Genomic DNA, 57,671 nt, shown 5'->3' on the forward strand with positions numbered 1-57,671 from the left:
CCGGTGAGGGTGAAGTTGTTGGAGGCGAAGCTGGCGGTGGTGTTGCCGTTGTAGGTCTTGGTCACCGTGCCGGCGAGAACGGCGGAGAGCGACGCCTGGGTGATGGTGCCGACGTTTTCAGAGAGCGAGGTGGTGGTGAGCACGTAGTTGCTGGCGGCCGTCCCCGTCAGGGTAAGGCCGGAGACGGAGACGTTAATGCCGGAGCCGGCATTGGCGGTGGCATAGGTGCCTGTCGCAGGCGAGATCAGCACATCGTCCGATCCCACCACACCCGTAAGGGTGAAGTTGTTGGAGGCGAGGCTGGCGGTGGTGTTGCCGTTATACGTCTTGGTCACGCCGGTGAGGACCGCCGAGAGCGAGGCCTTGGCAACAGTGGCGATGTTGTCTCCGTAGTAGAAGACACGGTAGCTCTGGCCCGACGCACTGCTCGCGTTAACATTTTGCGCAACCATGCTGACGGTGCTTGTACCCGCCGGTGTGGTTGCATTGACAGCGATCGTGCCGCCAGCCAGGGCAATGGTGTCGCCGGCCGGTCCAAAGACATATCGGGCGGGCCCTCCGACCGAGATGACGGACGTCGTGGCCGCGGTGGTGTCGCCGTAGGTCGAATTGGTGGTGACCGTCTGTGCCCAGACAACGGGCGTCAGCGCGTAAAGCGCGGCGTAGTAACCGCTGCTCGGGGGCGCCCAGGTCGTTTCGAAATCCCAACCCGCGCTCGAAGCGGTGGCGACGAAAGAGGCGGTGTCCTGGAATTCGGCAGGCGTGAGGTCGCTGGAGTCTGTGACGGTGCCCGTGCCGTTGAAGACGCCCGGGGTGAGGCTCATGGTCCAGTAGGACGCCGTTATCGTACCGTCGTTCGATCCAACGAGTGCTCCAATGACCGTCTCTGTTCCCGATACGCTACCGATGGCATAGGTCTTGTCAATGCTTCCAGTACTGTAACCTACGAGACCCCCGACCACATCGCCGGCCGCGACATCCCCGGTGGCGTAAGCATTCTCGATCGTGCCGCTATTGTTCCCGACGAGGCCGCCTGCGAACAACGGGTCGCTACCGGACGAGGTCACTGTTCCTGTCGCATAGGCCGTCGATATCGAACCCGCGTTAAATCCAACGAGTCCGCCGATCGAGTTGTTGCCCGTCACCGCCGTGGTCGAGAAGACGTTCTCCAACAGGCCGTCATTGTTTCCCACGAGGCTGCCGGCGGCCCAGTTCGAGCCGGTCACGGACCCGCCGACGAGGCCGACATTCCGGATAACGGAGCTACCCGCGGCGTTTCCGAACAAGCCCGCATATGCATCCGCAAAGGAGGAGCGGTCTATGAACAGGTTTGAAACGGTGTGACCGGTTCCGTCGAGAGAGCCGGTGAACGCGTTCGAAGCATCACCGATCGGAGAGAATCCGGTCGCGGTGTTCCACATCTGGGACGCCTGCTGCGTCGCGGACAGGTCGATGTTTGCTCCGAGCGTGTAGGCTGCGTCGAGATTCAACGTCATCAACTGAAGCTGGTGCGCGTTGACGACGGTCGTGGACCACTCTGATCTCAGGAACGGACGGGTTTCGCCGGAAATAAGATACCAGGTGTTGTTGAAATCGAAGCCCGTATATGTGCTTTCGGCGAAAGCATTCGCCGTGGCGAATGGGGTGGCCGCCGTTGATTGAGGATCGCTGCCGATGCCGGTGGTCATGCCCGACGTGCCGACGTCCCAATAGCCGGAGGAGATGGAGCCGGTGTCGCTGCGACCGGCAAATCCGCCTGCGAAGCAGGCTGCGGGTGCGCAAGCCGCGGCATCGACAGCGCCGGTCGAATAAGCCCTCGTGATGGAGCCATAGAAATTGTCGCCGACGAAGCCACCGACGAGGCTGTCGTTCCCATCAGGCGAGATGGCCGTCAGGGTTACGGCACCCGTGGAATAGGAGTCGGTGATGGAGGCATCTTGCAGGCTGCCGACAAAACCGCCGACGGTATCTCCGGATTGCATATCGTCGCTGCTCGAGACCGCGCCCGTTGCATAGGACTGTATCACCGAGCCGGCATGGCTGCCGTCGTCGCTGTTTTTCAGCGTTCCCGCGAACCCGCCGACCGCCTTGCTGCCGGAAACGGCACCACTGGCGTAAGAATTGACGATGGTCGTGCCGCCAGCATAGCCGATAAGACCGCCGGCAGAATGCAGCGAGGTGACAGTGCCGGTTGCGTAAAGGCTTCCGTAGGTCGCGCTGGACGTATAACCCACGAGTCCGCCGACGGAGTCAGCGCCGGACACGTTCGCCGTGCTGTACGAAGCGGAGACGGCGCTGCCTTCGTCGTGCCCGATCAGACTGCCGACTTCGCTTGCACCCGTGATAGTGCCACCGACGAGGCCGACGCGAGTGATGCCGGCGGAATTCGTAACCCCGAACAACCCGACCTGGTCGGTCTGGGGCCTGTCGATCGTGAGGTTCGAGATGGTGTAGCCGTGTCCGTCGAACCTCCCGCTGAACGTCACGATGGCGTTGCCGATCGGCACGAAGCCGGCGGCACTCCAGATGCCCGCGGCATCGGTACCGGCGGTGGCGCTGGCGTCGATATCAGTGGAGAGCGAATAGACGCTCGATGGGTCAGCGCCCGCCAGCTGCAACTGATGCGCATTGGAGATCGATATCTCGCCGTTGACGCTCGGGGCGGCCTCCCATCGGCCGATCGGTCGGATCTCGCCCGTCTGGAACCAATTGGAATTGAAATCCCAGCCGGAATAGGAACTCGAGTCCCGCGCCTGGGCCGTCGTCAGGCCGAAGCTGTCGGCAGAGCCGGCTGAATGGACCTGACCTGTCGTGTCCACGTCCCAATAGGAGCTGTCGACCGTTCCCCAGGTGGTGTTGCTGCCGACAAGACCACCGACATTGTTCGAACCGGTGACGGCGCTGCTCGCGTAGGTGCCGGTGATCGTGCCGTCCTGGTTAGTTCCGGCGAGACCGCCGACGCTGTCGGTTCCCGTGACGCTGCCAAGAGCATAGGAATCGGTGATGGCGCCAAAATTCCAGCCGGCGAGGCCTCCCGTTTTCGTTGTGCCCGTTACGGAGCCACTGGCATAGGAGTCTTCGATCAGCGCGCCGGCCAGGCCAACAAGCCCTCCAACGCTATCGCCGGACCCCACCACCGAGCCGGTGGCATAGGACTTCGAGACAGTGTCTCCGGTTGTTCCTGCGAGGCCGCCAACATAATTCCGGCCGTTGACCGCACCGGTTGCATGGGACCCGGTGATCGTGGCCTGAGAGTTGCCGGCAACCCCGCCAACATAGTCAACGCCGCTGACGGGTCCCGTGGCGTATGAGTCCGTGATGCCGCGACCGCCGCCGGAATTGAGGCCGACGAGGCCTCCGACAAAAGAGCTGCTACCGACGACAGACAGGTTGGTCGAGGCATTGGAGACGAGGCCGGCTGATGAGCCCACGAGCGAGCCGACACTGCCTCGACCGACTACGCTGCCGTTCCGGAGATTGATGTCGCGAACAGTGGCGCTGTAGGTTGTTTCGGCGAACAGGCCGACATTGTCGACGCTGGGGGCGTCGATCTCCAGGTTTGAGATGGTGTTGCCGAGACCGGCGAAAACCCCCGTGAACGAACCCGAGACCAAGGCATTCGAATAGACCGTCCCCGATGCGTCGAGACTCTGGGCCAAAGCATAGGCGCCCGAGAGACCGCTGCTGTCGATCCCGTCGAGATCGGCCATCGAATGGATCAGCGTGTAGTTCTGAAGTGAGCCGGCAGTACCGATCTGCAGGGTGGCGTTGGCCCCCGAGAGGGTGATCGGCGCATTGACGATGTAGTCGTAGCTGGAGCCATACTGGATCACGAGCCCGGCACTCTGGCCGGTCGCTGTGACGGAGGCATTGAAGATGACGTTGGCGGCAGCGGCGAGCGTCAACGTCGTATCTGCCGACCAGGAAATCGGGGCCGCGACGACGATGTTGCCTTCCTCGCTTCCAGTGCCGGCCGAAGACGCCGTCGTGACCGTCACGTTGGCACTGGCGAGGGCGCTCTCCAGCTCAGAGACGCTCAGATAAGCATCTTCGCCCATGGCCGCGATCGTCGGAGGGACGGTAACGCCGCCGGTCGATCCGTCATATATGGTGAGATTGTAGGGGTCGAGAAGGAGGGTTCCGATGGCGCCACGCTCGGCAGTCAGGTCGACCTTGCCGCGGAAATCGAGCACGGCCTTTCCGGAAATCTCGGCATTGCCGCCGTCACCGTTGCCCGAGCCGCGGGCAGTGAGGTTGCCTTCGAATGTGGTGAGGTCGTCCGACCAAACGACGATCTGACCTCCGTCACCTGCCGTTCCATCGGCGACGAGACTGGCACCTGCCGCGACCGTCGTGGTCGAAGCCGTGGCGACTGCCTCCGGAAGCAGCTTCTTCGCGGCGTCCTTGCCGCCCTGGAAGTCGCCGCCGATCAGAATGACGCCGCCTGCGGTGCCGCTGACATCCACGACCGCCGTGTCGGTGAGGGTGACGGCCTTGCCCGCGACGACCACAGTGCCACCAGCGGCGTTCGCACCGGAGCCCTCGGCCGAAAGCGTTCCGGAGATCTTGGCAGAGCCGCCGGACACGCGAATGTCGCCGCCCTTCCTGGCGCTATTCTGCGCCGTGAGCTTTCCGTTCCGGGCCTTGCCGCCGGTCTGGCTGGCAACCGGCTTCGATGCGGTGATGGTGCCGCCCGCCTCGACGGAGCCATCATCGCCAGCCGTCAGGAAGATGCGGCCGCCCTTCGTGGCAGTGCCCGTCGCGGCGACGATCCCGCCGGTGTTGCCGGCGAGTGCGTAGACGTTGCCGCCGTTGGCGCGCAGCTCCGCCGCAGCCGCCTGAATCTTGCCGCGGGTCTTCACCTCTGTGTCGGCGCCGCCGACCTTGACCTGGAACTTGCCGCCATCGAGATCGCTGTCGCTGACGAGGACCTCGTAACCGGCGGCGAGGGCAGCCGTGCCCTTCGGCGCAGTGATCGTGCCGGTGTTGTCGACGGCGCGGGCGATGAGGGCCACGTCCCCGCCGAGGGAGCCGATGGTGCCGGCGTTGACAACGGTCGCCTTCGACGAACCGGAGAACGTCATGCTGCCGCCGTTGAGGAAGTCGGCGTCGGCTATATCGAGAGTGGAGGCGACGAAGGACCCGCCGGTTGCAACCTTGCCGGTGGAGCTGACGGTGACGCCGGCCGGATTGACCAGGTAGACGGAACCCGAGGCCGAGAGCGAGCCGTCGATGCGGGAGGGGACGTTGCCGGTCACGCGGTTGAGGGTCGAGCCCGAGCCGTTATTGAAAGTAACGGCGTTGCGCTGGCCGATCGAGAAAGAGCCCCAGTTGATGATGGCGCTGCGGCTCGATTGATTGACGACGAGGCTTGTGCCAGAGCGGGTGAGGATCGAGGCGGCGCCGAAGGCAACCGAGCCACCAGTCGGCAGCGCCGCAATTATCGGCGAAGAGACCGGCAACGATTGTGCGGCCACAGGCGTCACGCCCGCGACCACAAGAGCGACGCTCGTCATCAGGCTCATCGAGCCGTGGCTTCGCTTCGCGCGCATTTGCTTCCCCCGCAATTCGCCCTGCTCAACTCTCCTGCCGGCAGCAAACCGCCGCCGTCGCACGGCACCCGCCACCTTCGGCGCCGGTCAGCACGCAGAGTCGTCTAAGGTAACCATAAGTTAGGGTTGCATTGCGCTGTCAACGCCTAGCTCAGAATGCGGGCCGCCTATTTTTGACTTCACTTTTGAGGTGCGCTTCGCTGTGGACAGGCCGCAGGCGGCAATTCCAGATTGTCAGCCGGCGGACCCGGGTTGCTGCCACGGCTTACCGCTCGCTGTCCGCTGTTTGGAACGCGGGAATGCCGTTGAAGACGTTCCGTGTGGGCGCGCTTCGATCCTGGTTCATCCATCGGCGACACCCGCCCGGTCGCATCCGGTGGCGCCATCGGTGCCGTTGCTATTCCCTGAGGCGGCTTTATGAGTCTTCCTAGTGGCTGCGAAGCTCCGGCATTTGCCGGGTGGCGGATGTCGCCGACAGGGACGCGCATGATTCGGTTGCCCGGGCCGTGCGGTCAGGGGGACGCATGGCACGGGACCTGCATGCGATCGGCCCCGTCGTTCGGCCGGTCCGGATGCGACGACAGCTGATGCGTATGCGATGCAATCGGGGGGAACATGACGGTCGCCGGTTCGGATAACGAAGAAATATCGCCTGCAGACGTCGACATCACCGCCTTCGATAAGAAGGCGTGGCTGGCGTCTCACGACCATGGCCTTCATCAGGGCCTGGGCAGACGTCAGGTGCAGATGATCGCCATCGGCGGCGCCATCGGCACCGGCCTGTTTCTCGGCGCTGGCGCCCGCCTCGAGCAGGCCGGGCCGTCGCTGGCCCTCGTCTACCTCGTTTGCGGCGTGTTCGCGTTCCTCATCCTGCGGGCGCTCGGCGAACTGGTGATGCACCGCCCGAGCAGCGGCAGTTTCGTCTCCTATGCCCGCGAGTTCCTGGGAGAACGTGCCTCCTATGTGGCCGGCTGGCTCTACTTTCTGAACTGGGCGATGACGGGTATCGTCGATATCACCGCCGTCGCGCTCTACATGCAGTACTGGGACGCTTTCACAAGCGTGCCGCAATGGGTGTTCGCGCTCGTCGCGCTGTGCATCGTGACCGCGCTCAATGTCGTCAACGTCAAGTATTTCGGCGAGATGGAGTTCTGGTTCGCCGTCATCAAGGTCGGCGCGCTGAGCCTGTTCCTGATCGTCGGCGTGACGGTACTCGGCGTCGGCTCCGGCGTCGCCGGGCATCCGACCGGCATTCACCTCATCACCGATAACGGCGGCTTCTTCCCCCACGGCATTCTGCCGGCTCTGGTGCTGATCCAGGGCGTGGTGTTCGCCTATGCCGGCATCGAGCTCATCGGCATCGCCTCCGGCGAGTGCAAGGACGCGCGCACGGTGCTGCCGCGGGCCATCAACGGCGTGATCTGGCGCATCGCGCTGTTCTATGTCGGATCGGTGGTGCTGCTGGTGTGCCTGCTGCCCTGGAACCAGTACCACGCCTCCGAAAGCCCGTTCGTCACCTTCTTTGCTGCCCTCGGCATCCCGGGCATCGGAACGGCGATGAACATCGTGGTGCTGACGGCGGCCATGTCCAGCCTGAACTCGGGTCTCTATTCGACAGGTCGCGTGCTGAGGTCGCTGGCGATGGGCGGGTCCGCGCCGCCGCTGCTTGCGAAGCTGAACGCCCATTCCGTCCCCTTCGTCGGCATCATGGTCACCGTGGCGATCTATGCCGTCGGCGTGGTCCTGAACTATCTGGTGCCGTCGCGTGTGTTCGAGATCGTGCTCAACATCGCCTCGCTCGGCATCATCTCGACGTGGGGCTTCATCCTCGTCTGCCAGCTTCGCCTGCGTCAGGCGATCGCCAAAGGCGAGGCGGAGCCGGTGAGCTTCCGGATGCCGGGCGCGCCCTTCACGACGTGGCTGACACTCGGCTTCCTTCTCTGCGTGCTCGTGCTGATGGCGTTCGACTATCCGAACGGCACCTTCACCGTTGCCGCGATCCCGTTCCTCGCCGTGCTGCTTTGGCTCGGGTGGTTTTTCCTGCGCCGGCTCCAGCCCATGAAGCCGGTGATTCCCTCGGCGATTCTCACCGACCGGGTGCTGGGTGAAGGACGGCCGAAGTCCTGAACGGCTTGCGGGTCGGCCCTACAACGGCCGGCCCGCCAAGACCAAGATGGACTGAAGCCAAATCGACAGGCTCCGTCGCGGTCGCAACAGGGCCTTTCTTATGTCAGCGATGACGGACCCACTTGTCAGCTGTAACGGACCCATTGAGCAATGCCGGGGTCTGCAGCTCAACATTGCCGGCCAATGGGCGGGCGCGACGGTGGAAAACGATCTCGTCGGAGACGATTGACTGGCAGGCGAACTTGGACAGGTGCGCAAGGTAAGAAAGGCACCGATCCGCTGCGAGGAAGAGACCAACCTTGTCGCTTTGCACCCGTCGCCGCGGCGTGACAAACGACGGATTCGGCGAGGGGGAGGGACGGGCGTAACGCCGACGCGGACAAGCGTCTGATGTCCCTCGGAAGGGGCGCCGTCGACGCGCTCACTCGGCTATAGAGCATAACCCTTTCAGATCGAACCGATCTGAACGGCAATAATATGCCCAAGCCTTTGAATCTGGAGCGATTTCTGGTCGATCTGATGAGTCCATCAGATCGGAAAGCGCTCTAAGCTCGCGCGACATCCTCGTCAGAACGAGACGACGAGCCTTGCCTGAACCGTGACGGTGCCACGATTGGTGCTTGGCCCGTTCGTGAGGGCAACACCGGCCACCGCGCCCGCCTGGACGTTGTTGGCGAGGGTGTAGTCGAGCCCGGCGCCGACGCCGACGAGGGTGGTGTCGGCGTTCTGCTCCAGCGTCGAGAGCGCGTCGAGATTGTAGTTGTGCCCGTAGCCGACATCGACGAAAGCATAGGGAGAGACGGCGTCCTGCAGGGCGCCGATAACCGGTGCGTTGAGGCCGAGGCGCCCAAGGGCGGTAAACACCGGCAGGCGGAGCTCGTTGCGCAGCACGAAGCCGCTGTCGACACTGCCGTCGTCAAGGGTGTAGCCGCGCGTGCCGTAATAGCCACCGATGGCGAGCTGCTCGGTGTCCGGCAGCGCCTGGCCTGCGATCTGGCCGGTGAGGGAGACGTTCCAGAAGAAGCCGGAGAGCCACGGAATGGCCGCGAGCGGCGTGACCTGGGTAATGTTGCCGAAGATATAGGCGTAGTTGATGTCGGTGACGCGCCCGTTCGAGTAGGTATTCCACGTTCCGCTGGTATTGCCGCCGACCACGCCGCCGGGATTGACCACGAGGCGCAGGTCGATGGCTGTGGAGCCGTTGTCCGCATGCTGCCAGGAACCGCTCCAGCCGGCGATGAGATCGAAGACGCCGGCGCTGCCTTTCGCCACTTCGATGCCCTGGTACCGGGTCTTGCGGGCGGCCCATTTCGGCGCCACGCCGAAATAGAGGTCGCCCCATCCGGCGAGACCAGCGGCGAGATTCGACACGGCGGAGCGATAGAGGATCGGCAGCTCGAACGTGGTGTTCTGGAAGGTCAGGATGTCGCCGAGGCTCTCCTGGCTGGTCGCCACGAAGCTTGGGGTGATCTCCAGGGCCTGGCGCGCGAAGGTCGGAATGGCGATGCGGCCGGCGTGGCTGACATAGTCCGGCCAGTGGGTGCCGGACAGGTTGATGGATGCCGGATCGGAAAAGAGGTTGCCGCTTCCAGTGAGCTGATAGGACAGCGTCAGATCGTGCAGCGCCTCGATTCCGGCACCGAAGCCGACGAAGTAGCGGTTGAGATCGGTCTCCTTGGTGCCGGTGTTCGACCAGCCGGCAAAGACCTGCCACGGCTTCTTCCGGGTGACCTCAAGGGTGAGGTCGCTGGCGCCGAGATTGGAGCCCGGCTCGAAGACGCCGTTCAACTGGCGGTATGGGAACCGGTTCAGCCAGTCCAGATCCTCGGAGATCTGAGCCGCCTCGATGATCTGGCCTTGCGGCGCTCGCACCGCGTTCACCAGTCCTGCGTCCGCCGTGCCGATCGCAGCCGATCCGCCCTTGGCTTCAAGGGCCGAAATCTGGTCCTTGACCTGAACCTTGCCGGCGCGGAACGGGACGACGCGCAGCTGCAGCACGCCCGACGTGACTTCCTGCGGGGGGGCGGTGACGGAGACGAACGGCCGCCCGGCCTGTCGATAGGCCGTCGCGATCGCGGCCTGGGCGTCGGCGACGAGCTTGCGCGACAGCGGCTTGCCGACGAACGGGGCGAGAACGGTCTTGAGCCGGTCGGTCGACAGCCCTTCGACGCCCTCGAACGAGAGGCCGGCGGGCGGCCTGGACAGCACGGCATCGTTGAGCCCGATGACGCGGATACCGGCTACATCGACACCGAGCGGGGAAGCATCTTCGGTCACCGTCGGACCGGTGGAACTGCGCAGTCCGCCGCCGCCGCTCGATACGATCGGCGGCAGGTTGCGCTCCACCACGCCGCGCGCCTGCGCCAGCACCGCTTCGGGCATCAGAGTTGCCGCGACGATGGCGGCCGAGCCGAGCAATCCCGCAACCCGGCTGTGCTGTCCGATCGTTCTGCCTTCGGCCTTCTGCCGGCGCGATCCGTTGCCGGCGCGGCTTGCCAGAGAGCAGCCGGCTAAAGGCTTTCGGGTTTTGCGAGAGCGATCGTCGGACTTCATCACGGCGGGCTTTCAAGAGGTCGGCATCACAACCGGCGTGAGGCTTGACGAGGGAAGATGGCCCGATTCAGAGCGGGAAGAAAGTGCAATGAGGCAACATGTTGTGAAGTCATGTCGCAATTTCGCCGGCACCTCGCCGCAAGCGTGGCGCGGCCGAATGGAGGTGACGCTCTCAACTCCCGAGTGTGACGGCGACGTTGACCGCGGCCGCGACGAGAACGGTGTTGAAGAAGAACGACACGATCGAATGCACGAGATTGACGCGACGCATCGCCGAACTGGTGACATTCGTGTCGGATGTCTGAGCTGTCATGCCGATGACGTAGGCGAAATAGAGGAAGTCGGTGCCGCAGGGCTCGTCTGTGCCCGGAAAGGCGAGCCCGCCCCGTGGCTTGCGCGGCTTGTCGGGCACTCCGGCGGCATTCAGGCTCGGCTGCCAGTACAGATGCGCGTAGTGGGTCGCCGCCATCATGTGGATGGTGAACCAGCCGAGCGGAACCGCCGCGAGCGTCAGCGCCAGCGCGACGCCGCCCGGTTCGGACTTGTTGTTGATGAGCAGAAATAGCGACGCCACGGCGACCACGATGGCAGCGAACGTGACGAGGAAGATGATCCACACCGGCTCGTCGGATGCCGCGGCATGCCGCTTGAGATAAGACGGCGTCATGCGCGGCACGCCGATGCCGGTGAGCACCAGATAGACGACGAAGAAGGCGTTGGCGGACACCGGCACAGCCAGTTCTCGCCGCATCAGCCATGCGGCGAAGAAGCCGGCCGCCGCGCAGAGCGCGGCGATATAGAACGGCACATGGCGCCTGAACGGAAGACTGAATCCGCCGCTTCCGCTTGCCAACGCCGTTGCCTCAGTAGACCACGACGGAGCGGATCGACTTGCCTTCGTGCATGAGATCGAACGCGGTGTTGATCTCCTCGAGCGGCATGGTGTGCGTGATCAGGTCATCGATGTTGATCTTGCCGTCCATGTACCAGTCGACGATCTTCGGCACGTCGGTGCGGCCGCGGGCGCCGCCGAACGCGGTTCCCTTCCACACACGGCCGGTCACGAGCTGGAACGGACGGGTCGCGATCTCACGGCCCGCTTCGGCGACGCCGATGATGATCGACTCGCCCCAGCCACGGTGACAGCACTCGAGCGCCTGGCGCATGACGTTGACGTTGCCCGTGGCGTCGAACGAGAAGTCCGCCCCGCCGTCCGTCAGATCCTGAATGGCCTGCACGACCTTGTCGTTGCCGACCTCCTTCGGGTTGACGAAATGCGTCATGCCGAACTTGCGCGCCATCGCCTCCTTGCCGGGATTGATGTCGACGCCGATGATCCGGTCGGCGCCGACCATCCGCGCGCCCTGGATGACGTTGAGGCCGATGCCGCCGAGACCGAACACCACGACATTGGCTCCCGGCCACACCTTCGCGGTGTAGATCACGGCGCCGATGCCGGTCGTCACGCCGCAGCCGATGTAGCAGATCTTGTCGAACGGGGCGTCCTCGCGAACCTTGGCCACCGCGATCTCCGGCAGCACGGTGAAGTTCGAGAACGTCGAGCAGCCCATATAGTGGAACACTTCGCCGCCGTCGCACGAGAAGCGGGAGGTCTTGTCCGGCATCAGGCCCTGACCCTGGGTCGAGCGGATCGCGGTGCAGAGATTCGAACGCTGCGAAAGGCAGGTCTTACACTGGCGGCATTCGGGTGTGTAAAGCGGGATGACGTGATCGCCCGGCTTCACGCTGGTGACGCCCGCGCCGACTTCGCGAACGATGCCCGCGCCCTCATGGCCGAGGATCGCGGGGAACTTGCCTTCCGAATCGAGACCGGAGAGCGTGTAGGCGTCGGTATGGCACACACCGGTCGCCATGACCTCGATGAGGACCTCGCCAGCCTTGGGCCCGCCGATCTCGACGGTTTCGATCGTCAGGGGCTTGTTCGCCTCCCAGGCAACGGCGGCTCTGCTCTTCATGTCGATCTCCTTGTCGGTGGTCCGCGGCGGCCGTTGTTCGCGTCCGCGCCGGCTCGGCCGCCGGTGGCGCGGATCCCTGTTCCCTCAGCGTGTTTAGAGCATCCCGGGTCGAAGTGCGAAGCGGTTTTGGAAGCATCCGAATGTGGGCGTCGCGCTTTCTGCGGGGGCCCGGATGCCCTTATGTAGACCTCCGAGGAAGCCGTCGATTCGAGCGGCAAGCCGTCCGCCGGCGGCGGACAGAGGGAGAAACGCATGCCGATCTACGCCCTTGACGAGGTGGTCCCCGATATCGCCGCAGATGTCGCCTGGATCGCGCCGGATGCTGTGGTGGCGGGCAATGTCCGGATTGCGACCGATGCGAGCATCTGGTTTGGGGCCGTGCTGCGCGGCGACAACGAGCGCATCGACATCGGCCGCGGCGCGAACATCCAGGACGGGTGCGTGCTTCACACCGATCCCGGCAAGCCGCTGACGGTCGGCGAGCATTGCACCATCGGCCACCGCGCCATCCTGCACGGCTGCACGATCGGCCCGCAGTCGCTCGTCGGCATGGGCGCGACGATCCTGAATGGCGCCGTCATCGGTCGCAATTGCATCATCGGTGCCAATGCGCTGGTGACGGAGGGAAAGGTCATTCCGGACAACAGCCTGGTCGTCGGCGCTCCCGGCCGCGTGGTGCGGGAACTCGATGCCAAAGCCGCCGCGGAACTTCTCGCCTCGGCCGAGCACTATGTCCGCAACGGACGCCGGTTCTCGGCCGGGCTTCGGTCCGTCTGAGGACATGAGGGCCGGGAAGTCGCCGTTTCCCACCGCCCGCCCGGTGCGGTGACGGGTAAGGAGAAGCCAGATGCAGCGCGTGACGATCACCCTCGACGACGATCTGATGGCGGAGATCGACGCCTTCATGTCAGCGCGCGGATACGGCAACCGGTCGGAAGCGATCCGCGATCTGGTCCGGGCCGGTTTCGGTGAACTCGGAACGGGTGGTGACGACGACCGGCCCTGCGTCGCGGCGCTGGTCTATGTGTTCGATCACGAACGGCGTGATCTGGCCCGGCGACTGACCAATGCCCACCACGACCATCACGATCTCTCGCTCGCCACCACGCACGTTCATCTCGATGCGGAAACCTGCATGGAGGTGGCGTTGTTGCGAGGGGCGGTGGGCGAGGTCAGGCATTTCGCCGATCACGTGATGGCCGAACGCGGCGTGCGCCACGGCCGGCTGGTGACGGTGCCGGCGGATGACGCGGGCGGCACCGAAACCGGACAGCCGCGTCACGACCATTCCCACAGCGATTGACGAGCCGGCGGGCTCCGTCATCCGCCGGTCTGTCGCCCGTTTCGGCCGGGCTCAGCCAGCCTTGAGCGCACTCCATGCGGAGACGAAAGCCGCCGCCGCCGTGCCGACGTCTGCGGCCGACATTCCGGGCTTGTAGACGGCCGAGCCGAGGCCGAAACCCGCGGCTCCGGCATCCAGATAAGGCTTCATGTTCGAAGGCGTGATGCCGCCCACCGGCAGCATCCGCGTTCCTTTCGGCAGCACGGCCTTGATGGCCTTGACCACCGGCGGACTGATCATCTCGGCCGGAAACAGCTTCAACGCCGAGGCACCGGCCGCGAGCGCGGCGAAGGCCTCGGTCGGTGTCGCCACGCCCGGCGTGCAGATCAGGCCGGCGGCCGCCGCGGCGGCGATCACGGCGGTGTCGGCGTGGGGCATCACGACGAGATCCGCGCCGATGTCGGCGAGCTTGCCGACCTGCGCGACCTCGAGCACCGTGCCGGCGCCGACGATGGCATCGGCCGGCAGCAGCCTGCGCACCTTCTCGATGCTGACGAAAGGCTCCGGTGAATTGAGCGGAACCTCGATCAGCCGGAAACCGGCCTCGTAGAGAGCGGACGTGATCCCCTCGGCTTCATCCGGCCGCAGGCCGCGCAGGATGGCGACGAGAGGCAGGCGGGAGAACGCGCCGTCGAAGCGGTCGGAAATCGCTGTCATGGAAGCACCTGTCATGGAAGCACCTGTCAGAAATGCGCCGGCTGGCCGGCGACGAGGCCCGCGGCGACGGCAAACTGGAACAGCCCGGTGGGCGCGGTGTTTTCGAGCACGGCGGCAGGGCTGACCTCGAACGCGGCGAGGGCATTCTGATAGCGGCGGCAGAGTGCGCCATCGCCGATGAGCACCAGCGGTGCGCCCGGCGTGTGTGCGAGATGCGCGAGGCCGGACACCAGTTCCTGCCCGATCAGAAGGCCGGAGAGATAATCCGGCAGCGCTGCGTGAGGAAGACGGCCGGTGAGGCCGAGCGTGCGGGTCGCGAACAGCTGGTGCGGCAGGTCGCCGGGACCGCCCTTGCGCGCATCGGCGAGGCCGCGGGAGAAGCCGGAGCCGTCCGTCTCGCGAATACCGTCCGTCGGCATCAGGCGGCCGAGGATGGAATGGCGGGATAGAACGGCGAACAACTCGCCGGTCATGTAGCTGACGAAGGACACGATGCGCCCGTCTTCGATGAACGCCCACTTCGAATGGGTGCCCGGCAACACGACGCAGGCGCGTGCCGAAAGCTCGGGATGAAGCGCGAGCGCGCCCGCGATCTGGATTTCCTCGCCCCGCATCACGTCCGGCGTTCCGTCGGCCGGATCGTAGAGCACGCCGGGCGCGATACGGATATCGGGGCCAAGACCGCTCTTCACGACTGCCGCCTGGCGGGCGAGCGCGGAGATGTCGGCCGGACAGGTGATATAGGGCGCTTCCGTCCAACCCTGGGCGCTGCCGACCATACCGCCGGCGACCACGGGCAGGTGTGGCCAGCGCGCGATGTCATCCCCGCACAGCGCCCGGAAGGCCGCCTCGAAGCCGCGGACGCCCGGCTCCGGCAGGTTCTGGATGCCGTGAGCACTGCTCCGTTCGCGCAGCACGACGCCGTGCGCATCCATCAGGAACGCGCGCAGGCTGGATGTGCCCCAGTCGAGCGCCAGCAGCACGGGCTGCACCTCGTCGTCAGTCGTCATCGACGCCTCCATCCCAATTCCCCGGATATCGCCTCGGCGACGGCGCGAACGGCCGGCGCGACCTCGTCCATGCGCTGCTCGCTCATGAATGGGGCTGCGCTGGCGACGCTCAGCGCCGCCACCACGCGTCCCGAGGCATCGCGCAGCGGCGCGGCGACGCAGCGGATGCCGATCTCGTTTTCCTCCCGGTCGAACACGATGTCGCGCTCGCGCGCGGTCAGCATGTCGCGACTGTAGTCTTCCCACGCCGGCAGGCGCGGCCCGGTGTCGTCAACGCCGGCTCGGGCCAGCGCCGCATCATAAAGAGCCTGCCAGCGATCCGGATCCATGCCGAGCATCAGTGCCCGGCCGACACCGGTGCTCGCAAGCGGCATGCGGGAGCCGACCCGCGAGCGCATTTCGAGCCCTCGCCGACCCGGGACCTTGGCGAGATAGACGACATCCGGCCCTTCGATGGTGCCGACGTGGACCGTGTCGCCGACCTCGTGAGCGAGCCGCTCGCAATGAGGCAGGACGAGCGCCACGAGCGGGCGCTGCTCCAGCGCCTTGTCGCCGAGCCCGATCAGTTTCGATCCGAGGAAATAGCCGTGATGGGGAATTTGATGCAGGTAGCCGGCGGCCACGAGGGCGCCGAGCATCCTGTGGGTCGTGCTTCGGGGCGTACCGAGCCGAGCCGAAAGGCCCTGAACGTCGCGGACGCCATCTGCTACGCATTCGAGCAGGGTCAGGCCGCGAAGCAGCGTCTGCGCGCCGGCAGGTTGCGAGCCGTCGCCTTCCGACGGCCCGTTTCGCGAGGCCAGCGTCGCCTGCGATGAACGCGGGTGCGGGTTGCGCGTTCGCGCAGGCGTCCCTTGCCCTTCATCGTTCATGACAGACCGCCCCGCTCAGCGCCGTGTTGTCGGCTTGCTTAAGGGCAGGGGAGGTGTGTGTCAAATAGCGAACGCAGTGTCCAAATAGTGAGACCGCATCGCCTTTTCCGCCGCGTTGCAGCAGCGTGCTGCCGCCGAGCATTCACGCCCGCGCGTACCTAAGCCGGCGAACCGGCGAGGAAATAACGCGCAGTGGGCGTATCAGAACCGGTCCGGGAAGCGCTCCGGCATGATGCCGAGCACGCGCAGCGTCCGGGCATCGGGCTTGGTGTGAACGCGCACTGCCTGCGCGGACGCGACTGCGGCGTCGAACACGCCGATCGCCTCCTGCACCACATCGACGGCCCGGCGGAACGAAGAGCCAAGGCGGGACATAACAATCTCCTCTCGTTTGCTGCGTTGCAATATGGCCAGCCTGTCGCCTGTCACAAGCGCGGCCATGGCAATGCTGTTCTCCGCATTTTGCAGGGCAGTCGTCTGCGGTGCCGGTGGCGCGTCGTCATTCCGGAGTGGTGAGAACAGACATTCCGATAATTCGATCGCACGGAGAATGGGTCGGTCAGAACCGCGGTGTTTTGGAATTATATTTTCTCGATAGATTTAGTATAATTTTCTAGCCTGACCGCAGCATTGAAGGGCGCATCGCCGCCCGGCCGGATCGAGGGTTGGACATGAGACTGAAGCATGGATTGATGGGCGCGCTCCTGGTGGCGGTGGCGGCGATGAGTTCGGTGGCTGCCACGGCCGCGGAGCCGCTGAAGGAGATTCGTCTCGGCTTTCAGAAGACCAGCCTGCCGGTGATCGCCCAGCAGCAGAAGCTCGTCGAGAAGAGCTTCGAGAAGGACGGCGTTGCGGTGAGATGGGTCGAGTTTGCCGCCGGACCGCCGCTGGTGGAGGCGCTGAACGTCGGCTCTATCGATCTCGGCTGGACGGGCGACGCCCCTCCGATCTTCGGGCAGGCGGCCGGTGCGAACTTTGTCTATGTCGCCGCGCTGCCGTCGAACGGGGCGGGTGAGGCGATCTTCGTCAAGCCGGACTCGCCGATCAAGACGCTCGCCGACCTCAAGGGCAAGAAGGTGGGCGTCACCAAGGGCTCCAGCGCGCAGAACCTGCTCGCAGCGGCGCTTGAAAAGGCCGGTGTTCCCTATGCGGAGATCACGCCGGTCTATCTCAGCCCGGCCGATGCCGGCGCCGCCTTCGCCAGCGACAAGATCGATGCATGGGCGGTGTGGGATCCGTTCTTCGCCATCGCCGAGACGCGCTTCCATCCCCGCGTGCTGACGACGACCAAGGCCGAGCTCAACGTCAACACCTATTTCCTCGCCAACAAGACGTTCGCCGCCGAGCATCCGGCCGCCGTCACCACGGTCATCGACGACCTGAAGGCAGCCGCCGCATGGGCCGACGCCAATCGCGACAAGGTGGCCGAGGCGCTGCACGAGGTGACGGGCGTGCCGCTCGAGGCGCAGACCATCGCTGCCAACCGGCAGGTGTTCGGCATCTATCCGCTGACGCCCGAGATCATCGCGGAGCAGCAGAAGACGGCCGATCGGTTCGCCTCCCTCGGTCTCATCCCGAAAAAGATCGTCGTCACCGAAGCGGTTTGGACCCCGCCGTCGGGCAACTGACGCTCGGTCCCTGCGACAGCAGCCGGCGCCGCCCAGCGGCGGGGCCGGCCATCACGAAGACCATGCCGGTTCGCGGCAGTTTCCCCATGGCAGCAGACGGTCCCGAGGACGCGAGCGCTGCCGTCACGATTCAAACGAGGTGTTCGCCATGACCGGGCTTCGGGCGCACAACGATCAGCCGCTCAATTTCTTCTGGTTCATCCCCACCCATGGGGATGGCCGCTATCTCGGCTCGGGCGAGCAGCAGCGCCCGCCCGAGTTCGACTACTTCAAGCAGGTGGCCCAGGCGGTCGACCGGCTCGGCTATGGCGGCGTGCTTCTGCCGACGGGGCAGAACTGCGAGGATTCCTGGATCACCGCCGCCGGCCTCGCGACCGCGACGGAACGGCTGAAATTCCTCGTCGCCCTGCGACCCGGCGTGACCACGCCCGCCTTCGCGGCGCGGCAGACGGCAGGGCTGGACCGGCTTTCCAACGGCCGACTGCTTCTCAACGTGGTGGTCGGCGGCAATCCGGTCGAACTCGCCGGTGATGGCGTGTTCCTGCCCCACGACGAGCGCTATGCCCAGGCGCGCGAGTTCCTCGACATCTGGAGCGCGCTCGTGGAAGGCAAATCCGTCGATTATGACGGCCGCTACTATCAGGTGAAGGGTGGGCGGCTCGACTTCCTTCCCGTCCAGCGCCCACGCCCGCCGCTCTATTTCGGCGGGTCGTCGGAGGCCGGTCATGAACTCGCGGCCGAGCAGGTCGAGCTTTATCTCACCTGGGGCGAGCCGCTCGCGCAGGTGAAGGAGAAGATCGACGCCGTGCGGGCCCGTGCCGCGGCGAAAGGGCGCCGGATGCGGTTCGGCATCCGCCTGCATTTCATCGTGCGCGAGACCGAGGACGAAGCCTGGGCGGCGGCGGACAAGCTGATCAGCCGCATCTCCGACGACCAGATCGCTTCCGCCCAGGAGCGCTTCCTCAAGGAAATGGATTCCGTCGGCCAGCGACGCATGTCCGCGCTTCACGGCGGGCGCCGCGACAAGCTGGTGGTCGCGCCGAACCTGTGGGCGGGCGTCGGTCTCGTCCGTGGTGGTGCCGGCACGGCGCTCGTCGGCGACCCGAAGGCGGTGGCGGCGCGGCTGAGCGAGTATCAGGCGCTCGGCATCGATACGGTGATCGGCTCCGGCTATCCGCATCTCGAGGAATCCTACCGGGTCGCGGAACTGCTGTTCCCCGAACTTGGCCTTGGTGCCGCCCGGCGCGCGCCGCGTGACGAGATCGCGAACGAGTTCGCCGTCGGCCACCACGGCGCTGCGCGGCTGCAGGCGTCGTCATGAGCAAGGCGATGTCGTTCCTGAGGCGCATCGGCGTCGGCTGGCTGCTGCCGGTCGCGATCCTGCTCTTCTGGGAGGCGTCGTCACGGTTCGGCACCATCCCCTCGAGCGTTCTGCCGGCGCCGAGCGACGTCGCGGCGGCGTTCTGGCGGCTCCTGGAATCGGGCGAGTTGCTCCGGAACATCTGGGTCAGCACCGGCCGGGCATTCGCGGGCTTCGTCGTGGGCGGGCTGATCGGGCTCGGCTTCGGGCTGGCCAACGGGCTCTCGTTCCTGAGCCGCGAGATCACCGACACCACGCTGCAAATGGTGCGCAACATCCCGCACCTGGCGCTGATACCGCTGGTGATCCTCTGGTTTGGCATCGACGAGGAAGCGAAGCTGTTCCTCGTCGCTCTCGGTGTGTTCTTCCCGATCTACGTGAACACGCTGCTCGGTATCCAGACCGTCGATCCCCAACTCGTGGAAATGGGCCGCATCTACGGCATGTCGCCGTCGACGCTGTTCTTCCGGGTGATCCTGCCCGGCGCTCTGCCCTCGATGTTCGTCGGCCTGCGCTATGCCCTCGGCATCATGTGGCTGACCCTGATCGTCGCGGAGACGATCTCCGCTTCGTCCGGCCTCGGCTACATGGCGATGCAGGCCCGCGAGTTCCTGATGCTCGACGTCGTCGTGCTTTCGATCCTGATCTACGCCCTGCTCGGCAAGCTTGCCGACAGCGTCGCCCGCGCGCTGGAGAGTGCCTGCCTCAAGTGGCATCCCGCTTTCCAGGCCGCGTAAGGAGACCCGCCATGACCGCCTTCGCTCAGCAGCGTCCCGTGCCGGCCTTTCGCGACGAGATACCCGGCGTGACGTCAGCGCCGGCCCGCGAACCTGCGTTCCGCTTCGAGGGCGTGAGCAAACGCTTCGGCGACAAGACGGTGCTGCACGGCATCGACCTGTCGGTTGCGGCGGGCGAGTTCGTCGCCATCGTCGGCAAGAGCGGTTGCGGCAAGAGCACCCTGTTACGGCTGCTCGCGGGGCTGGAAAAGCCGAGCGGCGGCAGGCTCCATCACGCCGGTGATGCCGATGCGCGCGGTGACACGCGCATCATGTTCCAGGAGCCGCGGTTGCTGCCCTGGGCCCGGGTGCTCGCGAACGTCGAGGTTGGTCTGACGGGCGCCAGACTCGGCAGCGAGGGCCGGGACCGCGCGCAGGGTCTTCTTGCCGAGGTTGGGCTCGCGGACCGGGCGAAGGAGTGGCCTTCCGTGCTGTCGGGTGGTCAGCGCCAGCGTGTCGCGCTCGCCCGAGCACTGGTCGGACGGCCGAAGATCCTCGCGCTCGATGAACCGCTCGGCGCACTCGACGCTTTGACGCGCATCGAGATGCAGCAGCTTCTGGAGCGCATCTGGCGCCAGCAGGGCTTCACCGCCGTGCTGGTGACGCACGATGTGTCCGAGGCCGTCGCACTGGCCGACCGCGTGATCGTGATCGATTCCGGCCGTGTCGCGCTCGACCTTCCGATCCCGGTGCCTCGCCCGCGCCGGCGCGGCTCACCGGAACTCGCCCGGCTCGAAGGCCGTCTGCTAGACCTGCTGCTCGGCAGTACGAACGGTCAGGAAAGCTGATCCAGATCCTGCAATATCTTTGTCAGCATCAAGCGACCATAAGCCGAGTTCGCGTGATAATCTCCGGGAGACTTGGCGAACAAGTCCCACATGGCACCGTTCTTGTCGTAAATTTCCGCGGGAGGAAGGTGGTAGGGTATTTCAAGGCGGTCGAATTTATCGGCGGCATATCTTAGAAAGCGACTATAAATAAGCGCCAGTTCATTGTCGACGAGGTTCATTTTGCGAGCGATTCTGTGATAGCTCGCCGGAACCGGACAACACGAGGCGACCGAAAAGCGGACATTCATGTCCAGAAGATGTTCAAAGAACATCATGGGTTGCTTCAGCGCTTCGTCAATAATGGCTGTGAACGCCGCTTGCGTCACGAATTGGCGTTGGCTGTCCCAAATGGCGGTTGTGTGAGCTAGCCAATGTTCCGCGTTGATGCAGAAACTCGGATAAAATCCAAATACGAAGACGAACCGTCTTGCGTCATTTTTCTCAATATATGGCAATCCATCCGCATTCAATTTCTGAAAAATATTCTTGGCCACATCCTGCGTGAACTCGATATTCCCGTCTATGGATGCAAAAAAGGGTTGCAGGAAATGATAGCCGTGACCGAGCTGGGCCATGCGGATTTCTCCGTGCCGGCTTTGAAACTGAGACTTCTTGCGGAGATGAGGAACGGCATCGATCAGAGCGATGATGTGGGAGTCGCCGACGATCTCAAGCATAGCCGATCTCTTGGGCCTGCATCATCTCCTCACACACAACTTCGAGATCGCCGATAGACGGCAGAGCATCCGGATTGTCTTCGTCGCAATCGCTCTGCAAGGGGGCAGCGTGTTCCTTGAAAAAATGGGACATTACGTAATCAACGCCCGAAGAATTGATCGTTCTAAGATTTGAATCATAAAATATACCGCGCATGGGAGGGGCTGTTATAATTTCAAAAGATGGAAAATAATCGACAAAATCAAGCTCGCTCGCCAGATGACCCGCGACCGCCCGCAAAACGGACTTTGAGTACGTCGTGGCTGACAGAACGTGGGCCTCGGTCTTCGTCGCGGTGAGCGGAACCGGAGAGACGGTCAGAATGAATTTCATGTCTGGATTCAGAGTGCGAACCTTCCCCATGAACGCAACGAGATCCTCAAATATTTCGAAGTAATTGAAATTCTTGAACTCGTATTTTTCTTGGTCGAAGGTGCCTGCGACCGTACCAGGGCAGAGAGGAAAGACGGCGCCATCCCGTTTGGATATCCAAGCTTCCGTTAGTCCGAGCGTGAATATAAAGAGATCAGTCTGTTGAAACATGTCCTTCACGGCGGCAAGATGCGATTGGCGAGACCGCTCAAGTTCCGCTATGCTGCAGAAAGGCACCGGCTCCAATACAGGACGGAAGGGATCTGCGAATCCCCCCTCTTTTATCCACGGTTCTTCTTCCGGCCTGAAATTCTCAAATGCCCTATCGAATGTCTGCAAAAGTTGCCGGGCGGTGTATATGTTGCAAAATCGCGCCGAATAGACACCGTAATTGTAGCTCCTGGAGAGCTTAGAAGGGAGAAGAGGCGGTGCCGGCTCGAAATCCCTGAAATTAAAGCCATTACGCTTCAAAGCGTTCGAGATGTGTTGGGCAAAGCAGCTGCCTGCCGTCGCAATGCGAGTGCCGAGATCGATCGAGAATTTTTTTCGATAGAGATCGCTGAGCTGTAAGGGATGCGTGTCGGCGACGGCCTTACGCCATATTGCACGTTCTTCCAGATCGTCATAAGGGGACTTTTTATTTCCCGGTTGCTGGATCATATGTCAGCATCCTTGTGACAGTCATTGAACACACATCCCGGGCGAACGTCCCTCGATCTCCATCGCCAGCATGCCTTCAGACCGTGCATTTGGGCACGTCGGGAAGGGGCACATGCCAGCCTGATAAAGGCGTCCAATGCTTGTGCGGGGCTTGTCGCAATTTCTGTTCTTGTTGGGCGTCCTTTCGACCGTTGTCCGGCTTATGACCCGTCATCGATAGCTTGCGGGAGCCTCCAGGGCCTGGATCCAGCGGTGTGGGGACCGACCGCGAGCGGTAGCCGCGTCGTGACGTTGGATGTCGGTGTCCTCGGCACGACAAGCCTCATCCACTTTATTCCGAGAGGATCTTCAGCCGCCGAAGAACGAGCTTCTCGATCTCCAGGATCGCCATCAGCGCAACGCCGGCGAGGACCACCAGAACGCCGTCTCCGAGCGACAGACTGCGCGTGTCGAACAGAGCCTGCATGAACGGCGCATAGGTGAAGGCGAACTGGGCAATGACGAGCGTGCCCAGCGCATAAAGCACCGGCGGTGTTCCGAGCGCGCCTTTCAATGTGACGGACGAAACGTTCAGGTACCGGACGTTGAAGAGATAGAAGATCTCGAACACCACGATCAGATTCACGACGAGGGTACGCGCCGTCTCGATGTCGTCACCCCGATGTAGCGCGAGGAAGAACATCCCGAGCGCGCCGAGCGTGAACAGCCCCGACACGAACACGATCCGCCAGACGAGGAACGGCGACAACAACCCCGCGCGCGGCGGGCGCGGCGGCCGCTCCATCACGCCGGGCTCGGTCGGCTCGAAGGCGAGCACCAGGCCAAGGGTGACCGTGAGGATCAGGTTGATCCAGAGAATCTGCGCCGGTGACATCGGCATCGCGAAGCCGAACAGGATCGCCGCGATGACCGTGGCCACCTCGCCGCCGTTGGTGGGAATGGTCCAGGCGATGACCTTGCGGATGTTGTCGTAGACGGTCCGTCCTTCTCTCACGGCGGCGACGATGGACGCGAAGTTGTCGTCCGTCAGCACCATCTCCGCCGCTTCCTTGGCGGCCTCCGTGCCCTTGTGACCCATCGCGATGCCCACATCGGCCTGCTTCAGGGCCGGTGCATCGTTGACCCCGTCGCCGGTCATCGCCACGACGGCGCCGCTCGATTGCAGGGCGCGCACGATCCGCAGCTTGTGTTCCGGGCTGGTGCGGGCGAACACCGCGGCACGGGCTGCCAGCGCGGGCAGGGCAGCATCGTCCGTTCCGTCGAGATCGCCCCCGGTCACGACCTCGACGCTGTCGCTCAGCTTCAATTCCCGCGCAATGGCTGCGGCGGTCACGGCGTGATCACCGGTGATCATCTTGACCGCGATGCCCGCCGACCGGCATTCGGCCACGGCATGCACGGCCTCTTCCCGCGGCGGGTCGATGAAGCCGGTCAGACCGAGGAAGACGAGCCCATGTTCGAGGTCATCCGCCGACAGCGGCCGCTTCATCGCCGTCCTGTCCAGGGTCTTCATCGCGAAGCCGAGCACGCGCTCGCCCTCGCCGGCCGCCGTTGCAATGCGCCGTTCCCAGGCGTTCACGTCGATGTCGGCTCCCTCTCCACCGGCTTCGCGTTCACAGGTCCTGAGCAGCCGCTCGGGGGCGCCTTTGACGAAGATGACTGTGTCGCCAGACGGCGAGGTATGGCGCGTGGCCATGAAGCGATAGCGTGCGTCGAAGGGTATTTCGTCCTCCCTCGGCCACTCCCGCCGAACATGGTCGGGGTCGAGACCGACCTTCGTGGCCAGGGTGACGAGGGCGCCTTCCATCGGGTCTCCGGCGACGGTCCAGCGGTCGCCGGTGCGTGTCAGGCTCGCGTCGTTGCAAAGCAGGCCGCAGCGGATGAGTTCCGCCGCCGCTTCGAGCGCGGCGACGTCATCGTCCCCCTCGTTGCTGGCGAGCGTGCCGCCGGGGGTGTAACCGGCGCCGCTGGCGAACAGGGTATGGCGGCCGGCCATGATGCGGCGGGCCGTCATCTCGTTTCGCGTCAGTGTGCCGGTCTTGTCGGAGCAAATGACGGACGTGGCGCCGAGCGTCTCGACGGCGGGGAGACGCCGGGTAATGGCGTGGCGCGCCGCCATGCGCCTTACGCCGATGGCAAGCGTGATGGTGATGACGGCCGGCAGCCCTTCGGGAACCACGCCGACCGCGAGCGCGACCACGGCGATCAACGCCTCGGTCCAGTCGTAATGCCGGACCAGCGTGGCGAAGGCATAAAGGGCAATGGCCGCGGCGATGGCCGTCCAGGTGAAGCGACGGCCGAACTCATCGATCTGCCGCAGCAGCGGTGTCGTCAGCGGTTCGACGCCGGCGATAAGGTCGCTGATGCGTCCGATCTCGGTCCGCGTTCCGGTGGCGACCACGATGCCGGTACCCAGGCCGGCGGCGACCAGCGTGCCCGAAAATGCCATCGAAGTGCGGTCGCCGAGCGACGCGTGCTCCGCTACGGGCAACGCCTGCTTCTCGGCGGCGAGGGATTCGCCCGTGAGCATCGCCTCGTCGACCTTCAGCCCGTGAGCCTTGAGAAGGCGGATGTCCGCCGGGACCCGGTCTCCAGCCTCGACGAGGACGAGGTCGCCCGGCACGAGGTCTGCGACCGCGACGGCAACCTGGTGGCCGTCGCGCCAGACCCGGGCATGAGGCGCGATCATGTCGCGGATCGCGCTCAGCGCCTTCTCCGCCTTTCCCTCCTGAACGAAGCCGACGATGGCGTTGACGGTCACCACCGCGATGATGACGAAGGCATCGATGAGGTGGCCGAGATACCACGCCGCGATAGCCGCACTGAGCAGGAAGTAGATCAGCGTGCTGTTGAACTGCGCGAGGAAGCGCAGCAGCGGAGGGCGTGCCCTGGCCTGCGGCAGCGCGTTCGGTCCGTGAATTGAAAGCCGCCGCGCCGCCTCGGTCGAACGGAGACCCGTTTCGCTGCCGTCGAGGATTCGAATGGCTTCGATGGTCGGAAGGGCGTGCCAGCGCAGGTCTTCCAGATCGTCCGACCGTTGATCGGTCGCCTTGCTCTGGGTGTAGGACATCCTTGCGGCTCGCTTTGCTATCCGGAGCGGAAGAGATCTTCATCCCGCAGCCCCGCTATGCCGCGACCGTGATGAGATCGCCTTGCCAGTCTGTCACGCCGAAAAACGCCTCCCAACTCCGTAGAATCCCTGACCCGGCGCAACAAATCGTGATGGTTCCGGTCTTTATGGTCCCGATTCTTGGGGGGGAGCCGCGGATCGTCTGAAGCGCGGTGGGTTCAGCTTGGTTCCGAAACCGGTGCCCCTGTCCGATAAGCACACTGCAATGGCGTTCAAGACCAGGTGCGTACGGCCGGCTAGCTCATCTGGAAGCGAGCCGATGCCCAGTGGGGGACGAGGTTCGCGCCCACTCGAATGCCGGAGATGACCGTGACTCAAGCAGAACAGATGGACCCGCGAGACGCCGCCGAGCCGAGCCGTTGCGTCATCGTGGTCGACGCAAGCCTGCCGGTGGGGCGCGCCGCGAATGCCGCTGCCGTCATCGCGCTCACTATGGGCCGGAAGCGGCCGGAACTTGCAGGTCCCGATCTCGTCGATGGCGCGGGCGCGGTCCATCCGGGCCTCATCTCCATCGGGATCTCCATCCTCGGCGCTGCGGGCACCGAACTCGCGGCGGTCCGCGCAAAGGCGCTCGCCAGAGGCATCGAGGTGGTGGATTTCCCTGCGCAGGGCCAGGAGACCACCGACTACACCCTGTTCTCCGCCGAAGTCTCGCGGTGCGACGCGGATGCGCTGCACTATGTCGGCGTCGGGCTCTACGGTCCGCGCAAGGCGGTGGGAAAGATCGTCGGCAAATATGCCCTGCTGGGATAACGCTCAGGCGGCGGCGAGCCGGGCCTCGCGATAGGCGCCGGGCGTGACGCCCATGCGCGCCCGAAAGCTGCGCGTGAAGTGGGCCTGATCGGCGAAGCCGGCCACGTTTGCGACCTCAGCCAGGGGAAGGCCGCGCCTTATCAGGTCCAGCGCCGCACGGATACGGGCCTGACGCTGGTAGCCGTGCGGCGTCATCCCCGTCTCGCGCTCGAACGCGCGGTAAATCCGGAAGGGCGGCAGCCCCGATGCGCTCGCGATCTCCGCGAGGCTGACACGCCGGTCCAATCGGGCGTCGAGAAAGTCGCGCGCCCGCTCCACCGCGCGGGTTTCCCGGCCAGTCTCGGATTCGACGTCCGACTGCGATATGTGTCGCTCGAACAGCCGTCGCGAGAATGCAAGATAATGTTCGTCCCGCAAAAGCTTTGATGCCGATTGCTCATAACTTGCGTGAACGGCGAGAAAAGTCTGTGCCAGTTGCGCGTCGCGGATGACCGGGCCACGCAATGCAGCGGCCGGCCGCTCTTTCTGGAAGAGCCGGCGGTGCAGGCCGTCGAGATCGACGTAGATGGTGCGCTGGCTCCAGCCGGCGTCATCCACCGGCCATCCGGCATGCGGCTCGTCGGCATCGATGGCGTAGAGGTCGCCCTCGCGGGCCACGAACTCCCCGCCCTTCATCCGGATGCGGATCGCGCCGCCGGTGATGAGGGCGAAACAGGCGGTGTCGTGAGTGTGAAGATCGTAGGCGAAGTCGCCGAAGCGCGCGCGCAGGAATTCGGCGCCGAGGTCGTCGGCGTACCAGATCGTCGCTTCCGTGGCTGGCCGCGGGGTTGGCATGGCCCAGCATATCCATCTCGCGCCGCCCACGGAAGACGCACGCGATCCCCGGCCGCTGCCATCAGTGGCCACGGCTGTGCGTCAGGCTGGGGGCGTCCGCCGGTCAGCGGCGCGCTTCAGACATAGGCCGGCGCAAGCCACCGCCCGGCCTCGTGGCTGTCGACTACGGCATCGACGAACGCCACGCCCTTGAGGCCGTCATAGGAGGTCGGGATGTCCCGGCCAGCCGGACCCGGCTCACGGCCGTCCGCGCGGGCGCGAATCGCCTCGGCGAACCCGGCATAGAGGTTGGCGAACGCCTCGATATAGCCCTCGGGGTGGCCGGGAGGCGTGCGCATCCTCACCCGTGCCGCCTCCGAAAGGTCCTCGCGCCCGCGCTTGATTACGGTCGGCTTGCCGAACAGCGGCGAGAACACCAGTTCGTTCGGCGCCTCCTGATGCCAGGCGAAGCCGCCCTTCTCACCGAACACCCGCAGCCTCAATCCGTTTGAATGGCCGATGGCCACCTGCGAAGACCACAACAGCCCGCGCGCGCCGCCTTCGTAGCGCAGCATGACATGGGCGTTATCGTCGAGTGCGCGGCCTTCGACGAAGGTCTTCAGATCGGCCGAGAGGCTTTCCACCTTCAGGCCGGTGACGAACCCGGCGAGATGATAGGCGTGCGTGCCGATGTCGCCGATGGAGCCGCCGCGGCCGCTCTTCTTCGGATCGGTGCGCCAGGCGGCCTGCTGGTTGCCCTCAAGCTCGATGCCGGTCGCCATCCATTCCAGCGGATATTCCGCCTGCACCACCCGCACCGCGCCGATCTCGCCGGCGAGAACCCGCGCGCGGGCCTCGTGGATCATCGGATAGCCGCTGTAGGTGTAGGTGACGCCGACGAAGCGGTCGTGCTCGCGCCCGAGCGCATGCAGCACTTCGGCGTCGGCGAGAGTCGTCGTCATCGGCTTCTCGCAGATGACGTCGATGCCCGCCTCGATCAGCGCCTTCGCAATGGGGAAATGGGTGTGATTGGGCGTGCAGATGGCGACGACGTCCACACGGTCCTCGCGCGCCATTTCGCTCGCGATGAGGGCACGAACGTCCGCGTAGGACCGATCGGGCGCGATGTGCGTCCGCGCGGCGAAGGCATGGCCGCGGGCCGCGTCCACGTCGAAGGCGCCGGCCACCAGCTCGAAATTGTCGTCGAGCCGGGCGGCATAGCGGTGGATGCCACCGATATAGGCGCCTTCGCCGCCGCCGATCATGCCGAGCCGCAGCCGTCGCGCGGAGAGGGAGGTCTGTGTCATGGTCAGTCTCAGGACGTCAGTAGCCGAGGATGCGGCGGTTGAGGGCGCGGTCGGCTCCCGACTTCACGAAGTCGTCGAACGCGCGTTCGGAGACGCGGATGATGTGGTCGGCGATGAACTTCGCCCCTTCCGCCGCACCGTCTTCCGGGTTCTTCAGGCAGCATTCCCATTCGAGCACCGCCCAGCCGTCGAAGTCGTAGCCGGCGAGCTTCGCAAAGATCGCACCGAAATCGACCTGGCCGTCGCCGGGCGAGCGGAACCGGCCGGCGCGCCGCAGCCACGGCTGGTAGCCGCCGTAGGCGCCCGTTTTGGCCGTCGGACGGAACTCCGCGTCCTTGACGTGGAACATGCGGATCCGCTCGTGGTAGGCGTCGATGTAGCCGAGATAATCGATCGACTGCAGCACGAGGTGGCTCGGGTCGTACATGATGTTGCAGCGCGGGTGATTGTCGACCCGTTCAAGGAACATCTCGAACGTCAGTCCGTCGTGCAGGTCCTCGGTCGGATGGATTTCGTAACAGAGGTCGACGCCCTCGGCATCGAAGGCGTCGAGCAGCGGCCGCCAGCGGCGCGCGAGCTCGTCGAAGCCGTCATCGATCAGGCCGTCCGGCCACTGCGGATAGGGATACAGATAGGGCCAGAGCAGCGTGCCGCTGAAGGTGACGTGGCGGTCGATGCCGAAGCGGCGGGAGGCGACCGCGCAGGCGCGCAATTGCTCGACGGCCCATTGCTGGCGCGCGGCCGGGTTGCCGCGCAGCTCCGGCGGCGCGAACGAATCCGCCGGCAGGTCGAACGACGGGTGCAGCGCGACGAGCTGGCCCTGGAGGTGGCTCGCAAGTTCCGTCACCACCAGCCCGTGGGCGGCGACGGTGCCGACGATCTCGTCGACATAGTCCTGGCTTGCCGCCGCGCGCTCGATGTCGATCACCCGCCTGTCCCAGGTCGGGAGCTGCACGCCTTTGAAGCCCTTTGCCGCGGCCCAGCCGGCGAGACCGTCGAGGGTGTTGAAGGGAGCCTCGTCGGCGGCGAACTGGGCCAGGAACACACCCGGCCCCTTCAGTGTACGCATGGCGGGAACTCCCGGCTGTGACGGCACTTCGGTTCGGACGCGGCGTGCGCCCGGTTCAGACGCGCTCAGAGCGGCGCTGCGGGGACGGGTGATGACTCGTATGCACCCCACACGGACTGGTCGTAGTTGATGGTGCTGCCGGTCATCAGGCCGGACTCCTCGCTCGACAGGAACGCGACGGCGCGCGCCACCTCGAACGGATCGATCAACCGGCCGAACGGCTGGCCCGCAGCGGCCTTCTCCAGCCAGTCGTCCGGAGCGCCGTGATAGGACTTCTGCGTCTGGTCCTCCCCGTCGGAGGCCATCCAGCCGATATTGAGCGCGTTGACGCGGATACGGTTCTTCAGGGTCGCGAAGGCTGTATTTTCCGTCAGCGTCACCAGCGCGCCCTTTGACGCGCAATAGGCGGCGATGAAGGGCTGGCCCGCCTTCGCCGACATCGAGGCGATGTTGACGATGGTGCCTTCGATCCCGTCGCGCTTCATCAGCTTGACGGCGTCCTGCATGAGAAAGAACGGCGCGCGCACGTTGACAGCGAACATGCGGTCGAACAGTTCGGGCGAGGTATCGAGCAGGGTGCCGCGGTCGGTGAGGCCCGCCGCGTTCACGAGCGCGTCGAGCCGACCGAATTCCCGATCTGCGGCGGCGATGACGGCGCGGCAGTCGTCGACGTTTCCGAGGTCCGCCTCGATGAACACCACCCTGACGCCGGTCGTGGCCGTGATCTCGGCGGCCCGTGCTTCGCCCTTCGCCCGCGAGCGGCCGCAGGTGACGATGCCGGCTGCACCGCGCTCGGCGAAGGTGCGCGCGATGGCGGCGCCGAGGCCCTGCGTGCCGCCGGTTACGACGGCGATCTTGCCTTCGAGACGTGCCGCCATCGTCAGGCGCCTTCGATGGTGTAGCCGGCCTTGGCGAGGGCAGCGACCAGCGCACGATGGCCGATCTTTGCATATTCGGCCGGCGGCGCCTTGACCGGGTCCTGCTCGGCCTCGACCACGAACCAGCCTTCATAGCCGTGGTCCGCCAGCCGCTTCAGGATGGCGTCGAAATCGAGAGAGCCGTCGCCGGGCACGGTGAAGGCGCCTTTCACGACAGCGTCGAGAAAACTTTCGCGGCTGCGGTCGATGCCGTCGATGACCGCCTGCCGGACGTCTTTGGTGTGGACGTGGCTGATGCGCGCGTGGTGCTTGTCGATGACCCGCAGCACGTCGCCGCCCGCGAACGCCATGTGGCCGGCATCATAGAGCAGCGGCAGTCCTTCGCCCGAGTGCTTCATCAGGAGATCTACATCCTCCTCGCTCTCGATTGGGGCCGCCATGTGGTGGTGATAGGAGATCGGCATACCCTGCTCGGCGCACCATTCGCCGAACGCGGTCATCTTGCGGCCGTAGGTCTTGATCTCGTCCTCGCTGAGTCGACGGCGGGTCGCAAGGGGGGCGCTGCGGTCGCCCTGGATGGTACCGGCGGTCTCGCCATAGACGATGCAGGGCGCACCCATCGCCTTGAACAGGGCCATCTGCGGGGCGATGCGATCCTTCTCGGCCTCGATTTCGCCGTCGAGCAGCAGGCCGGAGAACCAGCCGCCGCACACGCTGATGCCGTGCGCCTTCAGGATCGGACCGAGCACAGCCGGATCCATCGGGAAGCGCCGGCCTGTTTCCATGCCGGTGAACCCGGCGGCGCGGGCTTCCGAGAGGCACTGTTCGAGCGTGACGTCGCCGCTCAGTTCCGCCAGATCGTCATTCCACCAGGCAATGGGCGCGATCCCGAGTCTCGCTTTCACGTCGGCCTCCAGAGCATTGAACTTGTTGTTGTTCGTCTTCGCGGGATACGGGGCGGCGTGCTCGCACGGCTGCTGCCGCCGGAGACGTCGCCGTCGCCCTTCTTGCCGGAGGACCGGGATCAGACGCCGACGCGCTGGCGCCGCCGGCCTTCCTTCTGGGTCTTGAAGGCCTCGCGAACGGTTTCTCGGTCGCTGGTCTCGGGCACGCCGACATCCCACCATGCATCGCCCGGGGACCAGGTGAAGCCGTCGGAGACGATCGTGATCACCGTGGTGCGATCGGTGCCCTGCGCCCATTCCAGCGCCTGGCCGAGTTCCGCGAGGCTTTCGACATGTCGTGTGAGCGCGCCCATCGAAGCGGCATGCTTGGCGAAGTCCACCGCGAACGGCTCCTTCACCTTGCAGTCCTTGATGAGGTTGTTGAACGACGGCGTTCCCTTGGCGTTCTGCAGGCGGTTGATCACGGCATAACCGCCGTTGTCGCAGACCACGACGATCATCTTGTGACCGGAAAGCACCGTCGAATAGATGTCGGAGTTCATCATCAGGTAGGTGCCGTCGCCCACCATCACGATCGGCGTACGGGTCGGATCCGCCATCGCGGCGCCCCAGCCGGCCGCGATCTCGTAGCCCATGCACGAGAACCCGAACTCGCAGTCGAAGGTGTTCGGGGCCTTCACCCGCCAGTTCTTGACGAGCTCACCGGGCAGACCGCCGGCGGCGGTGATGATGAGGTCGCGGTCGCGAGCCTTGGAGTGGACCACGCCCACCACCTGCGCATAGGTCGGGACCGGAGCATTGGTCGGCTTCTGGAAGCCGTCGAGCGCCTGGTTCCAGCGGGCGAATTCGACGCGGCCCTTCTCGGTCCAGCCGGCATCAGCCTTCCAGTCACCGACGGCATCGTCGAGTTCCCGAACGGATTCGAGCGCGTCGCCGACGACTGCGAGGGAGCGATGCTTGGTGGCATCGAACCGCGCGGCGTTGATGGAGACGATCTGGGCGTCGTGAGCGAACACGGTCCAGGAGCCGGTTACGAAATCCATCAGCCGCGTGCCAACCGCCAGCACCACATCGGCCTCCGCCGCAAGCGCGTTGGACGAGGTCGAACCAAGGATGCCGATCGGCCCGACATGGGCGGGATGGTCGTGGGTGACGGTGCCCTTGCCCGCGATGGTCTCGGAGAGCGGGATACCGTGCTTCTCCGCGAAGTCGGCGAGCGCCTCGCCCGCGCCGGAATAGCGCACGCCGCCGCCGGAGATGATGAGCGGTCGCTTGGCGTTGCGTAGCAGTTCCGCGGCTTCGGCGAGCCGTCCACGGTCGGGACGGGGCCGGGGAATGGTGTGCACGGTCTCCGTGAAGAACGCTTCCGGATAGTCCCACGCGATTTCCTGGATGTCCTGCGGAAGAGCGATGAAGGCCGGGCCGCAATCGGCCGGGTCGAGCATGGTGGCGACGGCCTGCGGCAGCGACGAGATAATCTGCTCGGGATGGACGATGCGATCCCAATAGCGCGTCACCGCCTTGAAGGCGTCGTTGACGTTCACGGAGGGGTCGCCGTAGTGCTCGACCTGCTGCATCACCGGGTCAGGCCGCCGATTGACGAAGGTGTCGCCCGCGAGCAGCAGCACCGGCAGCCGGTTGGTGTGCGCCACGCCCGCCGCCGTCATCATGTTGAGCGCGCCGGGGCCGATGGACGTCGCTGCCACCATGATCTGCCGGCGTCGCTTGGCCTTCGCGAAGCCGATCGCCGCAAGTGCCATCGATTGTTCGTTCTGCCCACGCCACGTCGGCAGCTTGTCCTGCACCGCCTCCAGCGCTTCCGACAGGCAGGTGACGTTGCCGTGGCCGAAGATGGCGAACACGCCCGGGAACAACGGTACTCGCTGTCCGTCGTCGATGGTGAACTGCGCACACAGATAACGAACCACGGCCTGGGCCATGGTGCAGCGAACCGTCGTCATGCATTCCTCCCGAGGGACGGGCCGCGTCCGGTGGCGCGACCCTCTTTTTTGAAAACTTTATTGCATGGATTTGGCGCGCGCAAGATAAATTGCAGATGCCGCAGCGCGGCAAAAATCATTGCCTTGCGGTCTATTGCCTTGCGGTTTGCGGAGTCCGCCGCGCGGCGCGGTTGCGCAGGATTTCCGTAACGGTCGGAATACGGGGGGCTTCCTGCTTGTCGGGCTGGAGCCGCGCTGCGGTTGCCACCGCAATGCCCTGAACCAGGCAGATCGGCGCCGCAAGCGAGCGCGAGAAAGTGTACTCGTCCTCAGGTACGGTGAACAGCACCGTGGCATCCTTGGCGAGCGGCGAAAGCTGGCTGTCCGTGATCGCGATCACCGGGATCGAGCGTTCGCCGGCCGACTCGCAGATCGTGACGACCTCCTTGGCATAATGGCGGAAGGCGATGGCCACCAGCATGTCGCGATCGGTCATCGTCTCCGCCATCTCGGCCGCGAGGCCGCCCGCCGGATCGAGCAGAACCACCCGCCTGTGCAGCATGGTGAGCAGGTAGCGCAGGAGCTGTGCGATCGGCTCGGACCGCATCTGCCCCGCAATGTAGATGGTGTCCTTGGTGGCGAGCAGCTCCGCAGCGACCACGAGGTCCTCCTCGGCGACTCCTTCGAGGAGCCCTTCCAGAGCGGCCATGTCCCGAATCACCAGCTGCTTCAGATGGCCCAGCGGGCCTTCGCCGGAATAGCGCGACAACTCGCTGTCCAACGCCCGGATGCGTTCGCGAAACCCCGGAGCCGCCGTCGCAATTCGCGTCTGAAACACCGCCTGCATGTGCTTGAAGCCGGAAAAGCCGAGGTGCTGGGCGAAGCGCACCAGGCTCGACGGATGCACGCCGCATTTCTCGGCGAGCGCATTGATGGATTCGAGCGCGACGACGTTCGGGTTCTGCGTCAGGAAGCGGGCGATCTGTTGAAATCCTGCCGACAGCTGGGCGTAGTCCTGCGTGATGAGATTCACGACGCCTTCGTAGTTTTCAGGCACGCCTTGCCGGGGCTGCGATGGAGCTTTCGGCATCTTTCCCTCACTTGAGCCCGGCGCAGCGGCGCGCCGGCACGATCCTGCGCAGGCGTCTGTCGAGCCCGCACCGGCAGGCGAATGCCCGCGGCCGGCGACGTGCGAAGCGCCTTGACAAGAAATTTTTATTGCGTAAAAAACGATAAAGCAACATAAGTTGCCAATAACGAACCAGAACGACACGAAGCCCTGCGACCGGGAACGCCTGTCCCGGAAATGCCGGGCCGCTTGGGAGAAGGGCCGGTTTCGGAACGGGTTTCCGGCGCCGGTCAGAACAATCCAAATCATCCTGAACCGACAGTCCGGGCTGCGTGACGCGAGCCTCGGACCGGAGACTAGCACGCCCCCGCCGGTGCCCGCAAAGAATGTTGCAGGCACATCGTCGGCGGAAGCGTCGATCCGCGCAGGTGCCCATGTATCGGAATTTCGGTCTTTTCATCGACGGAGACTGGCAGCGCGCCGGCGGCGAAGGCTTCATCGAGGTGTGCGATCCCGCATCCGGCGAGGTCATCGGCGAGGTGCCGGCTGCAGGCGTCGCGGACGTCGAGGCGGCGATCTCTGCCGCCAATGACGGTTTGCGGACATGGCGGTCGACGGCCGCCTGGCAACGGGCGGATGTGCTGCACGCCGTCGCCGACCGTATGGCGGCACGAAGCGAGGAAGCGGCGCGCTGCATCACTCTTGAGGCCGGCAAGCCGCTCGCCCAGTCCCGTCGCGAGTGGGCGCTCTCGGTCGACCAGTTCCGCTGGTACGCGGAGGAGGCGCGGCGCATATACGGCCGTATCGTCGAGAGCCGGGCGCCGGGAGGCCGGATCGAAGTACTGCACGAACCGGTGGGAATCGTCGCGGCGTTCACGGCCTGGAATTTTCCCGCGGTCCTGATCGCCCGCAAGGTGGCGCCGGCGCTGGCGGCCGGCTGCTCCGTCGTGGTGCGGCCGTCGAGCGAGGTGCCGGGCACGGCGATGATCATCGTCGACTGCCTGCGTGAGGCTGGCGTGCCGAAGGGCGTCGTGAATCTCGTCGTGGGGCCGACCTCCACCACCTACGCCACGCTGATCGCCTCGCCGGCTGTGCGCAAGATCACGCTCACGGGCTCGACCGCTGTCGGACGGCAGATGGCGCGCGATGCCGCGGGCACGCTGAAGCGCGTCGGTATGGAACTCGGCGGCAACGCACCGATGATCGTGTTCGGCGACGCCGACCTGAAGGCGGCGCTCGATCTCGCGGTGCCGACCAAGTTCGCCAATGCCGGGCAGGTCTGCGTCACGCCGGACCGCTTTTATATCCACGAGACGTTGCACGGCGCGTTCGTCGCCGGGTTCGCGGAGCGGGCGAGAGCGCTCCGCCTCGGCCACGGCCTCGACGAAGCCACCCAAATGGGACCGCTGATCAATCGCCGCCGCCTTGAGGCGATCGAGGCGGTGGTGGCGGATGCGCGCGCCCGGGGCGGTAACGTCGTCACCGGGGGTGGGCGTCCTGCCGACCTCAACCGCGGCTGCTTCTTCGAGCCGACGGTGATCGCCGGCCTGCCGGACGACGCCGAGGCGATCGCGGCCGAGAACTTCGGCCCCATCGCCGCCATCACCCCGTTCTCGCAGGCGGATGAGGTCTACCGGCGTGTGAACCAGGGCGAATACGGGCTTTCCGCCTACGTCTTCACCCGCGATCCGTCGCGTATCCGCGAGGCGGTGTCGGCGATCGAGGCGGGCATGGTCGGTGTCAACAGCTTCGCGCTGGCGGCGGCGGAAGCTCCGTTCGGCGGCATCAAGTCGAGCGGCATGGGCCGCGAAGGCGGCGCTGAAGGCATTGTCGACTATCTCAACGTCAAGCTTGCACAAGTCACGATCTGAACGGCGCGGGGCCGGGCATCCGATCTGAGGGGAAGGGCATGATCGCGAACGAAATCCGCCGCCTCTGGGCCGCCGGCAAGCCGGTGGCGAATGGCTGGCTGTCCACATCCTCACCGTTCGTGGCCGAGATCATGGCGGCGCAGGGCTACGATGCGCTCACCGTTGATCTTCAGCACGGCTTTGTCGGCTACGAGGCCGCCACGGGAATGCTCCAGGCGATGCGGGCGAGCGGCGTCGTGCCGATGGTGCGCGTTCCGTGGCTCGATCCGGCCGCGATCATGAAGGCGCTCGATGCCGGCGCGTACGGCATCATCTGCCCGATGATCAACACCGCGGAGGAGGCGGCCCGGCTGGTCTCCTACATGCGCTATCCGCCCGAGGGGGTGCGTTCGTTCGGCCCGACCCGGGCGAACTTTTCGGCCGGTGCGGATTATGGTCTCCATGCCAACGGCGAGGTGGTTTGCTTCGCAATGGTCGAAACCGCGGAGGCGATGGCCAATCTCGAGGCCATCGTCTCAACGCCGGGTCTCGATGGTGTCTATATCGGTCCCGCGGATTTGACGCTCGGGCTCACCGGGCGCAAGTACCCGACCGGCTTCGACCGCGAAGAGCCTGAGATGGTGGAGGCGATCCGCCATATCTGCGACAGCGCCCACAAGGCCGGCATCCGCGCCGCGCTGCACTGCGGCTCGCCTGCCTACGCCGCGAAGGCGGTTGGCTGGGGATTCGATCTCGTCACGATTTCCAACGATGTCAGGCTGCTCGCGGGAGCCGCCCAGGCGAGTGTCTCCGGCTTCCGCACCGCGCTCGGCGCCGGTTCCGCGACGCCGGCCAAGGCGGCGGGAGGTTACTGAGATGCCGCATGTCCTCGTGGCCGGGAAGATCCACGAATCCGGGATCGGCCTGCTGCGCTCGGCCCCGGACGTCACGGTCGAGGTCGTGCAGGAGGTCTCCACCGAGGCCTACGCACCGCGGATCGCAGACGCGGATGCCGTGCTGATCCGCACGCAGCCGATGCCGGCATCCGTCATCGCGGCGGCAAAGCGGCTTCGCATCGTTTCACGCCATGGCGTCGGATATGACGCCGTGGATGTGGACGCGCTCAATGCCCGGCACATTCCCCTGACGGTGATCGGGGATGTGAACTCCGTGTCGGTCGCGGAGCACACGATGATGCTGATGCTGGCGGTCGCGCGCGGCACCATCGCTTACGATGCAGCGACCCGCGCGGGACGGTGGGCGTATCGCGACAGCCTCGATGCCCGGGACCTGAACGGCCGGACGGTGCTGGTGATCGGCTACGGCCGCATCGGCCGGGCGGTGTCGCGGTTGTCCGCGGCCTTCGGGATGTCGGTGATGGTCTACGATCCGTTCGTCGACGCCGCGCGCGTCGCAGCCGACGGCCATGTGGCGCTGCCGACCCTGCAGGCGGGACTGCCCGTCGCCGACGTCGTCACCGTTCATGTGCCGATGGCGAAAGACGGCGCGGTCATCGGCGCGCGGGAACTCGCCGCGCTGAAGCCGGGGGCAATCGTCGTCAACACCGCCCGCGGCGGGCTTGTCGACGAGGCGGCCCTGACCGAAGCCCTGGCCGACGGGCGCCTCCGGGGGGTCGGCCTCGACGTGCTCGCGAATGAGCCGCCCCGGGCGGACGATCCTCTGCTCGGCAGCGACAAGGTTGTGCTGAGCCCGCATTCGGCGGGGCTCACGCTCGAATGTGCCGAGCGCATGGCGGTCTCCGCCGCGCGCAACATTCTCGACTTCTTCGCCGGTCGGCTGGACCCCGCGCTCGTGGTCAACGGCCCCGCGATCTCTTCCTCGATGCGGGTGTGAACGCCGCCCGTCGGCAGGCCTCTGGCCGAACGAATACTCTTGGAGATTAAGTCCCATGTTGCGCATCGCAGTTCTCGGCGCCGGCCGTATCGGCAAGATCCACGCTGCAAACGTCGCCGCGAGCCCGGGGGCGACCCTCGTTGCGGTCGCCGATCCGTTCGGCTCGGCCGCCGAGGATCTGGCAGGGGCGCTGTCGGCGGAAGCCGCGCGCGACCCGAAGGCCACTATCGAGCGCGCCGATGTCGACGCCGTCGTGATCGGCACGCCGACCGACACCCACGTCGATCTGATCCTCCACGCCGTCCGCCATGGCAAGGCGGTGCTCTGCGAGAAGCCGATCGATCTCGACATTGCCCGTGCCGATGTCGCGCTGAAGGATATCGAGGCCGGAAACGGCCGGGTGATGCTGGCCTTCAACCGCCGGTTCGATCCGAGCGCAGACGCGTTGAAGCGCGCCATTCTCGCGGGTGACGTCGGCGAGGTCCGTCAGGTCGTCATCACGAGCCGCGATCCAGGCCTTGCGCCGGAGGGCTATCTCGCGACATCCGGCGGCATCTTCCGCGACATGACGATCCACGATTTCGACATGGCCCGCTTCTTCCTCGGCGAGGAAGTCACCGAGGTGATGGCGATCGGCAGCCGGCTGGTCGACGCAGCGATGATGGAGCGCGTCAACGACTTCGACACCGTCATGGTGCAGATGCGCACCGCGTCGGGCAAGCAGTGCCACATCAATTGCTGCCGTGAGGCGGTCTACGGCTACGACCAGCGCTTCGAGATCTACGGATCGACGGGCATGGTGCTCAACGAGAACATCCGGCCGAGCACCGTCCGCCGCTGGGCGCGTGACTTTACGGACAGCGGCGAGCCGCTCTTGAACTTCTTCCTCGAGCGCTATGCCGACGCCTACCGGCTGGAACTCGCCGCCTTCATCGAGGCGGTTGCGAGCAGCGCGCCGATGCCGGTCACCGCGCGCGACGGCCGCCAGGCGCTGCGTCTCGCCGATTGCGCGCTGGAATCGGCCTTGACTGGCCGGGCCGTCACGGTCTGACGACGGTGGCATCGAGCGTGGGAGTTCTCCGGCCATGAGCGAGATCGGCGTTGGCATCATCGGCACCGGCTTCATGGGCAAGGCGCATGCCTTCGCCTACCGCGCGGCGCCCGGCTTCTTTCCCGGCGGCCTGCGGCCGGTGCTGGAGATGGTCGCAGACGTGAACGAGGCGGCAGCCCACGAGGCTGCGGCGCAGTTCGGTTTCCGCCGCGCGGTAAAGGACTGGCGCGAACTCGTGGCAGACCCGGCCATCGGCATCGTCTCGATCACGACGCCGAACCGGCTTCACCGCGAGATCGCGCTCGCCGCCGCTGCCGCGGGCAAGCACATCCACTGCGAGAAGCCGCTCGCTCCAAGCGCTGACGAAGCCCGCGAGATGATGGAAGCGGCCGAGGCTGCCGGCGTCGTCACCCAGGCCGGGTTCAACTACGTCAAGAACCCCATGCTGAAGCTCGCCCGCGAGATGATCGAGGCGGGCGAACTCGGCGACATCCTGACGTTCCGCGGCGTCCATGCCGAGGACTATATGGCCGATCCGGCAGCGCCGTGGTCATGGCGCCTCGACCCGGCCGGCGGCGCTGGCGTCGTCGCCGATCTCGGCAGCCACATCATCGGCATGGCGCGCTTTCTGCTCGGCCCGATCATGGAACTGAATGCGGATCTGGAGACGGCCATCCGCCAGCGTCCGGTCTCGCCCGGCGCGACGGAAACCCGCGCCGTCGAAGTCGATGACGTCGCCCGGCTTCACGTCCGCTTTGCCCGCGGCTGCGGCGGTTCCATCGAGGCGAGCTGGGTGACGACCGGGCAGAAGATGCAGCTCGGATTCGAGGTGAGCGGCACCCGGGGCGCACTGGTGTTCAGCCAGGATCGGCTTAGCGAGTTGCACTACTACCGCACCGACGCCGACCGCAGGCACGTCGGCTTCACCCGCATCGAGGCCGGACCGCAGCACGAGCCTTACGGCCGGTTCTGCGTCGCCCCCGGTCACCAGCTCGGCTTCAACGATCTCAAGACCATCGAAGTGGCGGAGTTCCTCGAAGCCGTCGCGGGCGGTGAGCGCAGGGGGCCGGACTTCCGGGAGGCGTGGGAGATCCAGAAGGTCGTGGATGCGGCGGTTCGCTCGTCGCGCGAACGGCGCTGGCTCAGCCTGTTGTGAACGGCCGAGGCCAGCGCAGCGGTTGACGGCTCGCGGCCTAAGTGCAATGTTCTGTGCAAAATAATTGCATAAGAAATATTTGTTGCGAGAACATCGTTCTCGCGACTCCGGGAGGACAACAGTGGAACCGACACACCCCGCTCGCGCCGGAGCACCCCCGCTCCTCGAAGCGCGTTCGATCTCGAAATATTTCGGCGCCATCACGGCCCTGCACAACGTCAATTTCCATGTCGGCGAAGGCGAGGTCCTCGGCGTCGTCGGTGACAACGGCGCCGGCAAGTCGACGCTGATGAAGATCCTCTCGGGCCTCTACACGCCCAGCGAAGGTGAACTCGTTTTCCGCGGCAAGCCGGTGCGGTTTTCCGGGCCGAAGGAAGCGCGCAAACTCGGTATCGAGATGGTCTATCAGGACTTCGCGCTCGCCGGGAACATGGCGATTTACGAGAACATCTATCTCGGCCGCGAACCCGGCCGGAAATGCGGACCGCTGACGCTCGTCGACCACCAGAAATCCCGCGCGATGGCAAAAGAGCACCTCGACAAGCTCAAGATTCACGTCAAGTCGATCGACCAGAACGCGGAGAATCTCAGCGGCGGCCAGCGGCAGGCCGTCGCCATTGCCCGCGCCACGGCGTTCGACGGCAAGCTCGTCATCATGGACGAGCCGACCGCCGCGCTCGCCATCAAGGAGGTCGGCAAGGTGCTCGACCTGATCCGCTCGCTGAAGGAGCATGGCGTCGCCGTCATCATCATCTCGCACCGGATGGACGACATCTTCTACTGCTGCGACCGCGTGATGGCGCTCTATCAGGGGACCAACTTCGCCGAGGCGAAGCTGGCCGATACCTCCCGCAACGAGGTGATCGGCTGGATCATGGGCACCAAGAACCACACCTCCTCGCTCGCCCACGATCAGGTGCATTGATGTCCCACCATCCCAAACTGTCGCATTTTCTCGAAACCTACGGCATCGTGCTCGTGGTCATCGCCATCATGGCGCTGCTGGCGGCCATTCGGCCTGACGTGTTCCTCACGTCCCAGAACCTCAGCAACATCCTGAAGCAGAACGCATCGCTGGCGCTGCTCGCGCTCGGCATGCTGGTCGTCATCATCACCGGCGGCATCGATCTTTCGGTGGGATCGGTCATGGCGCTCGCCATGGTCTGCATCGCCATCGCCAGCAAGGCCGGCGTGCCGTGGCCGATCTGCCTCGCCATCGGCCCCGCAATCGGCATCGCGGTCGGCTGGGTGAACGGCGTCGGCCTGACGTGGCTGCAGCTTCCGCATCCGTTCATCATGACGCTCGGCACGCTGAACATCGCCCGCGGCCTGACCTACCTCATCACAGGCGGCTCGCCGGTTTCCGGGCTTCAGCCCGAGGTGCGTTATCTCGGGCAGGCCTATTGGGATTTCGGCATCTTCACCCCGCCGGCGGGGTTCCCGGCGAGCCTGCTGATCGTTGCGATCGTTGCGATCGGCCTGTGGTATTTCCTCAACCGCACCTCCACGGGCCGACACATCTATGCCGTCGGCGGCAACCCCCATGCGGCGCGCGTCTCCGGCGTCAATGTCGACCACGTTCTGGTCGTCGCCTACGTGATCTGCGGCTTCCTCGCCGGTCTCGCCGGGCTCCTGCTCGCCGGCCGCACGGACAGCGGCTTCCCGAACGCAGGCATCGGCATCGAACTCGACGCCATCGCGGCGGTGATCATCGGCGGTGCGTCGTTCTTCGGCGGCCGCGGAACGGTGATCGGCGTGCTGGCCGGCGTGCTTATCATGGGACTTCTGCGCAACGGCCTGAACATCAACAACGTCAGCGCCTTCTGGCAGATGATCCTGATCGGCTTCGTGATCATCGTCGCCGTCTACATCGACGTGCTGCGGCGCAAGGCTGCCGTGCGCCGCTGAAAACACGAAATCCGCGCGGGGAATACCGCCCCGCGCGCCCTGAACCGACCCGGCGGGAGCGAACGAGACGACAGTCGTGCGTAGCCCTGCGAAGACGGCGCGTTCGCCGGAGATGGAACGCGGCACACCCCGCAAAGCCGGCGTGCGCCGCGTGAGGCACCATGAACAAGAACAAGTGGGAGGAACGAACATGAAGAAGCTTCTGCTGTGCGGCATCGCCCTCGCGGCCCTCACCGGTGTGGCGAACGCCGACACCTTCGTGGTGAGCATGAAGGGGCCCGGCGGCGGCAATCCGTTCTGGGCGGCGGTCGAGGAAGGCGCCAAGGCGAAGGGCAAGGAACTCGGCGTCGACGTCGTCGTCGTGGCCCCGCCGTCCGAGACGGACGTGCAGGCGCAGATCGCGCAGCTCGAGGACCTGATCGCCCAGAAGGTCTCGGGCATCGCGCTCGCCCCGACCGATCCGAACGCCCTGGCGCCGGTCGTCGACGCGGCGAAGGAAGCCGGAATCCCGGTGGTGTTCATCGACGGCGCCGGCTCCAATCCGGGCGTTTCGCTGATCGGCACCAACAACCTGGAAGGCGGCAAGATCGCCGGCGACTTCCTCTGCAAGTCGCTGCCGCAGGGTTCGGAGGTGGCGATCCTCCAGGGCATCATGAGCACCACCAACGGCATCGACCGCGCGGGCGGCGCCAGCGAGGCGTTCAAGGCGTGCGGCTTGAAGGTCGTGGCCGAGCAGACCGCCGAATGGGATCGCGCCAAGGGCCTCTCGGTCACTGAGAGCATCCTGGCCGGCAACCCCAACATCAAGGGCATCTTCGCCTCCAACGACAACATGGCGCTCGGCGCGGTCGAAGCCCTCAAGGCGGCGGCGAAGCTCAAGGACGTCACCGTTGTCGGCTTCGACGCCAACCCGGATGCGGCGGCCTCGATCCTCGCCGGCGAGATGACGGCGTCGGTCGCCCAGGCGCCGAAGAACATCGGCGGCTTCGGCATCCAGGCGCTCGCCGACCTCAAGGCCGGCAAGACGGTGCCGCCGATGATCGATACCGGGACCATCCTCGTCACCAAGGAAAATGCCGAGGCCTACAAGTAAGCGACAGCACGTCCGGGAGCCGCCGTGCCGAAACAATGCGGCGGTTCCCGGCGACCTGCCGCATTTCAAGGAAGCGGGCCGGCATCGGCCCGCTTCTTCCTCGCCGGCGTCCGCGGGTTCGCGCACTGCGCCCTGCTGGCTACCGAACGGCGGACGATCACACCAGTGTCGAGCCTGACGCGTCGTTCCGATCAGTTTGAGCGGCGCGAAAGAGGCTCGCGAGCGCAGCGAGTGCAGACCATGGCAGAGGGTTCCCCTTACCCGTCGTTTCCGGCGCCCGGTCGCCGGCTGCGCCTCGGCTTCGTCGGGGGCGGCGAGGGCGCGCTGATCGGCCAGGTCCATGCCAACGGCGCCCGGCTTTCCAATCGCTGGGAGATCGTCGCAGGCGCACTGTCCTCCGATCCCGAGCGTGCGCGGCGTTCCGGAGCCGCCTGGATGCTGCAGCCAGACCGTGTCTATTCCGATTATGCCGAGATGGCGCGGCGCGAGGCCGCTCGCCCGGACGGCATCGACGCGGTGGTGATCGCCACGCCGAACAACCTGCACCATCCTGTCGCCGCCGCCTTCATGGATGCTGGCATCGATATCGTTTCCGACAAGCCGCTCACGACCAATCTCGACGATGCGCTCGATCTCGTCGCGCGCCAGCGTCGCAGCGGCGTGGTGTTTGGAGTCACCTATGCCTACGCCGCCCACGTCATGGTGCGGCAGGTGAGGGCGATGATCCGCGCAGGCTTGGTGGGCGACATCCGCCAGATCCATGTCGAATATTTCCAGGAATGGGCCATCGGCCTGACGGATGAAGGCGAGGGCGCGCCGTGGCGGCTCGATCCGACACGTGTCGGCCCGGCGTTCACAGCGTCCGATATCGGCACCCACGCGATGCATCTGGCGAGTTTCGCCACGGGGCTCGATGTCGAGAAGGTGCGGGCCATGTTCTTCGTCTCCGGCGCGCCGAAGAAGCTTGAGGATACCGCTTTCATGCATCTGCGCTTCGCGGGCGGCGTGCCGGGAACTCTGATGGTGTCCCAGGCTGCCGCCGGCACGCAGTGCGGCTTGCGCCTGCGGGTGTTCGGCACCACCGGCGGACTGGAGTGGGAGCAGGAGAACCCGGAATTTGTGCGCTACACCCCGCTCGACCAGCCGACGCAGGTCATCGGCCGGGGTTACGGCGCCGGAATGCGGGAAGAGGCCATCCGCTTCGTGCGGATGCCGCGTGGCCACCCGGAAGCGCTGACGGATGCATGGGCCAATCTCTATATCGAGATGGCCATTGCGATCGAGGCGCGACGTGCCGGGCGCTCGCTGCCGGATGGGTTGCTGGCGTACCCGACCGTGATCGACGGCGCCAAGGGCGTAGCATTCGTCGAGGCGGCGATCCGTTCCAATGCTGCCGATGGGGCCTGGGTCGATTGCCGCCTGCCGGAAGCGGCGCCTGTCGCGGCGGAGTGAAAGATGCAGACCGCACCCGTCATCCTGATCGCCGATCCGGAGCCGCGCACGCTGGAGATGATCTTCGAGCCGGACGTGCTCTCCCGGCTCGGCTCGCTCGGCCGTCTCGTCATCCATGCCGATGGCAATCGACTCTCCCCGGACGAACTTGACGAGGCGCTCTCGGAAGCCGTGATCGTCATCGGCCAGATCGATCTCGATGCGGACCGGCTCGCGCGGATGCCGAAACTGCGCGCGATCTTCAATGTCGAAGGCAATTTTCTGCCCAACATCGACTATCCCGTGTGCTTCGACCGCGGCATCCATGTGCTCAACATCAGTCCGGTCTACGCCACGTCCGTCGCCGAGACGGCCCTTGCCATGGCGCTCGATCTCGCCCGGGGCGTTACCGCGACCCATGAGGCCTTCCGCGACGCCTCCGAGGCGTGGGGGCTGGCAAGCAACGCCGGCTGCTTCCTGTTCACGGGTTCCCCGATTGGCATCGTCGGTCTCGGCGATCTCGGCCGCGCACTCCGGCGAATGCTGCGCCCGTTCCGCTGCAAGGTGCGCGTCTACGACCCGTGGCTGCCCCCGCGGTTGATCGAGGCGGAAGGCTGCGAGCCTGCGACCCTCGACGAGGTCTTCACAACCTCGCGCGTGGTGTTCCTGTTTGCGAGTTCGACGAGCCAGAATCAGGGCTTCATCGGGGAGCGGGAGCTGTCGCTGATGCCGGAAGGCGCTGTGCTTCTTGTGATGAGTCGCGCCGGGATCGTGGATTTCCGGGCTCTGGAGCGACACCTCGCGACGGGCCGCATTCGCGCCGGGATCGATGTGTTCCCGGTGGAGCCGCTGGAGGCGGAGTCGCCCCTGCGGCGCATGGAAGGCGTCATCCTTTCCAGCCATCGCAGCGGCGGAATGCCGGAGAGTTTCCTCGAAATCGGACGGCTCGTGCTCGCCGATGCCGAACTCGTCCTGCAGGGACGTCCGCCCCAGGTCTGTCGCCGCGCGGAACGCGAGACGGTAGCGCTGATGCGCAGCCGGCCGGTCGCACGGTCGTGACGGGCACGCGGGAAACGGCACCGGGAGAATTCTGATGGATCACAGCAACGCCACGGATGCGCCAGCCATGCTCGACGTCATCACCATCGGCCGGTCCTCGGTCGATCTCTATGGCCAGCAGATCGGCACGCGGCTGGAGGACGTCGGCTCCTTCTTCAAATCGCTCGGAGGCTGCCCTGCCAACATCGCAGTCGGCACGGCACGGCTGGGCCTGAAGTCCGCGCTCATCACCCGTGTCGGCGACGAGCAGATGGGCCGCTTCATCCGCGAGCAGTTGCAACGCGAAGGGGTGGACGTCACCGGCGTCCGGACCGATCGCGACCGCCTCACGGCGCTGGTGCTGCTTTCCGTCGAGAACGACAAGACCTTCCCGCTGATTTTCTACCGCGAGAACTGCGCGGACATGGCGATCTGCGAGGATGATGTCGACGAGGCCTTCGTCGCTTCTGCCCGCGCGGTTCTCGTCACCGGAACGCATTTCTCCAAGCCCGGCACGGATGCCGCCCAGCGCAAGGCGATGCGGCTGGCGCGGGCCAACGGCGCGCGGGTCGTGTTCGATATCGACTACCGGCCGAACCTCTGGGGCCTCGCCGGCCATGATGCCGGCGAGGAGCGCTATATCGCGTCCGATCACGTCTCGGCCCATCTGCGCACGGTGCTGGCGGAGTGCGACCTGATCGTGGGGACCGAGGAAGAGGTTCTGATCGCCTCCGGAGAGGTCGACCTGCTGGCGGCGCTGCGGACGATCCGTGCCGCTTCGGCAGCGACCATCGTGCTGAAGCGCGGCCCGATGGGCTGCATCGTCTATGACGGCGCGATCCCCGACGATCTTGAGCAGGGCATCGTGGGGAAGGGTTTTCCCATCGAGGTCTACAACGTCCTCGGCGCCGGTGACGCCTTCATGTCCGGCTTCCTGCGCGGCTGGCTGCGCGGAGAACCGCATTACGTCTCTGCCACCTGGGCCAATGCCTGCGGGGCCTTCGCCGTGTCGCGGCTGATGTGCTCGCCGGAGATCCCGACATGGGAGGAGTTGCAGTATTTCCTTTCCCACGGCAGCAAGCACCGCGCTCTGCGCCGCGACGAGATGCTCAATCACGTTCATTGGGCGACGACCCGCCGCAAGGCGATCCCGCAGGTAATGGCGTTGGCGATCGACCATCGTTCGCAGCTTGCCGCCGTAGCCGATGAACTCGGCGTTCCACACGACCGCATCGAGACGTTCAAGAGGCTCGCGGTGAAAGCCGCCGCGCGGGTCGCCGCAGGGCGTCCGGGTTTCGGGATGCTGCTCGACGAGACCTATGGCACGAGGGCATTGTTCGATGCCGCAAAGGCCGGCTTTTCCTGGGTCGGCCGTCCCGTGGAACTGCCGGGTTCGCGGCCGTTGCGGTTCGAGCATGGCGGGGATATCGGTTCGCAACTCGTCGCGTGGCCCGTGGACCACTGCATCAAGTGCCTCTGCTTCTATCATCCGGACGACCCAGATGCCTTGAAGCGCGAACAGCAGGAAACGCTGCGTGGCCTTTACGAGGCGGCGCGCACCATCGGCCGCGAACTCCTGATCGAGATCATCGCCAGCAAGCACGGGCCGCTCGGCGACGATACCACCGCGCGCGTGCTCGGCGAACTCTATGCCCTCGGCATCAGGCCTGACTGGTGGAAGCTCGAGCCGCAGGCTTCGACTGCCGCCTGGGGCCACATAGACGCCGTGATCGGGGCCAACGATCCGTGGTGCCGCGGTGTCGTATTGCTGGGCCTGGAAGCCTCTATGGAGACCTTGCAGGCTGGCTTCGACGCTGCCCGGACGGCGAAAAGCGTCAGGGGCTTCGCGGTGGGTCGGACTATCTTCGCCTCCGCCGCCCGCGCGTGGCTGGCCGGTGAAATCAGCGACGAGGCCGCCATCGACGACATGGCGGGCCGGTTCGCCCGCCTTGTCGATCTCTGGCACGGCGCGCTGCCGGCGGAGCGTGCCTCACGCGCGGCGGCAGAATCTGGCGGGAGCACATCATGTCCAGTTTGAAGATCCGGCAGGGTGGGGAGCGGGGCCTCGTCCACGACGTGACGCCTGAGAATGCGGGCTGGAGCTACGTCGGCTTCGCGCTTCACAGGCTGGTGCCCGGCGAGAGCGCCACGGCCGAAACGGGCGATCGCGAGATCTGTCTCGTGCTGATTTCTGGCAAGGCACGCCTTGCGGTGGACGGCCGCGACTTCGGCGAGATGGGCGAGCGCATGAACCCCTTCGAGGGACCGCCCCATGCGCTCTATGTGCCGCCGGGCGCCGTCTGGCGGGCGGAGGCGACGACGGACCTTGAACTTGCCGTCTGTTCGGCACCGGGAGGCGAGGGGTTCGAAGCGCGCGCGATTCCGCCCGGCACCCATCCGCGCTCCGTGCGTGGCAAGGGCAGCAACACGCGCTATGTCACCAACATCATGCCGGAGAACGACGGCGCCGCGCACGCGCTTCTGGTGGTCGAGGTGATCACGCCGGGCGGCAATACCTCGTCCTATCCGCCTCATAAGCACGATCGTGATGCCCTGCCCGACGAAAGCGCGCTTGAGGAAACCTATTATCACCGCCTCAACCCGCCGCAGGGCTTCGCCTTCCAGCGCGTCTATACCGACGACCGTTCGCTGGACGAGGCCGTCACGGTGGAGGACGGCGACGTGGTCCTGGTGCCCCGCGGCTATCACCCCGTGGCGACCATCCACGGTTACGACAACTATTATCTGAACGTGATGGCCGGGCCGCACCGGATCTGGAAGTTCCACAACGCGCCCGAGCACGCGTGGCTCTTCACCGGCGTCTGAAAGCGGGAGGCGTCCTTGTGCAAGCGGGAGGCGTCCTGGAGAGATCCATAGATCGACCAGCCCGCGCAGCCCGAAACGAACAACGGCGGCCTTTCCGGGAAGGCCGCCGTTTCGTTTCTAGAGCATAACCGGTTCAGATCGAACCGATCTGAACGACAAGGATATGCTCAAGGTTTTGAATCTGGAGCGATTTCTTGTCGGCCTGATGATTCCATCAGACCGGAAAGCGCTCTAAGTCGCGAATTGCGGGGTCAGATCAGAGTCACCTTGCCCGTTGCGATGTCGTAGACACCCCCGACGACTTTCACGCGGCCGGCGGCCACATATTGCGCGATGATCGGCTTGGCGCTCATCAGCTTGCGCACGTTGTAGCGCACGTTCTGCTCGATGGCGGCCTGCAGCGGATCGGCGGCGTGGGTCTTTTCCGCCAGATTGATCGCCGGCTTGATGGCGTTGATCAGTTCGGGCAGGTGCCCGGGCAGCTTGACGTCGTCCTTGATGACCTTGATCGCGGCGTCGACCGCGCCGCAACCCGAATGTCCGAGCACCATCAGCAGCGGAACGCCGAGGAATTTCACCCCGTACTCCAGGCTGGCCAGCCCGTCGTCGTTGACGAAGTTGCCGGCCACGCGCACGATGAACAGCTCGCCGGGGCCTTGGTCGAACACGAGTTCCGGTGCCACCCGCGCATCGGCGCAGCTCAGGATGCCGGCGATCGGGTACTGGGCGGCCGCTCGCGCGGCCCGTCCGGCGAGATAATCCCGGTCCAGAGGAGCGTTCGCGACATAACGTCCATTGCCGTCCGTCAGCCGCTTCAGCGCCGCGTCGGGGGGAATCGCGTTGGGAGCTGCCTTGGACGGCGCGCTCTCGGCGAAAGCCGGCAGGGCGAGGCCGCCGAGGAAAGCGCCTGCCATTCCAGCCGCGCCGGCGGTCAGCAGGCGGCGGCGCGACAGGGCAAGCGGATGATCATCACACATGCGGGATTCCTTCTGGACAAGAACTGCGAGCCGGACGACACCGGCAGGACGGCTTGAGCGGGATCGGACGCGACACGGTGAACCCCCTGCATTAGATCACACTTGGGATCGAACCGGCAGCCTCTGTTTAAACGCTGATGCGGCGGCCGGGTGTCCAAACTTTGCAGGATGTGCGGCACCATGAGCCCGCGACGCCTTGTGACGGAAGCGGCCCCTGCCGCGGGCCGGGCGGCACCTGTCCCAGATGCAGCATTCCTGGCCGCATGCGATCGTCTGCGGGCGAGTGCATGCTTTCGCCGGGCATTGTCCCGCTACTGCCGCCAGATGGCCGAAAAGCCGACCGTCGCCTGGCCGATCTACAAGATGTTCGACCAGCTCGACCGGTACGTCGTCTCGTTCCTGCTGATCCACAACTATTATGCCTGGCGGCTGGAAGGCGGCCGTGAGCCGACGCTGACCGCCCTGCAAGCCATCGTGCCGTCGAGCCCCAGGCACACCGCCGGCTTCGTCGCGGCGCTGAAGGCGGGTCAGTTCGTGGTCGTCGAGCAGAATCCGGCCGACGGTCGGGAGAAATGGCTGAGGCCGGCTCCGGCGATGGTGTTCGAGGTCGGCCGGTCGATCAGGGCATTCGTCGCCTGTCTCGACGAGATCGACGGCGTGCAGCCCGCCCGAAGCCTGACCCTCGCCGACGTCGACGCGCTCGGCGGGGTGCTTCAGCGGTCGGCCGCATTCGTGCTGAAGAGCGGCACGCTGATCCATGCGTTTCCGCGCGTCCTGCATTTCGCGATGCGGGATTGCGGCTATCCGTTGCTCACGGCCGTCGTTGGCGCCCATATCGCGGCCGTCGAACCGGAGGCCGAGACGGTCGATATCAGGCTCAGCCTGCGCGCGCTTGCAGAGCGCTTGCAGGTTTCGCGCGCCCATGTCGGCAACATTCTCGATGAAGCGGAGCGTGCCGGCTGGTTCACCGTGCGCAACGGCCGGCTCGCATCCTTCAGCGAGGACCTGCTCGTGGAGTTCGAGGAATGGGCCTGCTGGGAGATGACACACTACGCGCGGATGCTGGGCCGTGACCCGTTTCACTGATCCACATCTGCGCAGGCATCGCTCTCGGATGGCGATACCCGCTCACGCCTTGTGAATGGGGTCGATCCAGGCGACGTTCTCCGGCTTCTCCACCGGCTCGATGTCGAGATTGACGACGACGGCTTCGCCGTCACTGCGCACCAGGACGCATTCCAGTTCTTCGTCCGGGCTGGCGTTGATTTCCTGATGCGGAACGTAGGGCGGCACGTAGATGAAGTCGCCGGGCCCGGCTTCGGCGACGAACTCCAGATGGTCGCCCCACCGCATGCGTGCACGGCCGCGCACAACGTAGATCACGCTTTCAAGCGGGCCATGGTGGTGCGCACCGGTCTTGGCGTTCGGGTGGATCGACACCGTCCCGGCCCACAATTTCTGCGCACCGGTCCGCGCATGATCGATTGCGGCGCGGCGGTCCATGCCGGGCGTGGAGGCCGTATTCGGATCGAGCGAGTCGCGTGTCACGACGCGAACGCCGTCGTGTTTCCACCGCGGCGGCTCGCTGTCGCCGTGTCTTCCATCTTGGTGTTCGTGGTCCGGTGAATGGCCGCTCATGTCGTGCCTCGCACTGCCGATCGGCCGCCAGCATAGCGCGGCTCTCCCGCCCGGCGAAATCGCCGGCCGCTTTTCCCGGTCGCTTGCTACGTGAGGGCGGCCTCCGCTCCGTCCGTCTCGCCGGGCTGGACGCGGCGGAGATAGGAAAGCGCGACCTTGGCGGCCTCTTCGATGTGATGGCGGCAGGCCTCACCGGCGCGCGCTCCGTCGCCAGCCTCGATCGCAGCTACGATGTCGCGGATCTCGGCGACGCTGCGGTCCAGGCGTCCGGGCTGCGTCATGGACGTGAAGCGCAGCATGTTGATGCGGTTGTGCAGCGAGGTCAGCGTCTGCTTGACGAAGGCGTTGCCGCTCCCCTCCATCAGGAGGTCGTAGAACTTCGCCTTGGCCACGACCAGGGCGCGGCGTTCTCCGCTCGCGGCCGCCTGCGCAAACGTCTCGACCGCCTCGCGGAGGCGCTGCTTGAACGACGCGGTCGCGAGTTCCGCGCATCTCTGACCGGCATAGCCCTCCAGCAGCGCGCGAAGGGCATAGAGCTGCTCGGCTTCGTCGACGCTCATGGTGCTGACGACCGGCCCCCGATGGGGGACGCTGGTGATCAGGCCTTCGGCCTCGAGCTGGCGCAGCGCCTCACGGACGGACGTGCGGCTGACGCCGAGGCTCTCGCACAGTTCTCGTTCGATGAGCCTTTCGCCGGGCTTGAAGACGCCGTCGCTGATGGCCAGGCGCAGCTTCTCCTCGACCTGTCCGCGCAGGGTGGCGCTCTGCTTGGCTATCTGAAGGTTGACCCTGGCCATGTTCCGTATCCGACCTCTTTGCGGATCCTATATGTGACATATGCACGGTTGAGAAGCAGTGCGGCGCCTTACCTCCGCGTTCCCTCCAAGGGGTGGCCGCGCTCGCAGCTGGAAGCGCTGCCGGGAGGCGCGCATCCTGTCGGCCTCGTGGCTGCGCGGCGGATCGGGGCCGGATGGTCGGGCGCTGAGCGGCATCGCTCTAGCCGCTTATCACGATTCTGAGAAGGCACCCGTCCATCCCCCAATTTCGCCGCCGCTCGATCGGCGATCGGCCGTTCTGTAGCGGTGCTGCCCGACCCGCGATCGTCCATCTCAACCACGATGTTCGCCGGCGGAAACGCCAGACGGCAAGGCGTGAGCGACTGTCCACCACGGCCACTCTCGCGACTAGGGAAATATAGCTATTGACGGATTGTCGTACAATCATCTAAAAGTCGCTCAACAAAGATAACGGGGAGGGCGCCATGACGGCGACACGCAGCAGCATCGCCTTCATCGGTATCGGCCAGATGGGCCTGCCGATGGTGCGTAGGCTGCTGAAGGCCGGCTTCGCTGTGACAGGGTTCGACCTGTCCGAAGCAGCACGCGCCGAACTCGTGTCAGCCGGCGGAAAGGCGGCCGCAACAGCCGCCGAGGCGACGACGGGCGCCGAAGTGATCATCACGATGCTGCCCAACGGCAAGATCGTTCAGTCGGTGCTGCTCGACGATTCCCATGTGCTCGCGAACGCCGCTCCGGGAGCGGTTGTGCTGGAGATGAGCTCTTCCGCGCCGACCGAGACCCGTGCGTTGCTCGGCCGTCTTCCGCCCGGCCTGAGGCTGGTCGATGCGCCGGTCTCCGGTGGCGTGAAGCGCGCGATCGAGGGGGCGCTGACGATCATGGTGGGCGGTGACGTCGCCGATCTCGACGACGTCGAGCCGGTGCTCTCCGCGATGGCGACCCGGGTGTTCCGCTGCGGTCCGGTCGGCGCCGGTCATGCGATGAAGGCCATCAACAACTTCGTCTCCGGCGCGGGTGTCATCGCGGCCGTGGAGGCGGTCGAGCTCGGACGCAGCTTCGGCCTCGATCCGGCGGACATGATCGATGTGCTGAACGCATCCTCCGGCCGAAACAACGCGACCGAGATCAAGATGAAGCAGTTCGTGCTCTCCGGCACGTTCGCCTCCGGCTTCGCCCTCGGCCTGATGGCGAAGGACATCCGGACGGCGGCAGACCTGTCGCGGGATCTCGGTCTTGGCCAGGATTGCCTCAGGCAGACCGCGGACGTCTGGGAGGAGGCTGCCAAGGCGCTTGGCGCGAGCGTGGACCACACGCGGATCGCGGAATTTCTGGCCGTCAGGGAACGGGAACGCGTCTGACGCGACCGTCCGCAACGACAGGCGGTGGTGCCTCTATGGCGCGCCGCGGGATACCAATCGAGGAAAGTCATGCCGATGAACGACACACCGCCGAAATCGGGCCTTCTGGACGTTTCCGAGAAATTCGAACGGGGCCTGAAGACCCGTCGCGAGGTCTTGGGCGACCGCTATGTGGATGCTGCGCTCGGCAATGCGACCGAGTTCAGCGCGCCGATGCAGAAGCTCGTGACCGAATATTGCTGGGACGAAATCTGGAACCGGCCCGGACTGGGGCGTCGCGAGCGCTCGATCCTCAATCTCGGAATGATCTCCGTGCTCAATCGGCAGCATGAGCTGCGCGGCCATGTCCGCGGCGCGCTCAACAATGGTCTCACCAGGGAGGAGATCCAGGAAATCTTCCTTCAGGTGGCGATTTATTGCGGTGTGCCGGCAGCGATCGACAGCTTCCGCGTCGCACAGGAAGTTCTGGACGAAGACACGAAGTGATGCCGGCGGAGCCGCTCGCTCGGCATGGCACGAGCGCCATGGCTTCCCAAGGTCGGGGAATCCGTGGCCGCTAAGGAATAAACCGGAAAGAGGGCGCCGATACACCTCTCCGGGATCGTGGCCCGGCGCAAGGCGACGGGGCTGGCTGCTTCAGATGCCGAATGCCTTGCATCGCCTGCGGTGCGTGCGCCGCAAGACTGGCCGGTCGGGAAGGACCGGTGTCATCACCACAGACATCGCCGGCCGCCCAGGGCGGCGTTGCACCGCATCCGCGGAAGCGCGTCGCCTGCGGGAGGACTGCGCGACCGTTCAGCATAAATCCCATCTTAAGGGATGTGCGGTCCACGGACGGTCGGCAGGGGTCGTTTCAGGAGGTTGCGCAGCATGGGAGGCCCATATGCATCTCGATAAGCAGGCCTTCGCCGAGAAGGCGAAAGCCGATTTCGAATTCACCCGCGAGACCCGCTACCTGTCGGGCAAGGTGAAGCTCGAGTTCGGCGACGACACGTGGGTGCTCGACTTCGACAATGGTCGCCTCGTCTCCGTCGAGGACGGCGCCGGCACGCCCGACAGTGCCTGTCGGATCGTGGTCGGCGGGCGCGCGGACCAGTGGGAGAAGCTGCTGGCCCTCAAGCCGGTGCCCTTCTACCAGTGCATCCAGTCCGCCGCCGTCAAGCATCAGATGAAGATCTCCGACACCAACGAGACCTTTGCCTACCTGCCGGCGCTCAATCGGATGACCACGCTCCTGCGCCAGCTTCACAACGAGGTGGCCTGAGCCATGGCTAAGCACGATCCCATCACCGGCCGGTATGTTTACCTCACCGTCGAGGACGTCGAATACCGCGTCTATTACGAGGAAGCCGGGCAGGGCATCCCCCTCATCGTCGGTCACACCGCCGGTTCCGACGGACGACAATATCGCCATCTCCTTTGCGATGCCGAGGTCACCAAAGACTTCCGGGTCATCGCGTTCGACCTGCCGTTCCACGGCAAGTCGCTCCCGCCCTACGGCAAACGCTGGTGGGAGGAAGAGTACAACATGACGAAGGCCCGGATGATGGCCTTCCCGACGACTCTCGCGAAGGAACTCGGCCTCGATCGCCCGGTCTATATGGGCAGCTCAATGGGCGGTCACCTCGCGGTGGATCTCGCTTCCTGTCTGCCGGACCATTACCGCGCCACCATCGCGGTCGAAGGCGCGCTGCGTTCGGCGGTTGAATATGTCGATGTCGGCATGGCCGGAATCCGCAAGGAATTCGACAACCCCAACGTCAACCGCACCTCGATCGGCGCGGCGATGATGCTGAACATCTCGCCCTATTCGCCTGAGCAGAACGTGCGCGAAATCCAGTGGGAATATGCCTGCGGCGGGCCGGGAATATTCGCCGGAGACCTCTATTATTACTACTACGATCACAACATGTCGGACGAGGAAGCCGCGGCGATCGATACGTCGAAGTGCATGCTCTACATGCTGACCGGCGAATACGATCCGAACACCTCCCCCAAGGAGACGCAGGCGCTCGCGGACCTCGTGAAGGGCTCGAAGTTCCAGGCGATGGACAAGCTCGGCCATTTTCCCGTGACCGAGAACTACGAGGCCTTCCGCACCTACCTGCTGCCGATCCTGGCAGACATCAAGGCGAAGTCGAACGGCTGAAAGACCGCACGGAAAAGCCGGCCGAAAGGCCGAAGATGAAAAAATACGAGGGAGGAATTGAGATGGGAAAGAGATTGAAGCTGTCGGGGCTCGCGCTCGCTGGCGCGCTCGCCCTGACCGCAACCGCCGCCACGGCGCAGGGCGTCAAGGACCTGCCGGCGAGCGAGCAGGCGATCTACGCGATCGTCGATCCGCAGGTTCCGCTCGGACCGAGCGCCTATGCCGACTTCAAGGCGAAGAACCCCCCGCCGTGGAAGATCGGCTATGCCTCGTCCTATGCCGGCAACACCTGGCGTGCGGCGGCGCTGGACGAGATCATGAACGTCCTGCTGCCGAAGGCGCAGAAGGCCGGGCTCGTCTCCGAGGTGGTCGTCACCCAGTCCGACCTCAAGGACGCAGTGCAGATCCAGCAGATGCGCCAACTCGTCGACAGCGGCGTCGACGCCATCATCATCTGCTGCTCGAATGTGACCGCTCTCAACCAGTCCATCGAATATGCCCATTCGAAGGGCGTGCCGGTGTTCTCGTTCTCCGGCTACGTCACGTCGCCCTACGCCATCAACGCCGCGGCGAACCACAGCCAGGGCGGCTACGACATGGGCAAGTGGCTTGCCGAGGAAATGGGCGGCAAGGGCAACGTGCTGCTCGTCTCGGGCATCCCGGGCTTCGCGTCCTCCGACAGCTTCGATCTCGGTGCTAAGAAGGCCCTCGCCGAGTACCCGGACATCAAGGTTGTCGGTGAAGTTGCGGGCAAGTGGACCGACCAGGTCGCGCAGGTCGAGGTGCAGAAGTTCCTCGCCACCAACCCGCAGCAGATCGACGGCATCCTGACCCAGGGCGCGCAGGAGAACGGCGTGCTGAACGCCATGCTCCAGTCCGGCCGTCCCATGGTGCCGATCACCATCGGCGGCGAGGCCTCGGCGGCATGCTACTGGCTCCAGCACCCCGACTGGATTTCCAAGGCGTTCCATATCTGGCCGCCGCGCAAGGAAATGGACCTGATCTGGGACGTCATGCTGCGCACCCTCGAGGGCCAGGGCCCGAAGGTCCAGACCATCCTCCGCCCCGTTCTGCCGTTCACTCTTGAGGATGTGAAGGCCGCGCTGCCCGCCGATTGCGATCTGAACTCGACCGAGTTCATCGAGCCGGCGGCAGACGGCTGGTTCCCGGCGAGCGTCGCCAAGGACTACTTTATCAACTTCAAGAACTGACGGCATGGCTCGGCCGCCGCTCCTCCCCCCTGGGCGGCGGCCGGGTTCTTCCCTTTGGACGGGGTGTCTCCGCCGGCGAGGGCAGCACCGATGACCAGTTTCAAGACCACCATACGGCTCTCCGGCGTCTCCAAGAGCTTCGGCGAGACCCGCGCGCTGACGGATGCGAACTTTGAAGCCCGTGCGGGCGAGGTCCACGCCATCGTGGGCGAGAACGGCAGCGGCAAGAGCACGCTCGCCAAGATCATGTCCGGCGTGCTCTCGCCCGATGCCGGAACCGTCGACATTCTGGGCGGTCCGATCCGGTCGCCCATCGAAGCCAAGGCGCGCGGGCTCGCCACCATCTTCCAGGAGGTGCTGGTCGCCGATCATGCCAGCATCCTCGACAATCTCTATGTCGGCCGCGACGGGCTCGTGAGTCACGGCGCGGGACGGGCGGAACGGCTGGCGGAAGCGCAGCAGGTCATGACCCGCTTTGTCGGCGAAGCCGTTGATCTCGACGCTCCGGTCGGCGGCCTGCCGCTCAGCGTGAAGCAGTGGGTCGTGATCGCGCGCGCGGTGTTGCGGCGGCCGAAGATCCTGATCCTCGACGAGTCTTCCGCGGCGCTCGATCTCGGCGCCACCCAGCGGCTTCATCAGGAAATCGACCGTCTGCGTGGGGAAGGCGCGACGGTGCTCATCGTCACCCACCGCATCGCGGAACTCGTCCGCATCGCCGATCGTGCCACCATCCTGAGGGACGGCAAGGCCGTCGGCGTGCTCGATCGCCATGAGATCACCGAAGAGCGCCTTCTCAAGATGATGACGCCGGCGGATCGCGTGCAGGCGACGCAGCCCACGCTGTCGGCAAACCTCCGGCAGGGCGCGACGCCCGTCATCTCGGCGCTTGGCGTGCGGCTGCAACCGGAGGCGCGGCCGTTCGATTTCGCGCTGATGCCGGGGATGATCGTCGGGCTGGCGGGGCTCGACGGACAGGGACAGGATCTGTTCGCCAAGGCGCTCGCCGGCATCGCGCCGCCCGCCGATGGCGAGGTCGTCGTG

The 57,671-nt window shown here is 65.5% G+C and carries 48 protein-coding genes (1 of these 48 running past the window's edge); 27 read left to right on the forward strand and 21 right to left on the reverse strand.

Going from position 1 to position 57,671, the window contains the following annotated elements; all coding sequences use genetic code 11:
• Positions 1 to 5,525 (reverse strand): GLUG motif-containing protein (locus BUF17_RS10335; protein WP_175563679.1); only part of this gene is annotated, 5,525 nt, incomplete at its 3' end.
• 642 nt (positions 5,526 to 6,167) lie between these two features.
• Here BUF17_RS10335 and ansP point away from each other — a divergent pair.
• Positions 6,168 to 7,679: an L-asparagine permease gene (gene ansP / locus BUF17_RS10340; RefSeq protein WP_084564447.1), complete on the forward strand. Its 1,512-nt coding sequence runs from the start codon at positions 6,168 to 6,170 to the stop codon at positions 7,677 to 7,679.
• Between the two features lie 567 nt (positions 7,680 to 8,246).
• Here the strand turns inward: ansP and BUF17_RS10345 are convergent.
• From BUF17_RS10345 to BUF17_RS10355, 3 genes are all read right to left on the reverse strand, one after another.
• Positions 8,247 to 10,097 (reverse strand): ShlB/FhaC/HecB family hemolysin secretion/activation protein, encoded by a 1,851-nt coding sequence (locus BUF17_RS10345; protein WP_210215432.1) that lies wholly within the window; start codon positions 10,095 to 10,097, stop codon positions 8,247 to 8,249.
• A gap of 307 nt (positions 10,098 to 10,404) precedes the next feature.
• Positions 10,405 to 11,085: a DUF1345 domain-containing protein gene (locus BUF17_RS10350; protein WP_073628386.1), complete on the reverse strand. Its 681-nt coding sequence runs from the start codon at positions 11,083 to 11,085 to the stop codon at positions 10,405 to 10,407.
• Positions 11,086 to 11,095: 10 nt separating this feature from the next.
• Positions 11,096 to 12,208: an S-(hydroxymethyl)glutathione dehydrogenase/class III alcohol dehydrogenase gene (locus BUF17_RS10355; protein ID WP_073628388.1), complete on the reverse strand. Its 1,113-nt coding sequence runs from the start codon at positions 12,206 to 12,208 to the stop codon at positions 11,096 to 11,098.
• 252 nt (positions 12,209 to 12,460) lie between these two features.
• On the opposite strand from BUF17_RS10355, the gene BUF17_RS10360 reads away from it, so the two are divergent.
• Together BUF17_RS10360 and nikR are read left to right on the forward strand one after the other, a co-directional pair.
• Entirely contained in the window at positions 12,461 to 12,985 is a 525-nt protein-coding gene (locus tag BUF17_RS10360; protein WP_073628390.1) for a gamma carbonic anhydrase family protein, read from the forward strand.
• Positions 12,986 to 13,055: 70 nt separating this feature from the next.
• Positions 13,056 to 13,511, forward strand: coding sequence for a nickel-responsive transcriptional regulator NikR (nikR, locus tag BUF17_RS10365; RefSeq protein WP_073628392.1), 456 nt, complete (start codon positions 13,056 to 13,058; stop codon positions 13,509 to 13,511).
• A gap of 51 nt (positions 13,512 to 13,562) precedes the next feature.
• Here nikR and BUF17_RS10370 read toward each other — a convergent pair whose 3' ends face one another.
• The 4 genes from BUF17_RS10370 to BUF17_RS22910 all read right to left on the reverse strand — a co-directional run bounded on the left by BUF17_RS10370 (position 13,563) and on the right by BUF17_RS22910 (position 16,527).
• Complete coding sequence (locus tag BUF17_RS10370; RefSeq protein WP_073628394.1) at positions 13,563 to 14,207, reverse strand: 2-dehydro-3-deoxy-6-phosphogalactonate aldolase; 645 nt, start codon at positions 14,205 to 14,207, stop codon at positions 13,563 to 13,565.
• Positions 14,208 to 14,233: 26 nt separating this feature from the next.
• A complete protein-coding gene (locus BUF17_RS10375) occupies positions 14,234 to 15,217 on the reverse strand; it encodes a 2-dehydro-3-deoxygalactonokinase (RefSeq protein WP_073629206.1) in 984 nt (327 codons plus the stop codon).
• Entirely contained in the window at positions 15,214 to 16,086 is an 873-nt protein-coding gene (locus BUF17_RS10380; RefSeq protein ID WP_073628396.1) for an IclR family transcriptional regulator, read from the reverse strand. The genes BUF17_RS10375 and BUF17_RS10380 overlap by 4 nt, the downstream gene beginning before the upstream one ends.
• A 201-nt stretch (positions 16,087 to 16,287) precedes the next feature.
• A complete protein-coding gene (locus tag BUF17_RS22910; RefSeq protein WP_210215444.1) occupies positions 16,288 to 16,527 on the reverse strand; it encodes a hypothetical protein in 240 nt (79 codons plus the stop codon).
• A gap of 230 nt (positions 16,528 to 16,757) precedes the next feature.
• On the opposite strand from BUF17_RS22910, the gene BUF17_RS10385 reads away from it, so the two are divergent.
• The 4 genes from BUF17_RS10385 (at position 16,758) to BUF17_RS10400 (ending at position 20,638) form a co-directional block, all read left to right on the forward strand.
• A complete protein-coding gene (locus tag BUF17_RS10385; protein ID WP_073628398.1) occupies positions 16,758 to 17,714 on the forward strand; it encodes a sulfonate ABC transporter substrate-binding protein in 957 nt (318 codons plus the stop codon).
• Positions 17,715 to 17,862: 148 nt separating this feature from the next.
• Positions 17,863 to 19,035 (forward strand): FMNH2-dependent alkanesulfonate monooxygenase, encoded by a 1,173-nt coding sequence (ssuD, locus tag BUF17_RS10390; RefSeq protein WP_073629208.1) that lies wholly within the window; start codon positions 17,863 to 17,865, stop codon positions 19,033 to 19,035.
• 8 nt (positions 19,036 to 19,043) lie between these two features.
• Complete coding sequence (locus BUF17_RS10395; RefSeq protein ID WP_073628400.1) at positions 19,044 to 19,811, forward strand: ABC transporter permease subunit; 768 nt, start codon at positions 19,044 to 19,046, stop codon at positions 19,809 to 19,811.
• Between the two features lie 11 nt (positions 19,812 to 19,822).
• On the forward strand, positions 19,823 to 20,638 hold the full coding sequence (locus tag BUF17_RS10400) for an ATP-binding cassette domain-containing protein (RefSeq protein ID WP_084564457.1): 816 nt from the start codon (positions 19,823 to 19,825) through the stop codon (positions 20,636 to 20,638).
• Here BUF17_RS10400 and BUF17_RS10405 read toward each other — a convergent pair.
• From BUF17_RS10405 to BUF17_RS10415, 3 genes are all read right to left on the reverse strand, one after another.
• A complete protein-coding gene (locus BUF17_RS10405; protein ID WP_073628402.1) occupies positions 20,626 to 21,357 on the reverse strand; it encodes a hypothetical protein in 732 nt (243 codons plus the stop codon). The two genes, BUF17_RS10400 and BUF17_RS10405, sit on opposite strands and share 13 nt — an antisense overlap.
• Positions 21,350 to 22,429 (reverse strand): GSCFA domain-containing protein, encoded by a 1,080-nt coding sequence (locus tag BUF17_RS10410; protein ID WP_073628404.1) that lies wholly within the window; start codon positions 22,427 to 22,429, stop codon positions 21,350 to 21,352. Before BUF17_RS10410 ends, BUF17_RS10405 begins: the two co-directional genes overlap by 8 nt.
• A 331-nt stretch (positions 22,430 to 22,760) precedes the next feature.
• A complete protein-coding gene (locus tag BUF17_RS10415) occupies positions 22,761 to 25,499 on the reverse strand; it encodes a cation-transporting P-type ATPase (RefSeq protein WP_073628406.1) in 2,739 nt (912 codons plus the stop codon).
• Between the two features lie 369 nt (positions 25,500 to 25,868).
• Between BUF17_RS10415 and BUF17_RS10420 the strand changes: the two genes are divergently transcribed.
• Positions 25,869 to 26,312 (forward strand): DUF2000 domain-containing protein, encoded by a 444-nt coding sequence (locus BUF17_RS10420; RefSeq protein ID WP_244530848.1) that lies wholly within the window; start codon positions 25,869 to 25,871, stop codon positions 26,310 to 26,312.
• A gap of 3 nt (positions 26,313 to 26,315) precedes the next feature.
• On the opposite strand, the gene BUF17_RS10425 is transcribed toward BUF17_RS10420, so the two are convergent.
• The 7 genes from BUF17_RS10425 to BUF17_RS10455 form a co-directional block, all read right to left on the reverse strand.
• Positions 26,316 to 27,146: a helix-turn-helix transcriptional regulator gene (locus tag BUF17_RS10425; protein WP_073628408.1), complete on the reverse strand. Its 831-nt coding sequence runs from the start codon at positions 27,144 to 27,146 to the stop codon at positions 26,316 to 26,318.
• A 116-nt stretch (positions 27,147 to 27,262) separates the two neighbouring features.
• Positions 27,263 to 28,432 (reverse strand): Gfo/Idh/MocA family protein, encoded by a 1,170-nt coding sequence (locus BUF17_RS10430; RefSeq protein ID WP_244530849.1) that lies wholly within the window; start codon positions 28,430 to 28,432, stop codon positions 27,263 to 27,265.
• A 16-nt stretch (positions 28,433 to 28,448) separates the two neighbouring features.
• Positions 28,449 to 29,501 (reverse strand): sugar phosphate isomerase/epimerase family protein, encoded by a 1,053-nt coding sequence (locus BUF17_RS10435; protein ID WP_073628410.1) that lies wholly within the window; start codon positions 29,499 to 29,501, stop codon positions 28,449 to 28,451.
• A gap of 65 nt (positions 29,502 to 29,566) precedes the next feature.
• Positions 29,567 to 30,379, reverse strand: coding sequence for an SDR family oxidoreductase (locus BUF17_RS10440; RefSeq protein WP_073628412.1), 813 nt, complete (start codon positions 30,377 to 30,379; stop codon positions 29,567 to 29,569).
• Between the two features lie 2 nt (positions 30,380 to 30,381).
• Positions 30,382 to 31,284: a myo-inosose-2 dehydratase gene (gene iolE / locus BUF17_RS10445; RefSeq protein ID WP_073628414.1), complete on the reverse strand. Its 903-nt coding sequence runs from the start codon at positions 31,282 to 31,284 to the stop codon at positions 30,382 to 30,384.
• A 119-nt stretch (positions 31,285 to 31,403) separates the two neighbouring features.
• Positions 31,404 to 33,245: a 3D-(3,5/4)-trihydroxycyclohexane-1,2-dione acylhydrolase (decyclizing) gene (gene iolD / locus BUF17_RS10450; protein WP_073628416.1), complete on the reverse strand. Its 1,842-nt coding sequence runs from the start codon at positions 33,243 to 33,245 to the stop codon at positions 31,404 to 31,406.
• Positions 33,246 to 33,375: 130 nt separating this feature from the next.
• Complete coding sequence (locus tag BUF17_RS10455) at positions 33,376 to 34,497, reverse strand: MurR/RpiR family transcriptional regulator (protein ID WP_244530850.1); 1,122 nt, start codon at positions 34,495 to 34,497, stop codon at positions 33,376 to 33,378.
• 230 nt (positions 34,498 to 34,727) lie between these two features.
• Here BUF17_RS10455 and BUF17_RS10460 point away from each other — a divergent pair, with 230 nt between their 5' ends.
• From BUF17_RS10460 to iolB, 12 genes are all read left to right on the forward strand, one after another.
• Positions 34,728 to 36,164 carry an NAD-dependent succinate-semialdehyde dehydrogenase gene (locus BUF17_RS10460; protein WP_073628420.1) on the forward strand — a complete coding sequence of 479 codons (1,437 nt, stop codon included), beginning with the start codon at positions 34,728 to 34,730 and terminating at the stop codon, positions 36,162 to 36,164.
• A 38-nt stretch (positions 36,165 to 36,202) separates the two neighbouring features.
• On the forward strand, positions 36,203 to 37,018 hold the full coding sequence (locus BUF17_RS10465; RefSeq protein WP_073628422.1) for an HpcH/HpaI aldolase family protein: 816 nt from the start codon (positions 36,203 to 36,205) through the stop codon (positions 37,016 to 37,018).
• Position 37,019: 1 nt separating this feature from the next.
• Positions 37,020 to 37,997 (forward strand): hydroxyacid dehydrogenase, encoded by a 978-nt coding sequence (locus BUF17_RS10470; protein WP_073628424.1) that lies wholly within the window; start codon positions 37,020 to 37,022, stop codon positions 37,995 to 37,997.
• 55 nt (positions 37,998 to 38,052) lie between these two features.
• The gene (gene iolG, locus BUF17_RS10475) at positions 38,053 to 39,048 is read left to right on the forward strand and encodes an inositol 2-dehydrogenase (protein WP_073628426.1); all 996 of its coding nucleotides are present in this window, start codon (positions 38,053 to 38,055) and stop codon (positions 39,046 to 39,048) included.
• 34 nt (positions 39,049 to 39,082) lie between these two features.
• A complete protein-coding gene (locus tag BUF17_RS10480) occupies positions 39,083 to 40,204 on the forward strand; it encodes a Gfo/Idh/MocA family protein (RefSeq protein ID WP_073628428.1) in 1,122 nt (373 codons plus the stop codon).
• 121 nt (positions 40,205 to 40,325) lie between these two features.
• A complete protein-coding gene (locus BUF17_RS10485; RefSeq protein WP_073628430.1) occupies positions 40,326 to 41,129 on the forward strand; it encodes an ATP-binding cassette domain-containing protein in 804 nt (267 codons plus the stop codon).
• Positions 41,129 to 42,112: an ABC transporter permease gene (locus BUF17_RS10490; RefSeq protein WP_073628432.1), complete on the forward strand. Its 984-nt coding sequence runs from the start codon at positions 41,129 to 41,131 to the stop codon at positions 42,110 to 42,112. The genes BUF17_RS10485 and BUF17_RS10490 overlap by 1 nt, the downstream gene beginning before the upstream one ends.
• Positions 42,113 to 42,302: 190 nt before the next feature.
• Positions 42,303 to 43,205 carry a sugar ABC transporter substrate-binding protein gene (locus BUF17_RS10495; protein WP_073628434.1) on the forward strand — a complete coding sequence of 301 codons (903 nt, stop codon included), beginning with the start codon at positions 42,303 to 42,305 and terminating at the stop codon, positions 43,203 to 43,205.
• Positions 43,206 to 43,445: 240 nt separating this feature from the next.
• Positions 43,446 to 44,657 (forward strand): Gfo/Idh/MocA family protein, encoded by a 1,212-nt coding sequence (locus BUF17_RS10500; RefSeq protein ID WP_073628436.1) that lies wholly within the window; start codon positions 43,446 to 43,448, stop codon positions 44,655 to 44,657.
• 3 nt (positions 44,658 to 44,660) lie between these two features.
• The gene (locus BUF17_RS10505; RefSeq protein ID WP_073628438.1) at positions 44,661 to 45,695 is read left to right on the forward strand and encodes a hydroxyacid dehydrogenase; all 1,035 of its coding nucleotides are present in this window, start codon (positions 44,661 to 44,663) and stop codon (positions 45,693 to 45,695) included.
• A gap of 34 nt (positions 45,696 to 45,729) precedes the next feature.
• Positions 45,730 to 47,712 carry a bifunctional 5-dehydro-2-deoxygluconokinase/5-dehydro-2-deoxyphosphogluconate aldolase gene (locus tag BUF17_RS10510; RefSeq protein WP_084564461.1) on the forward strand — a complete coding sequence of 661 codons (1,983 nt, stop codon included), beginning with the start codon at positions 45,730 to 45,732 and terminating at the stop codon, positions 47,710 to 47,712.
• Positions 47,700 to 48,500: a 5-deoxy-glucuronate isomerase gene (gene iolB, locus BUF17_RS10515; RefSeq protein WP_073628440.1), complete on the forward strand. Its 801-nt coding sequence runs from the start codon at positions 47,700 to 47,702 to the stop codon at positions 48,498 to 48,500. The genes BUF17_RS10510 and iolB overlap by 13 nt, the downstream gene beginning before the upstream one ends.
• Positions 48,501 to 48,751: 251 nt before the next feature.
• Here the strand turns inward: iolB and BUF17_RS10520 are convergent, their stop codons facing one another.
• Positions 48,752 to 49,477, reverse strand: coding sequence for a carbonic anhydrase (locus BUF17_RS10520; protein ID WP_073628442.1), 726 nt, complete (start codon positions 49,475 to 49,477; stop codon positions 48,752 to 48,754).
• A gap of 324 nt (positions 49,478 to 49,801) precedes the next feature.
• Here BUF17_RS10520 and BUF17_RS10525 point away from each other — a divergent pair, with 324 nt between their 5' ends.
• A complete protein-coding gene (locus BUF17_RS10525) occupies positions 49,802 to 50,563 on the forward strand; it encodes a hypothetical protein (protein ID WP_073628444.1) in 762 nt (253 codons plus the stop codon).
• Between the two features lie 42 nt (positions 50,564 to 50,605).
• Here BUF17_RS10525 and BUF17_RS10530 read toward each other — a convergent pair whose 3' ends face one another.
• Positions 50,606 to 51,115, reverse strand: coding sequence for a cupin domain-containing protein (locus BUF17_RS10530; protein WP_073628446.1), 510 nt, complete (start codon positions 51,113 to 51,115; stop codon positions 50,606 to 50,608).
• An 86-nt stretch (positions 51,116 to 51,201) separates the two neighbouring features.
• Positions 51,202 to 51,912 carry a GntR family transcriptional regulator gene (locus BUF17_RS10535; RefSeq protein WP_073628448.1) on the reverse strand — a complete coding sequence of 237 codons (711 nt, stop codon included), beginning with the start codon at positions 51,910 to 51,912 and terminating at the stop codon, positions 51,202 to 51,204.
• 464 nt (positions 51,913 to 52,376) lie between these two features.
• On the opposite strand from BUF17_RS10535, the gene BUF17_RS10540 reads away from it, so the two are divergent.
• The 6 genes from BUF17_RS10540 to BUF17_RS10565 all read left to right on the forward strand — a co-directional run.
• A complete protein-coding gene (locus BUF17_RS10540; protein ID WP_073628450.1) occupies positions 52,377 to 53,270 on the forward strand; it encodes an NAD(P)-dependent oxidoreductase in 894 nt (297 codons plus the stop codon).
• 75 nt (positions 53,271 to 53,345) lie between these two features.
• A complete protein-coding gene (locus BUF17_RS10545) occupies positions 53,346 to 53,756 on the forward strand; it encodes a carboxymuconolactone decarboxylase family protein (protein ID WP_175563681.1) in 411 nt (136 codons plus the stop codon).
• 397 nt (positions 53,757 to 54,153) lie between these two features.
• Positions 54,154 to 54,534: a hypothetical protein gene (locus BUF17_RS10550; RefSeq protein ID WP_073628452.1), complete on the forward strand. Its 381-nt coding sequence runs from the start codon at positions 54,154 to 54,156 to the stop codon at positions 54,532 to 54,534.
• A gap of 3 nt (positions 54,535 to 54,537) precedes the next feature.
• Positions 54,538 to 55,419 (forward strand): alpha/beta fold hydrolase, encoded by an 882-nt coding sequence (locus BUF17_RS10555; RefSeq protein ID WP_073628454.1) that lies wholly within the window; start codon positions 54,538 to 54,540, stop codon positions 55,417 to 55,419.
• Positions 55,420 to 55,481: 62 nt separating this feature from the next.
• Positions 55,482 to 56,630, forward strand: coding sequence for an ABC transporter substrate-binding protein (locus BUF17_RS10560; protein ID WP_073628456.1), 1,149 nt, complete (start codon positions 55,482 to 55,484; stop codon positions 56,628 to 56,630).
• 90 nt (positions 56,631 to 56,720) lie between these two features.
• Positions 56,721 to 57,671, forward strand: the 5' portion of a protein-coding gene (locus tag BUF17_RS10565; protein WP_073628458.1) for a sugar ABC transporter ATP-binding protein. Its footprint extends 603 nt past the window's final position; the window shows 951 of its 1,554 coding nt (coding positions 1–951); its start codon is at positions 56,721 to 56,723; its stop codon lies off the right edge, out of view.

The organism is Pseudoxanthobacter soli DSM 19599, from assembly GCF_900148505.1.
Classification (GTDB): Bacteria; Pseudomonadota; Alphaproteobacteria; order Rhizobiales; family Segnochrobactraceae; genus Pseudoxanthobacter; species Pseudoxanthobacter soli.

Excerpts from the sequence above, each read along its gene's own strand:
- ansP (WP_084564447.1), top strand. The coding sequence starts at position 6,168 with ATGACGGTCGCCGGTTCGGATAACGAAGAAATATCGCCTGCAGACGTC.
- BUF17_RS10355 (WP_073628388.1), bottom strand. The coding sequence starts at position 12,208 with ATGAAGAGCAGAGCCGCCGTTGCCTGGGAGGCGAACAAGCCCCTGACG.
- BUF17_RS10360 (WP_073628390.1), top strand. The coding sequence starts at position 12,461 with ATGCCGATCTACGCCCTTGACGAGGTGGTCCCCGATATCGCCGCAGAT.
- nikR (WP_073628392.1), top strand. The coding sequence starts at position 13,056 with ATGCAGCGCGTGACGATCACCCTCGACGACGATCTGATGGCGGAGATC.
- BUF17_RS10370 (WP_073628394.1), bottom strand. The coding sequence starts at position 14,207 with ATGACAGCGATTTCCGACCGCTTCGACGGCGCGTTCTCCCGCCTGCCT.
- BUF17_RS10375 (WP_073629206.1), bottom strand. The coding sequence starts at position 15,217 with ATGACGACTGACGACGAGGTGCAGCCCGTGCTGCTGGCGCTCGACTGG.
- BUF17_RS10380 (WP_073628396.1), bottom strand. The coding sequence starts at position 16,086 with ATGAACGATGAAGGGCAAGGGACGCCTGCGCGAACGCGCAACCCGCAC.
- BUF17_RS22910 (WP_210215444.1), bottom strand. The coding sequence starts at position 16,527 with ATGGCCGCGCTTGTGACAGGCGACAGGCTGGCCATATTGCAACGCAGC.
- BUF17_RS10385 (WP_073628398.1), top strand. The coding sequence starts at position 16,758 with ATGAGACTGAAGCATGGATTGATGGGCGCGCTCCTGGTGGCGGTGGCG.
- ssuD (WP_073629208.1), top strand. The coding sequence starts at position 17,863 with ATGACCGGGCTTCGGGCGCACAACGATCAGCCGCTCAATTTCTTCTGG.
- BUF17_RS10395 (WP_073628400.1), top strand. The coding sequence starts at position 19,044 with ATGTCGTTCCTGAGGCGCATCGGCGTCGGCTGGCTGCTGCCGGTCGCG.
- BUF17_RS10400 (WP_084564457.1), top strand. The coding sequence starts at position 19,823 with ATGACCGCCTTCGCTCAGCAGCGTCCCGTGCCGGCCTTTCGCGACGAG.
- BUF17_RS10405 (WP_073628402.1), bottom strand. The coding sequence starts at position 21,357 with ATGCTTGAGATCGTCGGCGACTCCCACATCATCGCTCTGATCGATGCC.
- BUF17_RS10410 (WP_073628404.1), bottom strand. The coding sequence starts at position 22,429 with ATGATCCAGCAACCGGGAAATAAAAAGTCCCCTTATGACGATCTGGAA.
- BUF17_RS10415 (WP_073628406.1), bottom strand. The coding sequence starts at position 25,499 with ATGTCCTACACCCAGAGCAAGGCGACCGATCAACGGTCGGACGATCTG.
- BUF17_RS10425 (WP_073628408.1), bottom strand. The coding sequence starts at position 27,146 with ATGCCAACCCCGCGGCCAGCCACGGAAGCGACGATCTGGTACGCCGAC.
- BUF17_RS10430 (WP_244530849.1), bottom strand. The coding sequence starts at position 28,432 with ATGACACAGACCTCCCTCTCCGCGCGACGGCTGCGGCTCGGCATGATC.
- BUF17_RS10435 (WP_073628410.1), bottom strand. The coding sequence starts at position 29,501 with ATGCGTACACTGAAGGGGCCGGGTGTGTTCCTGGCCCAGTTCGCCGCC.
- BUF17_RS10440 (WP_073628412.1), bottom strand. The coding sequence starts at position 30,379 with ATGGCGGCACGTCTCGAAGGCAAGATCGCCGTCGTAACCGGCGGCACG.
- iolD (WP_073628416.1), bottom strand. The coding sequence starts at position 33,245 with ATGACGACGGTTCGCTGCACCATGGCCCAGGCCGTGGTTCGTTATCTG.
- BUF17_RS10460 (WP_073628420.1), top strand. The coding sequence starts at position 34,728 with ATGTATCGGAATTTCGGTCTTTTCATCGACGGAGACTGGCAGCGCGCC.
- BUF17_RS10465 (WP_073628422.1), top strand. The coding sequence starts at position 36,203 with ATGATCGCGAACGAAATCCGCCGCCTCTGGGCCGCCGGCAAGCCGGTG.
- BUF17_RS10470 (WP_073628424.1), top strand. The coding sequence starts at position 37,020 with ATGCCGCATGTCCTCGTGGCCGGGAAGATCCACGAATCCGGGATCGGC.
- iolG (WP_073628426.1), top strand. The coding sequence starts at position 38,053 with ATGTTGCGCATCGCAGTTCTCGGCGCCGGCCGTATCGGCAAGATCCAC.
- BUF17_RS10480 (WP_073628428.1), top strand. The coding sequence starts at position 39,083 with ATGAGCGAGATCGGCGTTGGCATCATCGGCACCGGCTTCATGGGCAAG.
- BUF17_RS10490 (WP_073628432.1), top strand. The coding sequence starts at position 41,129 with ATGTCCCACCATCCCAAACTGTCGCATTTTCTCGAAACCTACGGCATC.
- BUF17_RS10495 (WP_073628434.1), top strand. The coding sequence starts at position 42,303 with ATGAAGAAGCTTCTGCTGTGCGGCATCGCCCTCGCGGCCCTCACCGGT.
- BUF17_RS10500 (WP_073628436.1), top strand. The coding sequence starts at position 43,446 with ATGGCAGAGGGTTCCCCTTACCCGTCGTTTCCGGCGCCCGGTCGCCGG.
- BUF17_RS10505 (WP_073628438.1), top strand. The coding sequence starts at position 44,661 with ATGCAGACCGCACCCGTCATCCTGATCGCCGATCCGGAGCCGCGCACG.
- BUF17_RS10510 (WP_084564461.1), top strand. The coding sequence starts at position 45,730 with ATGGATCACAGCAACGCCACGGATGCGCCAGCCATGCTCGACGTCATC.
- iolB (WP_073628440.1), top strand. The coding sequence starts at position 47,700 with ATGTCCAGTTTGAAGATCCGGCAGGGTGGGGAGCGGGGCCTCGTCCAC.
- BUF17_RS10520 (WP_073628442.1), bottom strand. The coding sequence starts at position 49,477 with ATGTGTGATGATCATCCGCTTGCCCTGTCGCGCCGCCGCCTGCTGACC.
- BUF17_RS10525 (WP_073628444.1), top strand. The coding sequence starts at position 49,802 with ATGGCCGAAAAGCCGACCGTCGCCTGGCCGATCTACAAGATGTTCGAC.
- BUF17_RS10530 (WP_073628446.1), bottom strand. The coding sequence starts at position 51,115 with ATGAGCGGCCATTCACCGGACCACGAACACCAAGATGGAAGACACGGC.
- BUF17_RS10535 (WP_073628448.1), bottom strand. The coding sequence starts at position 51,912 with ATGGCCAGGGTCAACCTTCAGATAGCCAAGCAGAGCGCCACCCTGCGC.
- BUF17_RS10540 (WP_073628450.1), top strand. The coding sequence starts at position 52,377 with ATGACGGCGACACGCAGCAGCATCGCCTTCATCGGTATCGGCCAGATG.
- BUF17_RS10545 (WP_175563681.1), top strand. The coding sequence starts at position 53,346 with ATGAACGACACACCGCCGAAATCGGGCCTTCTGGACGTTTCCGAGAAA.
- BUF17_RS10550 (WP_073628452.1), top strand. The coding sequence starts at position 54,154 with ATGCATCTCGATAAGCAGGCCTTCGCCGAGAAGGCGAAAGCCGATTTC.
- BUF17_RS10555 (WP_073628454.1), top strand. The coding sequence starts at position 54,538 with ATGGCTAAGCACGATCCCATCACCGGCCGGTATGTTTACCTCACCGTC.
- BUF17_RS10560 (WP_073628456.1), top strand. The coding sequence starts at position 55,482 with ATGGGAAAGAGATTGAAGCTGTCGGGGCTCGCGCTCGCTGGCGCGCTC.